Annotated in this window: 54 protein-coding genes (2 of these 54 running past the window's edge); 48 read left to right on the top strand and 6 right to left on the bottom strand. The window is 42.5% G+C overall.

Features of this window, described 5'->3' with window-relative positions; all coding sequences use genetic code 11:
• The 25 genes from CEY16_RS07180 to prmC all read left to right on the top strand — a co-directional run.
• Window positions 1-319, top strand: the 3' end of a protein-coding gene (locus tag CEY16_RS07180) for a heterodisulfide reductase-related iron-sulfur binding cluster (RefSeq protein ID WP_101331315.1). The gene continues 1,802 nt to the left of window position 1, outside the view; the window shows 319 of its 2,121 coding nt (coding positions 1,803-2,121); the start codon falls outside the window, past its left edge; its stop codon occupies window positions 317-319.
• 334 nt (window positions 320-653) lie between these two features.
• Window positions 654-1,676: an ABC transporter ATP-binding protein gene (locus tag CEY16_RS07185; RefSeq protein WP_101331316.1), complete on the top strand. Its 1,023-nt coding sequence runs from the start codon at window positions 654-656 to the stop codon at window positions 1,674-1,676.
• Window positions 1,657-2,583, top strand: a complete 927-nt coding sequence (locus CEY16_RS07190; RefSeq protein ID WP_101331317.1) for an ABC transporter ATP-binding protein — start codon at window positions 1,657-1,659, stop codon at window positions 2,581-2,583. Before CEY16_RS07185 ends, CEY16_RS07190 begins: the two co-directional genes overlap by 20 nt.
• Window positions 2,584-2,590: 7 nt before the next feature.
• A complete protein-coding gene (opp4B, locus tag CEY16_RS07195) occupies window positions 2,591-3,553 on the top strand; it encodes an oligopeptide ABC transporter permease (RefSeq protein ID WP_101331318.1) in 963 nt (320 codons plus the stop codon).
• Between the two features lie 27 nt (window positions 3,554-3,580).
• Entirely contained in the window at window positions 3,581-4,492 is a 912-nt protein-coding gene (locus tag CEY16_RS07200; protein ID WP_101331319.1) for an ABC transporter permease, read from the top strand.
• A 104-nt stretch (window positions 4,493-4,596) separates the two neighbouring features.
• Window positions 4,597-6,504: an oligopeptide ABC transporter substrate-binding protein gene (opp4A, locus tag CEY16_RS07205; protein WP_101331320.1), complete on the top strand. Its 1,908-nt coding sequence runs from the start codon at window positions 4,597-4,599 to the stop codon at window positions 6,502-6,504.
• A 401-nt stretch (window positions 6,505-6,905) separates the two neighbouring features.
• Complete coding sequence (locus CEY16_RS07210; protein ID WP_101331321.1) at window positions 6,906-8,093, top strand: acetyl-CoA C-acetyltransferase; 1,188 nt, start codon at window positions 6,906-6,908, stop codon at window positions 8,091-8,093.
• Window positions 8,094-8,391: 298 nt separating this feature from the next.
• Entirely contained in the window at window positions 8,392-9,243 is an 852-nt protein-coding gene (locus CEY16_RS07215) for a 3-hydroxybutyryl-CoA dehydrogenase (RefSeq protein WP_101331322.1), read from the top strand.
• A 12-nt stretch (window positions 9,244-9,255) separates the two neighbouring features.
• On the top strand, window positions 9,256-10,395 hold the full coding sequence (locus tag CEY16_RS07220) for an acyl-CoA dehydrogenase (RefSeq protein ID WP_101331323.1): 1,140 nt from the start codon (window positions 9,256-9,258) through the stop codon (window positions 10,393-10,395).
• A gap of 84 nt (window positions 10,396-10,479) precedes the next feature.
• Window positions 10,480-11,619 (top strand): acyl-CoA dehydrogenase, encoded by a 1,140-nt coding sequence (locus CEY16_RS07225; RefSeq protein ID WP_101331324.1) that lies wholly within the window; start codon window positions 10,480-10,482, stop codon window positions 11,617-11,619.
• Between the two features lie 33 nt (window positions 11,620-11,652).
• A complete protein-coding gene (meaB, locus tag CEY16_RS07230) occupies window positions 11,653-12,603 on the top strand; it encodes a methylmalonyl Co-A mutase-associated GTPase MeaB (RefSeq protein WP_101331325.1) in 951 nt (316 codons plus the stop codon).
• Window positions 12,596-13,252 (top strand): TetR/AcrR family transcriptional regulator, encoded by a 657-nt coding sequence (locus CEY16_RS07235; protein WP_101331326.1) that lies wholly within the window; start codon window positions 12,596-12,598, stop codon window positions 13,250-13,252. Before meaB ends, CEY16_RS07235 begins: the two co-directional genes overlap by 8 nt.
• On the top strand, window positions 13,230-16,460 hold the full coding sequence (icmF, locus tag CEY16_RS07240; protein WP_101331327.1) for a fused isobutyryl-CoA mutase/GTPase IcmF: 3,231 nt from the start codon (window positions 13,230-13,232) through the stop codon (window positions 16,458-16,460). The genes CEY16_RS07235 and icmF overlap by 23 nt, the downstream gene beginning before the upstream one ends.
• A gap of 499 nt (window positions 16,461-16,959) precedes the next feature.
• The gene (gene rpoE / locus CEY16_RS07245) at window positions 16,960-17,454 is read left to right on the top strand and encodes a DNA-directed RNA polymerase subunit delta (RefSeq protein ID WP_101331328.1); all 495 of its coding nucleotides are present in this window, start codon (window positions 16,960-16,962) and stop codon (window positions 17,452-17,454) included.
• A gap of 194 nt (window positions 17,455-17,648) precedes the next feature.
• Window positions 17,649-19,253 (top strand): CTP synthase, encoded by a 1,605-nt coding sequence (locus CEY16_RS07250; protein WP_101331329.1) that lies wholly within the window; start codon window positions 17,649-17,651, stop codon window positions 19,251-19,253.
• 105 nt (window positions 19,254-19,358) lie between these two features.
• Window positions 19,359-19,724: a response regulator gene (locus CEY16_RS07255; protein WP_101331330.1), complete on the top strand. Its 366-nt coding sequence runs from the start codon at window positions 19,359-19,361 to the stop codon at window positions 19,722-19,724.
• 104 nt (window positions 19,725-19,828) lie between these two features.
• On the top strand, window positions 19,829-20,692 hold the full coding sequence (gene fba, locus CEY16_RS07260; RefSeq protein ID WP_101331331.1) for a class II fructose-1,6-bisphosphate aldolase: 864 nt from the start codon (window positions 19,829-19,831) through the stop codon (window positions 20,690-20,692).
• 271 nt (window positions 20,693-20,963) lie between these two features.
• The gene (gene fsa / locus CEY16_RS07265) at window positions 20,964-21,611 is read left to right on the top strand and encodes a fructose-6-phosphate aldolase (protein WP_101331332.1); all 648 of its coding nucleotides are present in this window, start codon (window positions 20,964-20,966) and stop codon (window positions 21,609-21,611) included.
• Window positions 21,612-21,719: 108 nt separating this feature from the next.
• A complete protein-coding gene (locus CEY16_RS07270; protein WP_101331333.1) occupies window positions 21,720-23,006 on the top strand; it encodes a UDP-N-acetylglucosamine 1-carboxyvinyltransferase in 1,287 nt (428 codons plus the stop codon).
• 126 nt (window positions 23,007-23,132) lie between these two features.
• Entirely contained in the window at window positions 23,133-24,101 is a 969-nt protein-coding gene (gene glpX, locus CEY16_RS07275; protein ID WP_101331334.1) for a class II fructose-bisphosphatase, read from the top strand.
• A 518-nt stretch (window positions 24,102-24,619) separates the two neighbouring features.
• The gene (rho, locus tag CEY16_RS07280) at window positions 24,620-25,888 is read left to right on the top strand and encodes a transcription termination factor Rho (RefSeq protein WP_101331769.1); all 1,269 of its coding nucleotides are present in this window, start codon (window positions 24,620-24,622) and stop codon (window positions 25,886-25,888) included.
• A gap of 161 nt (window positions 25,889-26,049) precedes the next feature.
• Window positions 26,050-26,295, top strand: a complete 246-nt coding sequence (locus CEY16_RS07285; protein ID WP_101331335.1) for a type B 50S ribosomal protein L31 — start codon at window positions 26,050-26,052, stop codon at window positions 26,293-26,295.
• Between the two features lie 211 nt (window positions 26,296-26,506).
• Window positions 26,507-27,127 carry a thymidine kinase gene (locus CEY16_RS07290; RefSeq protein ID WP_101331770.1) on the top strand — a complete coding sequence of 207 codons (621 nt, stop codon included), beginning with the start codon at window positions 26,507-26,509 and terminating at the stop codon, window positions 27,125-27,127.
• Window positions 27,128-27,390: 263 nt separating this feature from the next.
• Window positions 27,391-28,461: a peptide chain release factor 1 gene (gene prfA / locus CEY16_RS07295; RefSeq protein ID WP_101331336.1), complete on the top strand. Its 1,071-nt coding sequence runs from the start codon at window positions 27,391-27,393 to the stop codon at window positions 28,459-28,461.
• Between the two features lie 16 nt (window positions 28,462-28,477).
• Window positions 28,478-29,317 carry a peptide chain release factor N(5)-glutamine methyltransferase gene (prmC, locus tag CEY16_RS07300; protein WP_238378793.1) on the top strand — a complete coding sequence of 280 codons (840 nt, stop codon included), beginning with the start codon at window positions 28,478-28,480 and terminating at the stop codon, window positions 29,315-29,317.
• Window positions 29,318-29,543: 226 nt separating this feature from the next.
• Here prmC and CEY16_RS07305 read toward each other — a convergent pair whose 3' ends face one another.
• Window positions 29,544-30,092 (bottom strand): GNAT family N-acetyltransferase, encoded by a 549-nt coding sequence (locus CEY16_RS07305; RefSeq protein WP_101331338.1) that lies wholly within the window; start codon window positions 30,090-30,092, stop codon window positions 29,544-29,546.
• A 113-nt stretch (window positions 30,093-30,205) separates the two neighbouring features.
• Here CEY16_RS07305 and spoIIR point away from each other — a divergent pair, with 113 nt between their 5' ends.
• The 3 genes from spoIIR to CEY16_RS07320 all read left to right on the top strand — a co-directional run bounded on the left by spoIIR (window position 30,206) and on the right by CEY16_RS07320 (window position 32,468).
• Window positions 30,206-30,784 (top strand): stage II sporulation protein R, encoded by a 579-nt coding sequence (gene spoIIR / locus CEY16_RS07310; RefSeq protein ID WP_101331339.1) that lies wholly within the window; start codon window positions 30,206-30,208, stop codon window positions 30,782-30,784.
• Between the two features lie 161 nt (window positions 30,785-30,945).
• Window positions 30,946-31,347, top strand: coding sequence for a GNAT family N-acetyltransferase (locus CEY16_RS07315; protein ID WP_101331340.1), 402 nt, complete (start codon window positions 30,946-30,948; stop codon window positions 31,345-31,347).
• Window positions 31,348-31,436: 89 nt separating this feature from the next.
• Window positions 31,437-32,468 carry an L-threonylcarbamoyladenylate synthase gene (locus tag CEY16_RS07320; RefSeq protein ID WP_101331341.1) on the top strand — a complete coding sequence of 344 codons (1,032 nt, stop codon included), beginning with the start codon at window positions 31,437-31,439 and terminating at the stop codon, window positions 32,466-32,468.
• 414 nt (window positions 32,469-32,882) lie between these two features.
• Here the strand turns inward: CEY16_RS07320 and CEY16_RS07330 are convergent, their stop codons facing one another.
• The 5 genes from CEY16_RS07330 to CEY16_RS07350 all read right to left on the bottom strand — a co-directional run bounded on the left by CEY16_RS07330 (window position 32,883) and on the right by CEY16_RS07350 (window position 40,181).
• On the bottom strand, window positions 32,883-33,428 hold the full coding sequence (locus CEY16_RS07330; RefSeq protein WP_101331343.1) for a manganese efflux pump MntP: 546 nt from the start codon (window positions 33,426-33,428) through the stop codon (window positions 32,883-32,885).
• A 195-nt stretch (window positions 33,429-33,623) separates the two neighbouring features.
• Window positions 33,624-36,095, bottom strand: coding sequence for a S8 family peptidase (locus tag CEY16_RS07335; RefSeq protein WP_101331344.1), 2,472 nt, complete (start codon window positions 36,093-36,095; stop codon window positions 33,624-33,626).
• Window positions 36,096-36,118: 23 nt separating this feature from the next.
• Complete coding sequence (locus tag CEY16_RS07340; RefSeq protein WP_101331345.1) at window positions 36,119-37,531, bottom strand: S8 family serine peptidase; 1,413 nt, start codon at window positions 37,529-37,531, stop codon at window positions 36,119-36,121.
• Between the two features lie 164 nt (window positions 37,532-37,695).
• Window positions 37,696-38,349, bottom strand: coding sequence for a response regulator (locus CEY16_RS07345; protein ID WP_101331346.1), 654 nt, complete (start codon window positions 38,347-38,349; stop codon window positions 37,696-37,698).
• The gene (locus tag CEY16_RS07350; protein WP_101331347.1) at window positions 38,346-40,181 is read right to left on the bottom strand and encodes a GAF domain-containing sensor histidine kinase; all 1,836 of its coding nucleotides are present in this window, start codon (window positions 40,179-40,181) and stop codon (window positions 38,346-38,348) included. The genes CEY16_RS07345 and CEY16_RS07350 overlap by 4 nt, the downstream gene beginning before the upstream one ends.
• 170 nt (window positions 40,182-40,351) lie before the next feature.
• Between CEY16_RS07350 and CEY16_RS07355 the strand changes: the two genes are divergently transcribed.
• From CEY16_RS07355 to murA, 20 genes are all read left to right on the top strand, one after another.
• Complete coding sequence (locus tag CEY16_RS07355) at window positions 40,352-40,792, top strand: low molecular weight protein arginine phosphatase (protein ID WP_101331348.1); 441 nt, start codon at window positions 40,352-40,354, stop codon at window positions 40,790-40,792.
• A gap of 44 nt (window positions 40,793-40,836) precedes the next feature.
• Entirely contained in the window at window positions 40,837-41,277 is a 441-nt protein-coding gene (rpiB, locus tag CEY16_RS07360; protein ID WP_101331349.1) for a ribose 5-phosphate isomerase B, read from the top strand.
• A gap of 78 nt (window positions 41,278-41,355) precedes the next feature.
• Entirely contained in the window at window positions 41,356-41,901 is a 546-nt protein-coding gene (locus CEY16_RS07365) for a TIGR01440 family protein (protein WP_202908615.1), read from the top strand.
• Between the two features lie 51 nt (window positions 41,902-41,952).
• Window positions 41,953-43,200, top strand: a complete 1,248-nt coding sequence (locus CEY16_RS07370) for a serine hydroxymethyltransferase (RefSeq protein ID WP_101331351.1) — start codon at window positions 41,953-41,955, stop codon at window positions 43,198-43,200.
• Window positions 43,201-43,361: 161 nt separating this feature from the next.
• Window positions 43,362-43,991 (top strand): uracil phosphoribosyltransferase, encoded by a 630-nt coding sequence (gene upp, locus CEY16_RS07375; protein WP_101331352.1) that lies wholly within the window; start codon window positions 43,362-43,364, stop codon window positions 43,989-43,991.
• Between the two features lie 19 nt (window positions 43,992-44,010).
• Window positions 44,011-45,150 (top strand): non-hydrolyzing UDP-N-acetylglucosamine 2-epimerase, encoded by a 1,140-nt coding sequence (gene wecB / locus CEY16_RS07380; RefSeq protein WP_101331353.1) that lies wholly within the window; start codon window positions 44,011-44,013, stop codon window positions 45,148-45,150.
• A 358-nt stretch (window positions 45,151-45,508) separates the two neighbouring features.
• The gene (locus CEY16_RS07385; protein ID WP_101331354.1) at window positions 45,509-47,617 is read left to right on the top strand and encodes a S8 family serine peptidase; all 2,109 of its coding nucleotides are present in this window, start codon (window positions 45,509-45,511) and stop codon (window positions 47,615-47,617) included.
• 269 nt (window positions 47,618-47,886) lie between these two features.
• Entirely contained in the window at window positions 47,887-48,126 is a 240-nt protein-coding gene (locus tag CEY16_RS07390; protein WP_101331355.1) for an AtpZ/AtpI family protein, read from the top strand.
• 13 nt (window positions 48,127-48,139) lie between these two features.
• On the top strand, window positions 48,140-48,532 hold the full coding sequence (locus CEY16_RS07395) for an ATP synthase subunit I (protein ID WP_101331356.1): 393 nt from the start codon (window positions 48,140-48,142) through the stop codon (window positions 48,530-48,532).
• A gap of 1 nt (window position 48,533) precedes the next feature.
• Complete coding sequence (gene atpB / locus CEY16_RS07400) at window positions 48,534-49,256, top strand: F0F1 ATP synthase subunit A (protein ID WP_101331357.1); 723 nt, start codon at window positions 48,534-48,536, stop codon at window positions 49,254-49,256.
• A gap of 81 nt (window positions 49,257-49,337) precedes the next feature.
• On the top strand, window positions 49,338-49,550 hold the full coding sequence (gene atpE / locus CEY16_RS07405; protein WP_101331358.1) for a F0F1 ATP synthase subunit C: 213 nt from the start codon (window positions 49,338-49,340) through the stop codon (window positions 49,548-49,550).
• 95 nt (window positions 49,551-49,645) lie between these two features.
• Window positions 49,646-50,164: a F0F1 ATP synthase subunit B gene (gene atpF / locus CEY16_RS07410; protein ID WP_238378794.1), complete on the top strand. Its 519-nt coding sequence runs from the start codon at window positions 49,646-49,648 to the stop codon at window positions 50,162-50,164.
• Window positions 50,161-50,706 carry a F0F1 ATP synthase subunit delta gene (locus CEY16_RS07415; RefSeq protein ID WP_101331359.1) on the top strand — a complete coding sequence of 182 codons (546 nt, stop codon included), beginning with the start codon at window positions 50,161-50,163 and terminating at the stop codon, window positions 50,704-50,706. Before atpF ends, CEY16_RS07415 begins: the two co-directional genes overlap by 4 nt.
• 17 nt (window positions 50,707-50,723) lie before the next feature.
• Window positions 50,724-52,232 (top strand): F0F1 ATP synthase subunit alpha, encoded by a 1,509-nt coding sequence (atpA, locus tag CEY16_RS07420; protein ID WP_101331360.1) that lies wholly within the window; start codon window positions 50,724-50,726, stop codon window positions 52,230-52,232.
• A 45-nt stretch (window positions 52,233-52,277) separates the two neighbouring features.
• Window positions 52,278-53,153 (top strand): F0F1 ATP synthase subunit gamma, encoded by an 876-nt coding sequence (locus CEY16_RS07425; RefSeq protein WP_101331361.1) that lies wholly within the window; start codon window positions 52,278-52,280, stop codon window positions 53,151-53,153.
• 78 nt (window positions 53,154-53,231) lie between these two features.
• Window positions 53,232-54,632 carry a F0F1 ATP synthase subunit beta gene (gene atpD, locus CEY16_RS07430; RefSeq protein ID WP_101331362.1) on the top strand — a complete coding sequence of 467 codons (1,401 nt, stop codon included), beginning with the start codon at window positions 53,232-53,234 and terminating at the stop codon, window positions 54,630-54,632.
• Window positions 54,633-54,688: 56 nt separating this feature from the next.
• Complete coding sequence (locus tag CEY16_RS07435; RefSeq protein ID WP_101331363.1) at window positions 54,689-55,090, top strand: F0F1 ATP synthase subunit epsilon; 402 nt, start codon at window positions 54,689-54,691, stop codon at window positions 55,088-55,090.
• A gap of 533 nt (window positions 55,091-55,623) precedes the next feature.
• On the top strand, window positions 55,624-55,857 hold the full coding sequence (locus CEY16_RS07440) for a DUF1146 family protein (RefSeq protein WP_101331364.1): 234 nt from the start codon (window positions 55,624-55,626) through the stop codon (window positions 55,855-55,857).
• Window positions 55,858-55,924: 67 nt separating this feature from the next.
• On the top strand, window positions 55,925-56,602 hold the full coding sequence (locus CEY16_RS07445) for a YwmB family TATA-box binding protein (RefSeq protein WP_101331365.1): 678 nt from the start codon (window positions 55,925-55,927) through the stop codon (window positions 56,600-56,602).
• 35 nt (window positions 56,603-56,637) lie between these two features.
• Window positions 56,638-57,671: the 5' portion of a UDP-N-acetylglucosamine 1-carboxyvinyltransferase gene (gene murA, locus CEY16_RS07450; protein WP_101331366.1), read on the top strand. Its footprint extends 286 nt past the window's final position; only the first 1,034 of its 1,320 coding nucleotides appear in the window; the start codon lies at window positions 56,638-56,640; the stop codon falls past the right edge of the window.

The raw sequence follows: 57,671 nt of genomic DNA on the forward strand, positions 1-57,671 counted from the left end.
TTATATTTTAGAAGCAATACCTGGCGTGGAAGTGGTTGAAATGAAACGCAGCAAAGAAAATGGAATGTGCTGTGGTGCTGGTGGCGGTATGATGTGGATGGAAGAAACCACAGGAAACCGCGTAAACGTGGCACGTACAGAACAAGCATTGGATGTGGAACCAGATACGATCTCTAGTGCATGTCCTTTCTGTCTGACGATGCTTTCAGATGGTACGAAGTCAAAAGAAGTGGATGAAGAAGTAACAACCCAAGACGTTGCAGAAGTATTAGAAAGATCTATTTTTGGGAAACCGACAAAAGTAGACCAACCTGCCTAAAAAACAACCTCCTAACTGCTGTGGAGTAGTTAGGAGCGTTTTTTGTCGAATAATCTGAATGTAAAGAAGTTGTAAAAAAATGAATAATTATTAGTAAAAACAATATTTTAAAAATTTTAAAAAATAGGTTGCTTTTTATTAGTGTCCCTTATAAAATTAAAGATGTTAATTTAAAACAGTTAGCCAGAAAAAGTAATTTAAGTCATTTCATACTTCAACACTACTAAAAATAGTTTTGGCATATATCATGTTTCGCGTAAATTTTCAGAAAAATTAAATGATTGAAAATCATTATAGTCAGACAGCGAGAAAATATTACATTAGGGTGATCATAATGAGTAAAAAGATTTTGGAGTTAAGAAATTTAAAAACCTCATTTCGAATTGGGGAAGAACATTATGCAGCAGTTGATGATGTTTCGTTAGATGTTCATCAAAACGAAGTGTTAGCGATTGTAGGGGAATCAGGATCTGGAAAGAGTGCTTTAGCATTCTCGGTCATGGGATTACATAATCGGGCAAAAATCGAAGGTGAAATCGACTTTAATGGACGTAACATAGCGAACCTGCCACCATCCAAAATTAATGCTCTAAGAGGAAAAGAAATTTCAATGATTTTCCAAGACCCTCTTACTGCATTGAATCCACTGATGGAGATTGGTAGACAAGTTGAAGAAGTCCTTCTACTACATAACAAGAAGATGTCGAAGTCAGTGCGTAAAAAATACGTAATAGAATTGTTGAATAGAGTAGAACTTCCTCGTGCTGAACACGTATATGGACAATTTCCACATGAACTATCAGGTGGGATGAGACAACGTGTCATCATTGCGATTGCGATTGCTAACCAACCGGAACTTCTGATTGCGGACGAGCCAACAACAGCATTAGATGCAACGATCCAGGCTCAAATTTTGGATTTAATCAATGAATTGAAAGATGATTTGGATTCTGGAATCATCCTCATCACTCACGATTTAAGTGTTGTGGCTGAAATGGCCGACAGAGTTGCAGTCATGTACGCTGGACAAATTGTAGAAATTGCTGATGTTTATACATTGTTCAAAGAACCTTTACATCCCTATACACGTTCATTGTTAAGTTCTGTGCCTATGAATGATGGGACTCAAGAAAAATTGCACGTAATTCAGGGGATTGTGCCATCTTTACAAAACCTGCCTCGTGAAGGATGCCGCTTTAAAGCTCGTATTCCTTGGATTGAGGACTCAGCCCATGAAGATCATCCAGAACTTCATGAAGTAAAACCAGGTCACTTTGTTCGTTGCACATGCTATAAACATTTCTACTTCCCAGAAGAGAGCAAGGAGGATCAGGAAGATGTCATTACTGAAGGTTGATGATTTAAAGATACACTTCCCTATCAAGGGTGGAATTTTAAATAGAACGATAGACCACATCAAAGCTGTGGATGGAGTTTCTTTTGAGATTGAACCAGGACAAACTTACGGTTTAGTAGGTGAGTCAGGATCTGGTAAAACTACAACTGGTAAAGCAGTGATGGGTCTGAACAACATTACTGAAGGGAACATTTACTTCGAAGGTGAAAACCTTAGTGACGGTAAAAAAGTAAATGTCCGTAAAGATATTCAGATGATTTTCCAGGATCCGTATTCTAGTTTAAATCCGAGAAAGCGCGTATTAGATATTATCGCTGAACCACTCAATAACTATGAAAATCTGACAAGAAATCAAACTAAAATCCGTGTGCAAGAATTGTTAGAGTTAGTAGGACTTAGTCCTGAAAGTATATTGAAGTATCCACATGAGTTCTCAGGTGGCCAAAGACAGCGTATCGGTGTTGCTCGTGCGATTGCTTTAAAGCCGAAATTGATTATTGCAGATGAGCCAGTTTCTGCCTTGGACGTATCTGTGCAAGCGCAGGTATTGAACTTCATGCAAGATATTCAAAAAGAGATGGATCTTACTTACTTATTTATCAGTCACGACTTAGGTGTTATACAACATATGTGTGATCACATCGGAATCATGTACAATGGTCGTTTTGTTGAGGAAGGTACAAAAGAAGAAATCTTCCATAAACCTCAGCACATTTATACAAAGCGACTTGTTGCCGCAATTCCTGATATCGATCCTTCAAAGAGAGAAGAGCACATGCGTAACCGTGCAAAAGTAAAAGAAGAATACCAGTCATCTTTCGACGAGTATTTTGATAATGAAGGTAAAGCTTACACTTTGAAACCTGTTACAGAGACACATCGCGTAGCGCTACCGGAGAGAGGTTGATTGTTTTATGTGGAAATTTATAGTTAGACGTTTAATCATAACATTACCGCAAGTTTTTGTATTAAGCATATTAGTATTCTGGCTTGCAAAATTGATGCCGGGTGATGCTTTGACAGGTATGATTGACCCGAACATTTCACAAGAACAAATTGAAAGAAGACGTGAACAATTAGGCTTGAATAATGAATGGTATATCCAGTACAGGGATTGGTTGCTAGGAGCATTACAGGGTGACTTCGGTCAATCATTCCGATACAAAATGGATGTTACGGATTTGATCGGTCAGCGTGTAGTCAACACATTCTGGTTATCACTTGTGTCACTGATTTTCATTTATTTGATTGGTATACCACTTGGTTTGATCAGTGGTCGTTATAACGACAAACTCATTGACCAATTCATCACTGGTTATACATATATAGGTTTCGCGACTCCTATCTTTATATTTGGACTTGTTTGCCTATGGGTGTTTGGGTTCATGTTAGGATGGTTCCCTACAGGTGGATCCGTTGCGCCTGGACTCGAACCAGGAACCTTTGAATATGTCTTAAGTAAAATACATCACTTGTTATTGCCAGGTCTAGCCATTGCACTGATAGGTGTAGTTGGTACCGTGCAGTATTTGCGAAGTGAGATTATTGATACGAAACAAAAAGATTTTATTATTACAGCTAGAGCGAAAGGTGCACCTGAGTCACGTGTTTATAACCGACACATTTTCAGAAATTCAATTTTGCCGATTGCAGCATTCTTTGGTTATGAAATTTTCTCATTAATCAGTGGAACGGTATTTATTGAAAGTATCTATAGTTATCCGGGCATGGGAAGACTATTTCTCGAATCGATCACCCAGAGAGACTCTTCAGTTGTAACAGCACTTGTCTTGATTTCAGGTCTAGCCGCTATCTTAGGTGCCTTGTTGTCAGACATCATTTTAAGTCTAGTCGATCCGCGTATTCGAATTAAATAGAAATCCCGAGCTTAGGAGGTAAAAACCGTGAATGAGGAAAAAACAGAGTTAGAAGTTCAACAAACAGTTGATTCCAATAAAAGTCCATCTAGTTGGTCGATCATTTGGAAAGAAATTTTGAAAGATAAAATAGCTTTAATCTCGTTAATATTTTTAGTGCTAGTAACAGGTCTCGTTTTCGCAGTAACGATCTTCCTGGATCAGGAACAGATCGTAACAGTAGATTTATTTGCGATTTACGAACCACCTTCTAGCGAATTTTGGTTAGGTACAGATTATGGTGGCCGAGATGTATTCGGTCAGTTGATTATAGGAACAAGAAACTCATTGGCTATCGGTATTTTAGTAACTTTGATGTCTGGATTTATCGGAATCGTATTCGGTGTCGTATCTGGATATTTCGGTGGTCAAATCGATAACGTTATGATGCGTATACTAGATTTCTTCATGGTATTACCTTTCCTAATGATTGTTATCGTATTCGTTACTATTGTTCCTAGATATAGTATATGGTCATTTTCGGTAATCATGACTGCTTTTCTATGGATGGGTATTGCAAGGTTGATCCGTTCCAAGGCGCTTCAAGAGAAAGAATTGGATTACGCCCAAGCTTCAAGGACATTAGGATCTTCACATACTAGTATTATATTCAAGCAAGTATTACCTAATATCACTTCTTTAATTGTAGTAACAATGACATTGAATTTGGCAGCGAATATAGGGATTGAATCCGGGCTATCATTTTTAGGGTTCGGCTTTCCAGAAAGCACACCAAGTTTAGGTACATTGTTGAGTTACGCTACAAACCCACAGACACTAGAGAATCGTTGGTGGATATGGGTGCCTGCAGCACTATTGATCTTACTATTAATGCTTGCAGTTCGTAACGTAGGTGAAGCTTTGAAACGTGCAGCAGATGCGCGACAAAGAAGAGCCTAATATTATTCTGATACGTACGCCACTCATAATGTTTGGCGTTCAGTATAAATTAATTTCAGTCAATTCATATGATGGCTGAACAAAAATTAGGGGGAGGTTTTTCAATGAGCAAGAATGCATTTGCAAAACTATTGTTTGCTTTATTTCTTGCTTCCTTGCTAGTAATCGCAGCATGTAATAGCGATTCTGGTGAAGAAGAAGGTGGCGATTCTGAAGATACTGATACAGAAGAAACCACTGATGATGAAGGATCCGAGGGCGAAGGATCCGAGGGTGAAGAAGGTTCAGAAGAGGAAGATGGTTCTGACGAAGAAGCTTCAAGTGAAGATGGGATCTATAGTATCGAAGACTTCGATACTGCTGTTTCTAACGACGGCGAACCTATCGATGGAGGAAGCATAACTTATGGTCTAGTTACTGACACTCCTTTTGAAGGTACTTTGAACTGGAACTTCTATGAAGGTACTTTCGATGCTGAAATCTTAACATGGTTTGATGAAAGTCTATTAACTTCAGACGAAAACTATAACTATACTCAAGATGGTGCAGCTACGTATGAAGTTGATGATGAAAATAACGTAATCACTTTTACTATCGGTGATGACGTTAACTGGCACGATGGAGAGCCTGTTACAGCTGAAGACTGGGCGTTCTCTTACGAAGTAATTGGTGACCCTAACTATCCTGGTGTGCGCGGTAGTACTCCTGGGTTCACATTAATTGAAGGTTACAATGAGTACAAAGAAGGATCTGCAGATTCAATCTCAGGTTTGAATGTTGTTGATGAAAAAACTCTTGAAATCACATATACTCGTTTATCACCATCTCTATTAACTGGTGGTATCTGGACTTACCCTATGGCTAAACATATCTTTGAAGGTATGGCTATAGAAGACATCCCTGGTTCTGCTGAAGTACGTGAAGAACCAATCGGTTTTGGTCCATTTAAAGTTGAAACGATCACTCCAGGTGAATCTCTAACTTTATCTGCTTACGAAGACTACTGGAGAGGCGAGCCTAACTTAGATGAAGTAACACTTAAAGTAGTTGACCCAGGTGTAATCGTAAACGCTCTTGAAACTGGAGATGTTGACATGGTTTCAAGTTTCCCTGTTGACCAATATCCAGCTAATGCGGATATGTCTAACGTTGAATTCTTAGGTGATGTAGACTTAGCTTATACGTATATCGGATTCAAATTAGGTCATTGGGATGAAGAAGCTGGAGAAGTTGTTTATACTCCAGAAGAAATGAAAATGGGTGACAAAGATTTACGTAAAGCTATGTGGCATGCCGTGAATAACGATGCTGTAGGTGAGCAGTTCTACAACGGACTTCGTTGGGCTGGTACTACACTAATTCCACCATCCCACCCGGATTATCATGATGATTCAATTGAAGCACCAGGATACGATGTGGAAGAAGCTAATCGTCTATTAGACGAAGCTGGCTACGAAGATGTTAATGGTGATGGATTCCGTGAAGACCCTGAAGGTGAAGAGTTAGTAATTAACTTCGCATCTATGTCAGGTGGAGACACTGCTGAACCATTAGCACAGTACTACATCCAATCATGGGGCGAGGTTGGACTTAACGTTCAACTTACTGACGGTCGTCTATTAGAGTTCAACTCTTTCTACGATCGTGTAGAAGCTGATGATGAAGCAATCGATATCTACCAAGGTGCATGGGGTGTAGGTTATGATGTTGACCCATCTGGTCTTTATGGCCGTACGGCATCATTCAACTTCCCACGTTACGCAAGTGAAGAAAACGATGAGCTATTAGAAGCTGGTGTATCTGACAAAGCGTTCGACGTTGAATATCGTCAAGATATTTACAGCCAGTGGCAAGAACTAATGGTTGAAGAGATTCCTGTATTCCCAACTCTTTACCGTTCTCTAGTTCTTCCAGTTAACAACCGTGTAGTTAACTACGACATGGGTGTTGGATCTGGAGTTTACCTAAGCGAATTAGGTGTAACTGCTGAAGAGTCAGAAACAGCTGAATAATTAATTCAATAAGATTGGCGTCTATGACATTGTCATAGGCGTCAATTTTTTTAGATTAATTGTAAGAGCGTTTTTCATGATAGCTCTAACCTATGTCAATGATACCTAAGTTGAATATAACTGAACCTATTAAGCAATAAACCGAACCTAATTTGAGTTTAACTGCACCTATTTAACAGTTAACTGAATCTAATTTGGAATAAACGTTACCTAATTAAGAATTAACTGAACCTACTCTAGCTACCTTCGATAAATTATTGATAAATATCTACATATTATTAACGCCTTTGCACTTATATCAACATTTTAGTTTTAAACAAATAAATTGAGCGAGCGTTCAATCGAAAATATGTTATAATAATTGATAGCGGTTTCAAACAGGAAATAAAGGAGGATTTACATTGAAAAGAACAGTAATAGTAGCAGGTGCAAGAACGCCTTTTGGTAAATTTGGAGGGGCTTTGGCTCCACTAACTGCAGCACAGTTAGGTGGCATAGCAATCAAAGAAGCGATGAAGCGTGCAAACATCGAACCTACAGAAGTGAACGAAGTAATCATGGGTTCTGTACTTCAAGGTGGGCAAGGACAATTACCTTCTAGACAAGCAATGAGAAACGCTGGAATTCCTTGGGAAACCAAAACAGAAACGGTTAACAAAGTGTGTGCTTCTGGTATGCGTAGTGCAACACTTGGAGATATGATGATCCGCCTTGGCGAAGAAGAAGTTGTAATTGCTGGTGGAATGGAAAGCATGTCGAACGCTCCATACTTCCTCCCTACAGCTCGTTGGGGAATGAGAATGGGCGATCAAAAAGCTGTCGATATGATGGTTCATGACGGTTTGACTTGTTCATTTGAAAATGTACACATGGGAACATACGGAAATCGTACAGCTAATAAATACGAATTGACACGCGAAGCTCAGGATGAGTGGGCAGTACGTAGTCATGAACGAGCAGGAAAAGCGATAGAGAACGGTATTTTTAAAGAAGAAATTGTACCAGTTGAAGTACCTCAGCGTAAAAAAGATCCTTTGCTTGTAGACACGGATGAAGCTCCACGCAAAGGGACGACTGTCGAATCATTAGCTAAATTGCGTCCAGCTTTCGATAAAGATGGAACAATTACAGCTGGGAATGCGCCTGGTATCAACGATGGTGCAGCTGCGATGGTACTGATGTCTGAGGAAAAAGCGAAGGCAACAGGTCAAACTCCACTTGCGACAATAATTGCACATGAAGAGGTTGCAGTTGAGGCTGACCGTTTCCCTGAAACGCCAGGAATCGTCATCAACAAACTATTAGAAAAAACGGACTATACAATAGATGATATCGATCTTTTCGAAGTGAACGAAGCATTCGCTGCAGTTTCACTTGCTAGTGGAAAAATTGCCGGCCTTGATCCGGAAAAGGTGAACGTCAACGGTGGTGCTGTAGCACTTGGACACCCAATCGGTGCAAGTGGAGCGCGCATTGTATTGACGCTTGCTTATGAATTAAAACGTCGCGGTGGTGGCGTAGGTATCGCTTCGATTTGTTCCGGCGGCGGACAAGGTGATGCAGTATTGATTGAAGTACCTAAAAGTTAAGATTAAACCATAGTTATGATTGATTAAACTCGAGTTTTGTTCTATTGAGCTCAAGTTATGGTGGGTTAAACGCGCTACGTGGCGGATTAACTTCGCGACGTGGCGGATTAACTCTGTGACGTGAAGGATTAACTTCGTGACGTGGAGGATTAAGCTCGTGACGTGGAGGGTTAACTCTGTGACGTGGAGGATTAAGCTCGCGACGTGGCGGATTAACTCTGCGATGTGAAGGATTAACCCCCACTTCCAACATCAAAAACCACATTTTGTATATAAATTTAATGCAGGAGGTCAAAATATGTCGATCAAAAAAGTAATGGTCATTGGCGCGGGGCAGATGGGCGCTGGTATTGCTCAAGTGTTCGCGCAATCAGAGTTTGAAGTGAAGCTAAATGACATATCAGAAGAGTCACTACAAAAAGGGCTTGCGACAATTGAAAAGTTCCTTTCAAAAAGTGTCGAAAAGGAACGTATGACGGAAGATGATAAGACGGCAACGCTCAACAGAATTGAAACGACAACTACCCTTCGTGATGCGCATGATTGTGATCTTGTCATTGAAGCGGTTGTTGAAAATATGGACGTAAAAACGAAGGTATTCCAACAACTAGACCAAATCACACCAAAACATGCGATTCTAGCGACGAACACTTCTTCTCTACCAATCACGGACATTGCGGCTGTGACTGACCGTCCAGATCAAGTAATCGGGATGCATTTCATGAATCCAGTACCAATTATGAAGCTGGTTGAAGTGATCCGTGCAATCCAAACATCTGATGAAACGTATCAAACGATTGAAGAAGCAGCGAAAGCTTTAAACAAATCACCAGTAGAAGTAAATGACTACCCAGGTTTCGTTTCTAACAGAGTGTTGATGCCGATGATCAACGAAGCGATCTACACGGTATTCGAAGGGGTTGCAGAACCCGACGCAATCGATGACGTAATGAAAATGGGTATGAATCATCCGATGGGGCCACTGCAACTAGCTGACTTTATCGGTTTAGATACGTGTTTATACATTATGGAAGTACTCCATGAAGGATTTGGCGACAGTAAATATCGTCCATGTCCGCTACTAAGAAAATATGTTAGCGCTGGCTGGTTAGGTAAGAAATCTGGCCGCGGCTTCTATGTGTACGAATAAGGAGGAGCATTAATGAATTTGAATTTCACCGAAGAGCAGGAAATGATGCGCAAAATGGTGCGTGATTTCGCACAAAAAGAAGTAGCTCCTGCAGTTGAACGAATGGAAGCGGAAGATCGTTTCCCTGAAGAAATCGTGAACAAGATGGGTGAGCTCGGGCTCATGGGCATTCCGATTCCAGAAGAAGCTGGTGGATCAGGAATGGACTATACATCTTACATCATCGCGATTCATGAGTTGTCGAAAGTGAGCGCGGCTGTAGGGGTAATCCTTTCAGTCCACACATCAGTAGGAACGTTCCCTATACTTTCGTTCGGAAATGACGAACAGAAATCCCACTATGTTCCCAAACTTGCTTCTGGAGAGTATCTAGGCGCATTTGCCCTTACAGAACCAGGTGCGGGTAGTGACGCTGGTAGCCTTAAGACACGAGCAGTAAAAGATGGCGACGATTATATTTTGAATGGTTCAAAGGTATTCATCACGAATGGTGAATACGCGGATGTCTATATCGTCTTTGCGAAAACTGATTCCGACGCTGATAGCAAAGGTATCTCAGCTTTCATCGTGGAAAAAGGTACACCAGGATTCGAAGTGAATAAGGCTGAGAAAAAGATGGGTCTTCACGGTTCAAGTACAGTTCCACTAACTTTCGATAACTGTCGTGTACCAGCGAAACAGCTTCTTGGAAAAGAAGGCGAAGGCTATAAAATCGCGCTTGCAAACTTGAATATCGGTCGTATCGGAATTGCTGCGCAAGCTTTAGGTATTGCTGAAGCGGCGCTTGATGCAGCGACGGATTACGCAAAAGAGCGTGAACAGTTTGGTAAGCCGATCGCCAAGCATCAGGGAGTATCTTTTAAATTAGCTGATATGGCAACTGCTGTAGAAGCTTCCAAGTTGATGATCTACAATGCTGCGTCTATGCACCAAGCAGGGATTAATTGTGCAAGAGAAGCATCAATGGCGAAGAAATTCGCATCGAAAACAGCAGTCGATACTTCGATTGAAGCTGTCCAAGTTTTCGGAGGATACGGCTATACAGAGGATTACCCAGTAGAACGTTATTTCCGTGATGCTAAAATCACTCAAATTTACGAAGGAACGACTGAGATCCAGAACCTAGTTATCAGTCGTCATTTACTAAAATAAACATCTTAGATCAAACGCTTGATTGAAACATCCATAAGTTGAGTTGAGCAACATATTTTAAAAAAGAAATCGGGGGATCATAGTATGAATTTTCAATTGACGGAAGAGCAGGAAATGCTTCGCAGAATGGTTCGTGACTTTGCGAAAAAAGATGTAGAACCGACAGCGGCAGAACGTGATGAAGAAGAGCGTTTCGACCGCGATATTTTTGATAAAATGGCGGGCTTAGGCCTGACAGGAATTCCTTGGCCTGAAGAGTACGGTGGGATCGGATCTGACTTCGTCAGCTATGCGATTGCAGTAGAAGAATTGTCGCGTGTGTGTGCATCAACGGGTGTAACGTTATCAGCACATATCTCGCTAGCGAGCTGGCCGATCTATACTTACGGAAACGAAGATCAGAAGAAAAACTTCTTACAGCGTTTAGCGACAGGTGAAGCTCTAGGTGCGTATGCATTGTCTGAACCAGGTGCAGGAAGTGACGTTTCTTCCATGAAGACTTCTGCGAAAAAAGATGGCGACGATTACATCTTAAACGGAAGCAAAGTATGGATTACGAACGGTGGCGTTGCTGACATTTATGTCGTTTTCGCTAAAACAGATGCGGATGCGAAACATAAAGGAATCTCTGCATTCATCGTTGAGAAAGGCACGGATGGTTTCTCATTCGGTAAGAAGGAAGAGAAGCTAGGAATCCGTTCGTCTCCAACTACGGAATTAATTTTTGAAAACTGCCGTCTGCCAAAAGAAAATCTTCTAGGTGAAGAAGGCGATGGATTCAAGATCGCAATGACGACACTTGACGGTGGACGTAACGGTATCGCTGCACAGGCAGTCGGTATTGCACAAGGAGCTTTAGATGCTGCGACAGATTACGCGAAAGAACGCGAACAGTTCGGTAAGCCTATTGCGCACAACCAGGGAATCAGCTTCAAACTTGCTGACATGGCGACAGAAGTGGAAGCTTCTCGTCTATTGACTTACCAAGCTGCTTACAATGAATCTGAAGGAATCCCTTATCAGAAAGAATCAGCAATGGCGAAACTATTTGCAGGGGACACAGCGATGAAAGTGACTGTTGAAGCTGTACAAGTCTTTGGTGGTTATGGTTATACGAAAGATTACCCTGTCGAGCGTTACATGCGCGATGCGAAAATTACACAGATCTATGAAGGAACTCAAGAGATCCAGCGCCTAGTAATAGGTCGTATGGTGACAAAATAAGTTATAGCAATTCTTCACGAAAGGACGATGCGGATGGAGCAACTGGCGAAGCGGGTGGCTGATCAGGACCAGCGTGCACTTGCGCGAGCGATCACGTATATCGAGAATGATCACCCAGACAAACTCGAGCTCATGCAACAATTGAATCAGCAAAAAAAGCAGTCTCAATATATCGGGATTACGGGTTCACCAGGAGCGGGCAAAAGTTCACTGGTCGACGCTTTGATCACGAAGCTTCGAGCTGACGATAAAACCGTTGCCATCATCGCCGTCGATCCGACGAGTCCTTTCAGTGGAGGGGCGCTTTTAGGTGACCGAGCCCGTATGCATAAGCATTTCTCGGATCCTGACGTGTTTATTCGGAGCATGGCGACCAGAGGCTCACTCGGAGGTCTAGCACGTGCGACGAAAGATGCAATTAGAGCTTGTAATGCCTATGGATTCGACTATATTTTCATCGAAACAGTCGGTGTCGGCCAGTCCGAACTCGATATCATGAAAGTCGCTGATACGACTGCGGTGGTGCTCACCCCGAACAGTGGGGACATCATCCAAGTATTCAAAGCAGGTATCATGGAAATCGCCGATCTTTTCGTATTAAATAAAGCAGATCTTCCAGGTGTTAATAAGCTTAAAAACCAGCTTGGCGATTTGATTCATATCGCCGGGCATCGTGGTTTCGAGCCACCGATCATCAAGACCAGTGTCACTGAAAATGAAGGCATCAACGACTTGCTAGATGCCTTCAACAGACATTGGACATACTTAGAAGAAACAGATGCAGGTCAGAAACAGCGCCAGCAACAACTAGAATATGAAGTCTATGAATTGATCCAAGACTCTTTATGGAAAGATGTCGAGCACTTCATTCAATCAGATGAGACTCGGCAAGAAGAGCTCCGATCGGCAACAGACCCTTATACACTAGCCAAAAGTTGGTTGGATGAGTGGCATAACCAGAGGAAGGGTGATTCAGATGGTTAAACGCATCGCTTCATCCATCAAAGATAAGAAATTGATAGAAAGAAGGCGGGCAGAACTCCACAAGGGAGCGGTCCAACTTTTTAAAGAAAAAGGGTTCCACCGGGCGACAACTCGTGAGATTGCGAAAGCTGCCGGGTTTAGTATCGGGACCTTATATGAGTACATTCGCACGAAAGAAGATGTCCTCTTCCTCGTGTGTGATGCGATTTACGATGAAGTGAAGGCACGAATGGAAAACGTAATCGATACGACAGCGACTTCAGAGGAAGCACTCTATCAAGCAGTGGAATCTTATTTTCAACTGATGGACGATATGCAAGATGAAGTGTTGATTCTGTATCAAGAAGTGAAGGCATTGCCAAAAGACGCTCAAGAATATGTGCTTGAGAAAGAGCGTGAGATGTTAGGGATGTTCGAAGAGGTGATCTCGAATGGATTTCCGAATCTTTTATCACCACAAGAGATCAATTTAGTCGCTAACAACCTATTAATTCAAGGGCAGATGTGGAGCTTCCGTCGTTGGGCGCTTCAGAAGGATTTTTCATTAGAAGAATATACGAATGTTCAGTTTCAGTTATTAAAAAGTCAGCTGGCTCATCAAGCTCAGCAAAAAGGAGGAACGAATGATGCAGCAGCAAGAAGTGTATAAAGTGAAGCATCCCGTTCGTTTTGTGACGGCATCCAGTCTTTTCGATGGTCATGATGCTTCGATCAATATCATGCGTCGTATTTTACAAGCAAGTGGTGCAGAGGTCATTCACTTAGGGCATAACCGTTCGGTTGAAGAAGTGGTTAATGCAGCAGTTCAAGAAGATGCTCAAGGGATTGCGATTTCATCCTACCAAGGTGGACACACTGAATATTTCAAGTACATGGTCGATCTATTGAATGAACGCGGTGCTGGTCATATCCGCGTATATGGCGGTGGCGGCGGTGTTATTTTACCGCGCGAAATCAAAGAATTGCACGAGTACGGTGTGGCACGAATCTTTTCTCCAGAAGATGGTCGTACGGTAGGACTGCAAGGAATGATCAATAATATGATTGAAGAGTGTGACCATCCGACGCCTCTTGATATCGAAAAAGATGTAGAAGCGGCTAAGGCTGGCGAATACCCAGCGATTGCTCGTTTGATTACTCATGTCGAAAACGATGATATCTCGAGTGAAGAGCTTGCTAACCAATTGAAGGTAGAAGGCGTTGATGTTCCTGTTCTTGGTATCACTGGTACAGGTGGTGCAGGTAAGAGTTCACTGACGGACGAATTGATCCGTCGCTTCGTCAACGAAGTTCCTGATAAAAAAATAGCAATCCTTTCTGTCGACCCGACGAAAAAGAAAACAGGTGGAGCGCTTTTAGGTGACCGTATCCGTATGAATGCGATCTTCAACCCACGCGTTTATATGAGATCTCTTGCGACTCGTGATTCAAAGTCTGAGCTTTCAAAAGCGATCCAAGATGCGATCGATGTAGTGAAAGCTGCTAACTTTGACTTTGTTATCGTTGAAACAAGTGGAATCGGTCAAGGGGATGCTGAAATCACTGAAATCACGGATCTATCGATGTACGTGATGACAGCTGAATTCGGTGCGCCATCCCAGCTAGAAAAAATCGATATGATCGATTTCGCAGACTTTATCGTTATCAACAAATTCGAACAAAAAGGTTCTGAGGATGCATTCCGACAAGTCCGTAAGCAGTTCGAGCGAAGTCATATGAGATTCCATGAAGATCACGATACATTCCCAGTTTTCGGTACGATTGCGAGTCAGTTTAACGATCCAGGAACGAACACATTGTTCGCTTCGTTAGTGGAGACGTTAAACGATCGTTTCGACTGGGGCGTTGACGTTCCTTTCGACACGAAAATTAAAATCGTCGAAAAGCAGAACTTGATTATCCCACCTGAACGCACGCAATATTTACGCGATATTGTACAGACAGTGGAAGGTTATAAAGAAGAAGCGAAGAAACAAAGTGAAGTCGCGACGAAACTTTATAAGTTGAAAGGTACGAAGGAAGAACTTGGTGAAGGTTCAGTCGAGCAGCTGGATCAACTCATCGAAGATTACGAGAAACAATTAGATGATGATAACCAGGAAAAAATCGATTCTTTCGATTCATTGAAAGAAACGTATCAGCAAGATGAACTATCCTATCAAGTTCGCGATAAGGAATTTAAAGTCGACCTAAATACGGAAAGTATTTCAGGTTTGAAAATACCGAAAGTTTCTCTGCCTAGCTATCAGGACTGGGGAGACCGTTTGTACTGGATGTTGACTGAAAACGTTCCAGGTTCATTCCCGTTCACAGCTGGGGTGTTTCCATTCAAACGTAAAGGTGAAGACCCGACACGTCAGTTCGCTGGTGAAGGAACACCTGAGCGTACGAACCGTCGTTTTCATTACCTTTCAAAAAATGAAGAAGCGAAGCGCTTAAGTACAGCGTTCGATTCTGTAACATTATACGGGGAAGACCCAGATGAGCGTCCTGATATTTACGGGAAAGTCGGTGAGTCAGGGGTAAGCATTTGTACGGTAGAAGATATGAAGAAACTGTACGATGGATTCGACCTTTGTCACCCGATGACGTCTGTTTCAATGACTATCAACGGACCGGCTCCGATTATCCTAGCGATGTTCTTGAATACTGCAATCGATCAGAAGCTTGGAGAGTTCAAAGAAGAAGAAGGTCGTGAACCGAATGCGGAAGAAACAGCACGCATTAAAATGGAAACGATCAATGTCGTCCGTGGAACCGTTCAAGCGGATATTCTAAAAGAAGACCAAGGTCAGAACACGTGTATCTTTTCAACGGAATTCGCCCTTCGTATGATGGGTGACATCCAGGAATACTTCATCGACAATGAAGTGCGAAACTACTATTCTGTTTCGATCTCTGGTTATCACATCGCTGAAGCGGGTGCGAACCCGATCAGTCAGTTGGCATTCACGCTCGCAAATGGTTTCACTTATGTCGAGTACTACTTGAGCCGTGGCATGGATATCAACAAGTTCGCGCCGAACCTATCGTTCTTCTTCTCGAATGGACTAGATCCGGAATACACGGTGATCGGTCGAGTAGCTCGTCGTATCTGGTCAATCGTTATGCGCGACAAATATGGTGCCAATGAGCGAAGCCAGAAGCTGAAGTATCATATCCAGACGTCTGGACGTTCCCTGCACGCACAAGAAATTGACTTCAACGACATTCGTACGACGCTTCAAGCGTTGATTGCGATTCAGGATAACTGTAACTCGCTTCACACGAATGCTTACGATGAAGCGATTACAACACCGACTGAAGAGTCCGTGCGCCGTGCAATGGCAATCCAAATGATCATCAATAAAGAGTTCGGCTTGACGAAAAATGAAAACTCTCTACAAGGTTCATTCATTTTAGAAGAATTGACCGACCTAGTAGAGCAAGCCGTTTTACAAGAGTTCGAACGTATCAACGACCGTGGTGGCGTATTAGGCGCAATGGAGCGTCAATACCAGCGTGGAAAGATCCAAGAGGAATCTCTATACTATGAAGGTAAGAAACATTCTGGTGAACTTCCGATCGTCGGGGTCAACACGTATGAGAACCCGAATCCTACTTCAGAAGATGAGATCAACTCAATGGAAATCGCTCGTGCTTCACAAGAGGAAAAGCAACAACAGATCAAGAACCTGCAAGACTTCCAGGAACGTAACAAAGAAGAAGCAGACGTTGCTCTTGACCGTTTGAAAGAAGTAGCAGCATCTAATGGAAACGTATTCGCTGAATTGATGGAGACAGTGAAAGTAGCAAGTCTCGGTCAAATCACCAATGCACTCTATGAAGTAGGCGGCCAGTATCGCCGTAATATGTAAGATTGATATAGAACTCCGTCCAGTTGTTGGGCGGAGTTTTTCATATGGACGCTTTAATTGCGCCACTTTTCTTCATATATTTGAGGAAATAGGGTTGAGTTGGTGCTTTTTTGGAAAAAACTAGGCTGAATTGCGTCGCTTTTCCCATTAGTTGCGTCACTATTTAAGACAGAACGAAGATTTAATGATCGAGCAAGTTTTATCCGTAATAAATAGCCGAATTAAGAAGGAAAAAGGCAGTTATTTTACTTAAAATGGAAAAATGAGTGTTTATCCGTATTTATGGTTGATACAATCACTCAAACTAGAAAACGGAACCTCCATGGGAAATCTGACATAAATGCCACGCCCAGTACAATTTTAAGATTAATGTGGTAAAATGATGAGATGTATATTAAAATGGTAATGCAATAGTAGAGGTATCGATTGAAGGACGTTCATATTTTCTGATAAAATGTGAATACGTTGATTCAGTCTGCTGAGAAAAGGAGTGCGTATCGTGAGCTTGGATAATTATACAAAAGAAGAACTAAAAGAAATTTCAATGGTAGAAATTGCACATGAGATATTACTTGAGGAAAAGCAAACATATAACTACAACGACCTATACAATATGATCGCTGAGGCTAAGGACTTTTCTAAGGCAGAAAAAGAACAGTTCATCACGCAACTTTATACAGACCTTAATATTGATGGGCGTTTCATTTCGATCGGCTCCAATATGTGGGGGCTGAAGCGTTGGTACCCTTACGATCAAACTGAGGAAGATATTGTTTCTTTCACAGATGAAGAAGAAAAGCCGAAGAAAAAGAAAGCTAAAAAGAAAACTAAGAAGAAAAAAGAAGCGCCAGCTGAGGATACACTCCTTGAAGACGAACTAGAACCAGATGCTGATCTGGCCTTGGATGACGATGATGATGAAGCAAAAGAGTTATTCGATGATATTGATCAAGACGATTTGGACGATGAAGACGATGATGAGGACGACAAATAAGTCGCCTAATTTTCTTCTTGACTATTCACATGGAACGAAGTAATATTCTATGTGGGCTCTCAAAATAAATATACGCTCCCGACACACTTAGATGTGTTCGGGAGCTTTTTGCGTTTATAAGGGGCCTGACATATATTTATGAATAATAATCAAAACATATATGAACCTAAAGGTATAGAAAGAGAGGAAAAGACATGACAAAGTATATTTTTGTGACAGGTGGGGTTGTCTCATCTTTAGGGAAAGGGATTACAGCTGCTTCTTTAGGAAGGCTATTAAAAAATCGAGGGCTGAAGGTGACGATTCAGAAATTCGACCCTTATTTGAACGTTGACCCTGGTACGATGAGTCCATATCAACATGGTGAGGTATTTGTAACTGAAGACGGGGCAGAAACAGACCTGGATTTAGGCCACTATGAAAGATTCATCGATATCAATCTGAATAAATATAGTAACGTAACTACAGGGAAGGTCTATTCTTCTGTCATCCGTAAAGAACGTCGCGGCGATTACTTAGGTGGTACTGTTCAGGTCATTCCGCACATCACCAACGAGATAAAAGACAAGGTTTTTCAAGCTGGTAATGAAACGAATGCGGATGTTGTCATCACTGAAATTGGTGGAACTGTCGGTGATATCGAAAGTCTTCCATTTTTAGAGGCCATTCGTCAGCTGAAGAGCGATTTAGGAAAAGACAATGTCATGTACATCCACTGTACGCTTGTTCCATATATTAAGGCCGCTGGTGAGATGAAAACTAAGCCGACCCAACACTCGGTAAAAGAACTGCGTTCACTCGGGATTCAGCCGGATGTTATCGTATTGAGAACGGACATGCAGATCAGCCAGGACATGAAAGAAAAGATCGCTCTATTTTGTGATATTAATGAAAAAGCAGTCATTGAAGCGATGGATTGTGATGTTCTTTATGAAGTTGCGCTGGAAATGCAGCGTCAAGGACTGGATCAACTCGCTTGTGACCACTTCAAATTACAGTGTCCTGAAGCGGATATGGAAGAATGGAACCAATTGATCGACAATGTTCGAAACTTGAAGAAGTGCGTGAAAATTGCTCTAGTCGGAAAATATGTAGCGCTACCGGATGCTTATATTTCAGTTGTAGAAGCATTAAAGCACGCAGGATATCCATTTGACGCTGATATTGATGTTCAGTGGATCAACTCTGCAGAAGTGACTGCCGATAATGTAAAAGAATTGCTTAGTGATGCTGATGGAATTCTTGTACCTGGAGGGTTCGGCGACCGTGCCATTGACGGTAAGATTGAAGCCATTCGCTATGCTAGAGAAAACAAGATCCCATTTTTGGGAATATGCCTAGGGATGCAGTTAGCAACGGTCGAATTTGCTCGTAATGTATTAGGACTGGATGGAGCTCATTCTGCAGAAATCGATCCAACGACACCTTATCCGATTATCGACCTACTTCCTGAGCAAAAGGATGTGGAAGACTTAGGTGGAACGTTAAGACTTGGAGTTTATGCTTGCCGTTTGGAAAAAGATACGAATGCACAAGCAGCGTATGCAGATGAAGTTGTTTATGAGCGTCACCGTCACCGTTATGAGTTCAATAACACATATCGTGACAGTATGGAACAAAACGGATTCGTATTTTCAGGAAAAAGTCCTGACGGTCGCTTGATCGAAATCATTGAACTGAAAGATCACCCTTGGTTTGTGGCTTCTCAATTCCACCCAGAATTCAAGTCACGTCCAACGAGACCACAGCCTTTATTCAAGAAGTTTGTCGAAACAAGTATCGATTTGTCGAATGCGTAAAAATATTTAATTTTAAAACATTTTTTTACAGGTCAAGCCTTGCCTATTTTACAATCTTTACCTATAATTTGAGGTGGTGGTTGTACTAGAAAAGGTGTTGTTAAAATGAGTAAATTAATTTATGTGCTCGACGACGATGCTGGAATTAGGTTGTTGTTGGAAGAGGTCATCAAGCGCGAGGGTTTTCGAGTAAAATCTTTCGAATATCCGGAAGAATTAAGGGAAGAAGTGCGTAAAAAAGCACCTGACATGATGTTTATCGATTACTTATTAAAAGGCAGTCGCGGTGATAAAATTGCGGCTGAGATCGAGCAATCCGGTTATTCGATTCCCACAATTCTCATCAGTGGATTTGCCAAAGATGACATTGAACGCGCTATAGAATCTGACACAATCGTCCAAATCCTTGAAAAACCTTTTCGAGTCGAATACGTATGCGACATTTTACACAATACGTCGAATGTTGTATAAAACGATCCATTTGGTTGTTGCGAAAGAGTGGCGCAGTTGGTATTCTATAGCTAATGATGATTTTTCATAAAACATTTTGCGTTTCCGATTAGGAGGAAGCAACTGTGCCACTAGTTTCAATGAAGGACATGCTTAATAAAGCAAAAGATGAAGGTTATGCAGTAGGCCAATTCAATTTAAATAATTTAGAATATGCTCAAGCTATTTTACAAGCAGCAGAAGAAGAAAAATCTCCAGTCATCATAGGGGTTTCTGAAGGTGCTGCTAAATATTGTGGTGGCTTTAACGTAGTTGTAGCTATGATCAAGTCATTAATGGAAGCTTATGGTACAACAGTTCCTGTAGCGATTCATTTAGACCACGGTTCAAGTTTCGCAAAATGTGCACAAGCAATCCATGCAGGATTCACCTCTGTCATGATCGACGCTTCCGCTGAACCACTCGATGATAACATCGCGTGGACGAAGAAAGTAGTCGAACTTGCTCACTTACATGGGGTTTCAGTCGAGGCTGAACTTGGAAGAGTAGGTGGTCAGGAAGATGGTATCATCGTAGAAGATGCTGAAGCTGCTTATGCTATTCCATCTGAGTGCGAACGCTTAGTTCGTGAAACAGGCGTTGATTGCTTTGCTCCGGCATTAGGTTCTGTACATGGTCCTTACAAAGGGGAGCCTAATCTTGGTTTCGATCGTATGGAAGAAGTGCAGAAATTGACAGGTGTTCCATTAGTATTACATGGTGGAACTGGAATACCAACGAAAGATATTCAGCGTGCAATCTCACTTGGTTCCGCGAAGATCAATGTCAACACAGAGAGCCAAATGGCACAGGTACAAACGGTACGTGAAGTACTTGCTGAGAACCCAGATTTATACGATCCAAGAAAATATTTAGGTCCGAGTCGCGACAAGATTAAAGAAACTGTAATCGGGAAAATGCGCGAGTTCGGTTCTTCCCAAAAAGCATAGATATATAAGAACGGCTGATCCACTGGAATTGGGTTAGCCTTTTCGTGTTTAGAAGCGAAGGGTAAGTGGGAAAGAGTTAGACAAAAATATAAATTCCTAATCGAAACTTATCCAAGAGGAAGCAGAACGAAAGTAAAGTTTTTAATACTTTAAGAATGTTTAACTTTGTTAAAGGTTTAAAGTATGTGAAAAACAAAGGCTTTTGCCATTAGGACTTGGCGATAAGCTAAGTTTTTCTCAATATAATTCTACAAGAGGGAGAGAAGAATTAATGAAATTTTTTATAGATACAGCGAATATAGACGAAATTAAAGAAGCGAATGCTTTAGGTATACTGGCAGGGGTGACGACTAACCCATCTCTAGTAGCAAAAGAAGGAGTCGATTTCCATGACCGCCTTCGTGAAATCACGCAAGAAGTAACCGAAGGATCTGTCAGTGCAGAAGTAGTATCTGATGATGCAGAAGGAATGCTTCGTGAAGCAGAAGAGTTAGTGAAAATTGCACCGAACATCACAATTAAATTGCCTATGACACTTGAAGGTTTGAAAGCTTGTAAAGCTTTAACTGATCAAGGGGTTAAAACGAATGTAACACTCGTATTTTCAGCGAACCAGGCGCTATTAGCTGCTCGTGCAGGTGCAACATATGTTTCACCTTTCTTAGGTCGCTTAGACGATATGGGTCAAAATGGTATGAACCTGATTGCTGAAATTGCGGAGATTTTCGATCGCCATGCGATTGAGTCACAAATCATCGCAGCAAGCGTTCGTCATCCGATGCACGTGACAGAAGCTGCACTTAACGGGGCGCATATTGCGACGATTCCATTGAAAGTGATTCAACAGCTTGTGAAGCACCCATTGACGGATGCTGGTATCGAGAAGTTCAAGAATGATTGGGAGCAGGCGAATAAATAAGTTGAATGAATAATAATGGAAAAAAAGTAGCATGAAGACGTACTTTTTTTCACATAATAAAGGTGCCACAATGGTATCTAACCAAAATTCCTTAAGGGGAGTATGACAATGGAAAAACTACTCATCGAAGGTGGCCATTCACTAAAAGGAACAGTTCGCGTGAGTGGTGCAAAGAACAGCGCTGTTGCACTACTTCCAGCAACGATTCTAGCCGAATCAGAAGTGACTTTAGAAGGCTTACCAGATATTTCAGATATTCAAACGTTAAAAGATTTACTAAGTGATATTGGCGGTACGGTTTCACAAGAAGGCGAAGATATAACGATCGATCCTTCACAAATGGTGTCGATGCCATTACCGAATGGACGCGTGAAAAAGTTACGTGCATCGTACTATTTCATGGGTGCAATGCTCGGTCGTTTCAAAAAAGCGGTCATCGGTATGCCAGGTGGTTGTAACCTAGGTCCTCGTCCGATCGATCAGCATATTAAGGGTTTCGAAGCGCTTGGTGCGGAAGTCACGAATGAACAAGGCGCAGTATATCTGCGAGCAGAAGAACTGACGGGAGCTAAAATCTATTTAGACGTCGTGAGCGTTGGTGCAACGATTAATATTATGCTAGCTGCTGTCCGTGCAAAAGGTAAAACGACGATTGAAAACGCAGCGAAAGAACCTGAAATCATTGATGTTGCAACACTATTAAACGCAATGGGCGCGAAAATTAAAGGTGCAGGTACTGATGTCATCCGTATTGAAGGTGTCGATGAGCTCAAAGGTTGCCGTCATACGATTATTCCTGACCGTATCGAAGCAGGAACTTATACGATTCTTGCTGCTTCAAAAGGTGAAGAAGTTGTGATCGACAATGTCATCCCGACTCACTTGGAGTCATTGACTGCAAAGCTTCGAGAAATGGGTGTGACGATCATTGAACAAGAAGATTCTCTGATTGTGCGTCGCAATGACAAGTTGAAAAGTGTGGATATCAAAACGCTGGTCTACCCAGGTTTTCCAACAGACTTGCAGCAGCCGTTCACATCATTGCTCACTCAAGCAAGTGGAACCAGCATCGTAACTGATACGATTTATCAAGCTCGATTCAAACACATTGACGAGCTACGTCGTATGAATGCAAGCATTAAAGTCGAAGGTAGCTCGGCAGTCATTTCAGGACCAGTGTTATTAGAAGGTGCTAAAGTGAAAGCGAGTGACTTACGCGCGGGTGCATCACTAGTAGTTGCTGGGTTGATGGCAGACGGCGTAACTGAAATCGTTGGTCTTGAGCATATTGATCGTGGTTATGACCACTTGACGAGAAAATTGGGTGAACTTGGCGCAGTTGTATGGCGCGAAGCGCTCACAGAAGAAGAACGCAAGCAGTTTCAAAATGCTTAGCTAGACAAACAGCTTCGGGAGTGTTTGGCATATTGCTAGGGGGCAAATGCTTCCACTATTATTGTGATAAATGTAGGAGAGCCAGTCCGTTTTAACAAATAAAAGGTTTGGAGAGGAAGAGGGAACATGGAGAGAAGTTTATCAATGGAGGTCGTACGCGTCACAGAAGCGGCGGCATTAGCATCAGCTCGTTGGATGGGCCGTGGGGAAAAAGAAGAGGCAGATAATGCAGCTACAGAAGCGATGCGTACAGTATTTGATACGATTCCGATGGATGGTCGGGTTGTTATCGGTGAAGGGGAGCGCGACGAAGCTCCGATGTTATACATAGGTGAGGAGCTTGGAATGCCTGGTGGCCCAAGCGTGGATATCGCAGTCGACCCTGTCGAAGGGACAAACATCGTTGCTAATGGTTCATGGAATGCATTCGCAGTTGTAGCGATTGCAGACCGTGGGAAGATGCTTCACGCACCGGATATGTACATGGACAAGATTGCTGTCGGTCCTCAAGCTGTAGGTAAGATCGACATCGATGCTTCGGTGACTGATAACCTAAAAGCCGTAGCGAAGGCGAAAGGTAAAGATGTAGAAGACTTAGTGGCGGTAGTATTGGATCGTCCGCGCCACAGTGATATCATTGCTGAAATCCGCCAAGCTGGGGCGCGCATTAAGTTGATTCCTGATGGTGACGTTGCAGCAGCAATCAACACTGCATTCGAAGATACTGGTGTCGACATTTACATCGGGCAAGGGGGAGCGCCTGAGGGTGTTCTTGCTGCAGTCGGATTAAAATGTTTAGGCGGAGAAATCCAAGGACGCCTAGCACCGAAAACCGATGAAGAAGTTGAACGCTGTCACAAAATGGGAATCCAAGACGTCAACAAAGTGTTGATGATGTCTGACCTAGTATCAGGTGACGATGCGATCTTCGCTGCAAGTGGAATCACTGACGGCGAATTGTTGAAAGGTGTCCAGTTCAAAGGAGCAAAAGCAACAACTCAAACGCTCGTCATGCGTGCGAAGTCTGGAACTGTCCGCTTCGTCAATGGCGAACACAGCCTGAAGAAAAAACCAAACCTTGTTATTGAAGATTAATAAATGTAATAGGTTCAAGCGTCTGACTCTTTGAGGGGTCAGGCGTTTTTATGTGGTGGGATAGGGTCCTGACTTATGGTGGGTTAAACTGGCGTTGTGGAGGATTGGAAGGCTGACGTGGAGGGTTTAAAACTCAACGTGGAGGATTCAGTGGCTAACGTGGCAGGTTCAACAGCCGACGTGGCGGATTAAAATGTGCACATGGAGGGTTCAAAAGCTGATGTGGAGGGTTGAAATGCCAAGGATTGGTGCGGTATATGGAATCGTTGGATAAATTGGTTTAGGTTCGGTTAAATCCGAGGTGCTTTCACTCAACCTCTGAAACTCCACCCGCTATACGATTCATCTTGCTTCTTTCTTTTAAAAGGTATAAAATAGATGTGTTATAGAAATAACTTACCTCAATCTACGATTTCTTTTCTCACTTCATGAGATCAATCCCTTTTGAATTCCAAAAATGAATTGAATAAAAAATAAATCAAATTAAATAAAAGAGTGGTGTTTTTGTGTCTAAATCAATGACGATTGCGGAGTTGGGAACAAAGACGCTGAAGGATTTATATGCTTTGGCGCGCGAATTAGGTGTTTCTTATTACGCAAAATTATCAAAAAAGGAATTAATATTTGCTATTTTAAAAGCGCAAGCTGAGAAAGACGGAAATCTTTTTGTGGATGGTGTGCTTGAGATCATCCAGTCTGAAGGGTTCGGTTTCTTACGTCCGATCAACTATGCGCCGAGTGCGGAGGATATTTATATTTCTGCGTCGCAGATCAGACGTTTCGATCTTCGTAACGGGGATCTTGTCTCTGGTAAAGCGCGACCGCCGAAAGAAAATGAGCGTTACTTCGGATTGCTTCACGTGGATGCGGTGAACGGTGACGATCCTGAGAGTGCGAAGGAGCGTATCCACTTTCCAGGTCTGACGGCTCTTTATCCTGATCGTAAGATGAATCTTGAAACTAAATCGAAAGTCCTTTCTACTAGAATTATGGACATGATGGCTCCGGTTGGTTTTGGACAACGTGGTCTGATCGTTGCTCCACCTAAAGCAGGTAAAACTATGATTTTAAAAGAAATCGCGAACAGCGTTTCTGAAAATCATCCACATGCAAAGCTAATCATCCTTCTGATCGACGAGCGTCCTGAGGAAGTGACGGACATCGAGCGTTCGGTCGCAGATGATGTGGATGTAGTCAGTTCGACTTTCGATGAAGTACCTGAAAACCACATCAAAGTGTCTGAGCTAGTTCTTGAGCGCGCGATGCGCCTAGTTGAACATAAGCAGGACGTCATTATTTTAATGGATAGTATTACGAGACTTGCTCGTGCATATAACTTGGTAATTCCACCGAGTGGTAGAACGTTATCTGGTGGTATCGATCCGGCATCTTTCCACCGTCCGAAGAGATTCTTTGGTGCTGCGCGTAATATCGAAGAAGGTGGTAGCATGACCATCCTTGCTACTGCACTTGTTGATACTGGCTCACGCATGGATGACGTCATCTATGAAGAGTTCAAAGGAACAGGTAACATGGAATTACACTTGGATCGTAAATTGGCTGATCGCCGTATTTTCCCAGCAATCGACATTTTACATTCTGGTACTCGAAAAGAAGAACTTCTCATGCCAAAAGAGCAGTTGGATAAAATGTGGGCGATCCGTAAAATGATGCAGGATCATCACGATTTCTCTGAGCGTTTCCGTCGTAGATTACGTGGATCGAAGAACAATGATGAGTTTTTCAAAATCATGGACGATGAGATGAAAGGGAAGAAAGAAAAATAATCGACATTGAGTCTATAGGAGTATTCAAAAACTCCTTGCAAAAGACAGACTCAGTTGGTATAATTCTTCTGTGTGAAAATAATAGACGACTTCCGTCATAAAAGACGGTGTTTATGAAAAAACTCTGTTTCCGAAGTGATTCAGGGCAAGGAGGGTAAAACATGAAGCAGGAAATTCATCCGGAATACCGTAAAGTTGTATTTTTAGATACAAGCTCTGATTTCAAATTCTTGAGTGGTTCTACTTTAGAATCAGAAGAAACAATCGAATGGGAAGACGGTAACACGTACCCATTGATTCGCGTTGAAATCAGCTCGGCTTCACACCCATTCTACACTGGTAAGCAAAAAGCTGACAAAGTCGGTGGCCGTGTAGATCGCTTCAAGAAGAAATATAACATGAACTAAGTGTGAGCTAGCTAACAAAGAAGCTGACCGATTATTCGGCTCTTCACCAAAAATAGATGATAATTTTTATTTTCTTACTTTTGGTGGATAGCAAGATCGGTCAGTTTTTTTTATACTTAAATGAGTGTTGAATAATGACGGTTATTGTAAAAAAAACACATTTATAAGCAATAAAGATTAATTAAACAATAAATGAGGTGCTCTATTCATGATGTATGTGATGAAGCAAAATGGATGGCTCGAGGTCATCTGCGGCAGTATGTTTTCAGGAAAATCCGAAGAGTTGATCCGACGTGTACGCCGTGCTACATATGGGAATCAAACGATTCGAGTATTCAAGCCTGCTATCGATGACAGGTACGACGGGGAGTCAGTTGTTTCGCATAATGGGAATTCAATTATTGCTAGACCGGTTGATTCTTCAGCGGATATTGAAGACTTTATTGATGAAACGGTAGACATAGTAGGGATCGATGAAGTCCAATTCTTCGATGAAGGTGTCGTTGAAGTGGCTCAAAACCTTGCTGACCGTGGCATCCGTGTAATTACTGCTGGGCTGGACCAAGACTTCCGCGGGGAGCCATTTGGTGTAATGCCAGCTTTGATGACTTTAAGTGAAAACGTGACAAAGTTGAATGCGATCTGCCCGATTTGCGGAGCACCTGCGAGCAGAACGCAGCGTCTGATTGACGGGAAACCTGCGAGTTATGATGATCCGGTTATTCTTGTAGGAGCGTCGGAATCTTATGAGCCGCGTTGCCGTCACCATCATGAGGTACCCAACCACCCGAGAACGTCCCAGAATAAAACGGCTGAGGGTTATTCAAAATAATTGCCCAAGATCCTAACCGGCGTGTCACCGCTCGGTTAGGTTTTTTATGCTCAATATTTTTATACTTTAAGATTAACTTTGTTAAAGGATTAAAGTATGTGAAAACAAAGGCTTTCGCCATTAGGACTTGGCGATAAGCCAAGTTTTTCTCATAAAAAAGAACTTGGGTTTTGGGCGGAAAATTACACTTTCTGGGTGTACTTTGACGGTAGCTCAAGGCTATAATATAATAGGAATGTTATGAAAGAAGAGGTGGACGTTACATGTTAGAAAAGTTGCAGGGGCTGGAGGATCGTTACAACAAGCTGACTGAGCTGTTGATGGATCCAGAGGTCATTGGTGATTCGAATAAATTGCGCGAGTACTCAAAGGAGCAGTCGGACTTACAGCCGATCGTGGAGAAGTACCGCGAGTATAAAGATGTTACGCAGCAAATTGAAGATGCGAAGACGATGTTGAATGAGGAATCTGACGACGACGTTAAAGAGATGGCTCAGGAGGAACTGAAGGAACTTGAACCACAAGTGGAACCGCTTGAGAAGGAGTTGAAGCTTCTTCTGATTCCGAAAGATCCTAACGATGATAAAAACGTCATCATGGAAATCCGTGGAGCTGCAGGTGGTGAAGAAGCTGCATTGTTCGCAGCGAATCTTTACCGTTTGTACAGCCGTTTCGCCGAGATGAAGGGCTGGAAGACGGAAGTAATCGAACTGCATGAAGCGGATATGGGCGGTTATAAGGAAATCATCTTCATGATCAACGGGAGAGGTGCATTCTCGAACCTGAAATATGAAAATGGTGCACACCGTGTACAACGTGTTCCTGAAACGGAATCTGGCGGGCGTATCCATACGTCGACAGCAACGGTTGCTGTACTTCCTGAAGCGGAAGAGGTCGAAGTCGATATCCATGAAAAAGATATCCGCGTCGATACATTCGCATCCAGTGGACCTGGGGGACAGAGTGTAAATACGACGATGTCTGCTGTCCGTTTGACGCACGAACCAACTGGCACAGTCGTCTCTTGTCAGGATGAGAAATCCCAGATCAAGAACAAAGAGAAAGCGATGAAAGTGTTGCGCGCACGTATTTATGAAAATGTCAGGCGGGAAGAGCAAGCGAAGTACGATGAAACTCGTAAGTCAGCTGTAGGTACGGGCGACCGTTCGGAACGTATCCGCACGTACAACTATCCGCAGAACCGTGTGACCGACCACCGCATCGGCCTTACAATCAACAAACTCGACCAGATCATGGAAGGGAAGCTCGAAGAATTCATCGATGCTCTTTTCCTTGAAGAACAAACGAAACGCTTAGAGGAAATCAGCGAATAAAATGATGAATGCACGAATGATAGATGTCCGAAAGTGGGCATCTTCTTTTTTAGAAAAAAATGGGCGCGAGAGCCGTGTGGCGGACTTGATGTTGATGCATCTGCTCCAGGTCGAGTGGAGTGAGTTCTTGATGATGCAGCAAGACGAACTTTCTGAGGATGTCTATCGGCAACTGCAGCTTTGGGTAGAGGAACACGCTGCGACTGGGAAGCCTTTGGAACACTTTACGAATGAAGCGGAATTTTACGGTCGGAAGTTTTATGTAGATAAACACGTGCTGATTCCGCGGCCAGAGACTGAAGAGTTAGTTGTGGAAGTGATAGAACAGCTTCGTGATCGTACGGATGATTTAGTGATTGCTGATTTAGGCACAGGTAGTGGTGTGATTGCATTGACGCTGAAGGCTGAACTGAGGGAGGCCGAAGTGTACGCGACGGACTTTTCCGAAAATGCTCTACGTGTCGCTCGGAAGAACGCGAACCTGTTAGGTGAGGACGTCCATTTTTATCAAGGTGATTTTTTACAACCGTTGATGATTAATGATGTGGCGCCTAATGTGGTAGTCTCGAACCCACCTTATATCCCTGAAAGTGAGCGCGTGCGTTTGTCAGAAACTGTGTTGCATGACCCAGGTGTAGCGCTGTTCGCAGATTCGGATGGTCTCGCTGCCTATGAGATGATCATCGGCCAGGTCATGCAGCTCGGTAAGCGACCTGAATTAGTTGTTTTTGAAATTGGACATGATCAAGGCGAAAGTGTGCCAGCTTTGATTCGCGCTATTGATCGTGAGGCAAACGTGCGCGTAGTTAAAGATATTAATGGGAAAGACCGGATTGTCGTCTGGCACGTCGGGTGAGTCAGGGTTTAACTGCCTGAGTCTGCGATTAATCTCTCCGAGTCTGCGAATAATCTCTCCGAGTCTGTGATTAGCTCTCATGAGTCTGCGATTATCCGGTGTGAGTCCGCAGTTAGCTGCGGTAAGTCCGCGATTATCCTCTGAGTGTTGGATAATCTCGCCTGAGTGTTAGATAACCCAATCTAACTGTTAGATTCGCACAAAACTAAAAGGGATGTGACCCAGATCACATCCCTTTTTTCCATTCTTCTGCAAGCATCCCATATACAATATGATCGACGTAATGGTCATACAACCTCTCTGCTGCCCGGATGCGTCCTTCCTTGACATAGCCGAGTCGCTCCGGCACAGCACGACTCTTCACATTTCCTTCAGCTGCACGGATCTCAACTTTATTCATTTTCAACTCATCTAACGCGTAATCAGTCAAAGCCCGCGCCACGCGAGTGATAATTCCTTGGCCCTGATATTTTTCACTCAACCAGTACCCCATCTTAGCAATCCGGTTCGTCCAATCTAAATCATTGAACCCACCGACGCCCACAATTTCTCCACGGAATAAAATGACGACATTCTTATTTTTACTGTCAGCGTAGCCCTTCTTACACGCATCGATAAAACGCTTCGTATCATCGACACTCTTCGTGATATCCACAAACCCGAGCCATTCCCGCAAATAATCACGCGCCCCGTCGATCAGTCGAAACACTTCTTCTTCATCCCCATACTCGATCAGACGCAAACTCAAATCCTCATCGATTTTATGCTCAAACACGGCGCAGCCCCCTACCTTAGAAAATTAAAAACTATCATATCACAAATCTATGTATAGAACATCCCCTCCCTGGCAATCATGTGATTACTAGATTACGAGAGGGAGCGAAGAACATGAAATATACAATTGCCATCATTTTATTATTAATCATTTTTCAAGTAGCTTACACCGAAACTGTCGCAGAACCCCAGGACGACTACCAAGTCATCCCTGATGAAGCGATCCGATTACGAATATTAGCCAATTCGAACAGTGACGAAGATCAAACGATCAAAAGGCAAGTTCGTGACGATGTGAATGAACAGATCACCGAATGGGTCGAAGAGCTGACATCGATTGAGGATGCTCGCTCAATAATTCAAACACGCCTAGGCGAGATAGAAGCGATCGCCCAAGCTACTGCAGGTCAACAAGCAGTCTCGGTTTCTTATGGCCCAGTCGAGTTTCCTTCAAAAGTGTATGATACTTTCGTTTATCCTGGTGGAACTTATGAGGCAGTCCTTATCGAAATTGGCGACGGTCTGGGCGACAACTGGTGGTGCGTATTGTTTCCTCCATTATGCTTCGTAGACTTCGCAGACGGAACGACGGTGCTCGACCATGACGAAGAGGAGCAAGATGAAGAACCCGAAGTTAAATTCTTTCTTTGGGAGTGGTTGAAGAAAATATTCGGTGCACTGAACGGAGACTGACCTAAGCACGAAAAGAGATGCGCAACATATTTTTAAAAAATAAAACTTACGAAGCGAAGCAGAAATTGAACGCCAAAGCATTCATATTTTCCTATCGAAATGATTCATATCTTTCTACTGAACTTCATAGGTTAATAGAAATAAGGTAGAGGTGAGAGAAAATGGTGAAAATTTCAAAGGCAAAAGAACAATCTGAAGCAGTGATTGAGGAGTTTTTCCAAACGCGAGTAGGGAAGCAGGAAACCTGGGAACATGAATATGGCTATTTTCTAGAACTCGAAGGAGAACGGATCGGATTTTTCGTGTTGTATCCACTTGAAGGTGGCGGTTGCTGGTTGCGTCGCCTGATGATGTGTCAGGGAATCAAGCCTGCGGCATATGTGATGGCATTTGATTGGGCCGCAGAGAAAGCTACAAGCTTAGGCTATGAAAGTATTTATGTTCATGCGCGAACCGAAGAGGCTGTACCTTTGCTGGAAATGAACCGTTTCAAACAAACGGAAAATCCAGGAGTCGACATGGAGGATGAAGTAGATTGGTATATGAGAAGATTGAACAGATAATTCGGTCGAGAATCGTCACACTATCGATTTCGTTGAAAGTTTCTGTTTTTTTAAGCATAATGAAAGAAAACGCTTAAAGGAGAAACATTATGAGTGAACCACGCGAAACGAAGGTGTGGCAAGTGAATCAGCACGAGCACCTGATGCATGACCCGAAAATAAAAGAAGCGGCGAACTGGTTGCGCAATGGGAAGTTGGTAGCTTTTCCAACCGAGACCGTTTACGGATTAGGTGCTGATGCTACCGATGAACGTGCTGTTGCACAGATCTTTGAAGCGAAGGGACGACCGGCGGATAACCCACTGATCGTTCATATCGGCCATCGTCAAACCATTGGTGATTATGTAAAAAAAGTCCCGGATCATGCGACAAAGTTGATGGATGAATTTTGGCCAGGACCACTGACAATTATCTTAGAAGCGGAAAAAGAATTTGCTGATAACGTGACAGCTGGGCTCGATACCGTGGGAATTCGTATGCCGAATAATTCCCACGCTTTAGCACTGTTGCAAGTAAGTCGTATTCCGGTCGCTGCCCCAAGCGCGAACCGTTCAGGGAAACCAAGCCCGACCACAGCTGATCATGTTTATGACGATTTGAACGGACGGATTGATGGAATCGTCGATGGTGGAAGAACCGGCGTCGGCTTGGAGTCGACCGTGATCGATTGTACTTCAGATGTCCCGGTGATCCTTAGGCCTGGCGGTGTGACTCGTGAAGATATCGAGTCTGTTTTAGGTGAAGTCGAGGTCGCTCACGAAGAAGATGAAAAGCCTAAATCACCCGGCATGAAATATAAACATTACGCCCCGGACAGTCCCGTTTGGCTGGTCGAAGGCGGTGTGGAGAAAATGCGAAAGACATATGAAGATTTGCGAGCGGAAGGCCAGACGGTTGGATTGATGATCAGCCAGGAGCTAGCAGATGAACTAGGGGTAGACTCTGAATTGATTCTAGGATCCCGTGAAAATGTGACCGATTTGACGGGTCACCTTTATGACACTCTTCGAAAAGTCGACACGATGGCTGTAGATGTCGTTCTTGCAGAATCGTTTTCTCGCGAGGGAATCGGAGAAGCCTTGATGAACCGATTAGAACGAGCAGCAACGAAAATTATATAAATCAGAAGTGGAAACTCCTGTCCGACGACAGGAGTTTTTGATTTAAGTAAGGCTTGGTGGGTAATTGTCTAGCTCGAGCACTGTTCTAAAGTCACGGGCATACGCCGAAACTCACGGGAGAGGGGCTCGTATCCACGGACAAATGCTGAAAGCCACGGGAAAGGAGCATGAATTCACGGGCAAGATGCCGAAAGTCACTGGAAAGGAGCATGAATTCACGGTTAAGATGCAGAAAGCCACGGGAAAGGAGCTCGAATCACGGGCAAATGCTGAAACTTACGGGAATGTAGGGATTCATCCTATAGTTATTTTTCATAAAATTAGTTGTAAAAGAGTTGGTTCAATTTCTATAGTAATCGCCAAACTAAGGCTCTGAAAACAAAAGGCGGTGACACCTCAGTTCACTGCACCTATCTAATAAATCATCTGTAGCCCCAACACTAATAACACAGCGCCGCCGAATGCTTCGGAGTATTTTCCGAACAGGAAGCGTCCTTTTTTTGCTAAATAAATTCCGGCACCAGCGAGGATCATACTGACGATTCCGAACATCATGATGATGGCGAATTGATTGACGCCGAACATGCCGATGCTGAGCCCAACTGAGAAACTATCCAGACTGACGGTGAATGCTATAAGGATCAGACCAGCTAATCTAACTTGGTCGAGCATATTTTTCTCTAAAACGGTTGCTACGATCATCTGCGCGCCGATGATGATTAACATCCATCCCCCAACGATTTGTGCGATGACTCCTAGTTTGTGAGACAACATATGGCCGATTGTCATTCCGAGGAAAGGCATGAGGACGTGGAAAGCCCCTACGAGTGCGATGAATAAAACGAGAGGACGCATATTTTTTTTCATAAAACCGATTGATAAACTGACGGAAAAGGCATCCATTCCGACCGCCAGAGCTAAAAGGATAAATGGTATAAAACTATCGTATTGAAATGACATGGGTGACCTCCTATTAGGGACATGCTATTTCAATTTATGCTCGCAATTGGAAAATTAGAAGAAATGATGGCTTTTCCAAGCATGCTTTTTTGAGGTTTGTACTAATTACTTAGTAAAGTGAATGGCCCAAAGGAAGGATAAACAAAGAAATCCCCCTTGATGGCTATCAAGGGGTTATAATAATGATTAAATATTTTATTGGTAGAAAGCTTCGTGGTGACGCGTTATACCAACTGCATAGTCCGCACGTGTCACTTCTTTTTCAGGTTCGAAGTGGGCCACTATTGTCGGCTCTAAGTCGTATTCACCTTGAGTCGATTCAAATTGCACATTGAGGATGTTTAAATCGATTGCTAGTTGAACATGACCCTTCAGAGCTTCAGGGATTTGATCCTGATCAAGGACTTCAACGCGTTCATCTTTATAATATGCGGTTACTTCTCCGGAGAATTCCTCGGCCTTGTCTTGTAGGCCAAGTGCTTGAACTAGAGAGTAAGCAAGTTCTGCACGTGTGACATGGTCACTCCCTTTGAACTCGCCATCTTTCAGTTTCATCACTCCGTCAAATTTCTGTGCTCTGTCTTTCAATGCTGCTCCTTTAGAAACTAATGCTGAAGCATATGGGGTAAGTTCTTTTGAAACATCTGAAACTTCATCTACAGAATTTAAGTTTTGTCTTATAGCAGCTCCCATTACAAGGTAGCGTGCTAGATCTTCGCGTTTTAATTTCTGGTTTGGTAGAAATCTTTTATCGTGAAAACCATCTACTAAACGATTAGATACGGCCATTTTGATCGCTTCTTCAGCTTCATTTCCTTCAATATCATCCAAGCCGGAATAACCTGTAACAGATTTGAAAGATAAAGTTCCTTCAACTTCTTCTGGCAAGCCTACTCCAATCGGATTGATTTCGTCCCCTTTTAAACCAACGACTTTCAATTCCCAAGTTCCAGGCATAGGATCTGAAATTTGTACAACCCGATCCGTATAAAGAGGGAATAAAAGAGAAACCCCTGAACTATGCTCTTCGCCATCTGGATCGACTAAAACCAGATTGACTGGATTTCCAGTCTCCTCTAAAATTCCTTTTCCATCAATTCTGGCAGTTAAGCTGCTGACTCCAGATTCCACATCAAAAGTATGGTTGTTATCTGAGGTAAATGTTAAAGGATTATAGTCAACAGTAAATTTATCTCTTGTATTTGTTGTATCAACTGAGCTGTTGAATTCTTGATTCATGTTTAATGTGCTACCGTATTCTTTACCAAATACTACAGAGTCTATAGCTGCATAGGCATTTACGTATCCTGCTCCAACTTCCCAGCTCTCATAACCCGGCATATTGGTAGCTGTTTCTTGTAGTATGGCTTTGATTTCATCAGGCGACAAACTAGGATCCGCCTCTAGTAATAATGCTGTAATTCCCGCTACATGTGGGGTGGCCATGGAAGTTCCGCTCATTGTGGTGTAATAAGGAAGATGGGCTGTGTCAATCATTTCAAGATCCTTTTCAGCACTCAAGGCGTTCAGTGGTGATTCCGTTTTAGTTGAAATGATATCGACTCCTGGCGCCACAACGGTAGGTTCATCTACCCAATTCCACGTTTCGCCATCAAGATCAAACTCTCCACCTACACCCTTTGTTCCACGAGAGGAAAAGTCGGCTAAAGTGCCATCCTTAGCTCCTGCACCCACACTGATGACCCACGGTGCTTTTGCGTATGGATTATGTGTATTCTCTCCTGGGCCTTCGTTACCTGCTGCGAACAGGACAGTTATGCCACGATCATAGGCTGCTTTACTCGCAATGTTTATTGGATGGTGAGGGTCGAAATCGCCGCTGGAGCCCCAAGAGTTCGTAATGACGCGTATGTCATATTGTGATTGATTGGCGATTGCATAATCAAAGCCACCAATTCCATCTAGGACAAAAAGTGCTGCTCCTGAGCCATATCCTATAAGGTCAGCTCCTGGTGCTACTCCTTCATATTTTCCACCTGACTGAGCTCCTGTACCACCGACAGTGCCCGCTACGTGTGTACCATGACCAGAGTTGGAGTCAGTATTCGCGACATCTTCAGTATATGTGACTGGAAGCAATTCAGGATCCAAAGCGTTCAAATTGGTTGATGCCATCACATTTTGGACGAGGTGGTCTGGATATTCGATATCTTTGTGCAAACCATCTACACCACTATCATTCACTACTACGCCAATTCCCTCACCTGTGAATGGGAACCCGCCATTTTCTTTTTGTAATTCAGAATCAGTCCTTAATTTTTCTACTCCCGTTATGTCGTTTGACTCTTCATTGAAATATTCAAGTTCTTCATTTAAATAGATAGAAAGTACATCATCTTGGTTACTAAGTTCATCGATTTGAGATTTTGTTGCTAAAACGCCTGCCATCGGAAGAGAATCCATAACCAATCCTGTTTCAATACCGATGCTATGCAATGCATCGACTTGTTGGTCAGATAAAGGATCGGTTTGGCGATAGGAAACGATCACTTCGTAAACATTCAAATCTTTCTCTAAAGCTTCTTCTAATTTCGGATCAATATGAACATTATTTCCAGCATTCACCCCATGATTACCACTTACGATAAACAGGGCGATAATCATAGATGCAATTAAAACCGTATAGGACAGAAAATGTTTTTTCATTCAATCATCCCTTTCTTATTTTCTTATTTATTTTCTAGAGCGAGTTTGACTGCTTGATAAGCATTCACATAGCCCGCCCCAACTTCCCAAGTTTCATAGCCTTCCATTTCGGTAGCTGTTTGAGATAGAATCTCTTTCACCTCTAAAGGAGATAGGGTTGGGTCCGCTTCAAATAATAATGCCGCGATACCTGCAACATGTGGTGCTGCCATGGATGTACCACTCATTGTTGTGTAATAGGGTAGATGAGCAGGTGAGATGAATTCAGCGTCGTCTGTCGCCGATAATGCAGAAAGCGTTCCGATTACACGTGTGGATATAATATTTTCGCCGGGAGCTGTCACTGTAGGTTGGTCGACCCATTCCCATGCTTCACCATCGACCATTTCAGTGCCTCCACCATCTTCCGCACCTCTTGAAGAGAAATCCGTGAGTTCACCATTTTTCTTTCCAGCAGCTACAGTTACGACCCATGGTGCTTTCTTGTAATTCCCTGAAATGCTATCCGCATCGGGCCCAGAGTTACCCGCAGAGAAGACAGTCAAAATTCCACGGTCATATAATTTTTTCGTTGCGATATTAACCGGGTCTTCCGGGTCAAACGGGTTTCCAGCATCGCCTGTATCTCCCCATGAATTCGTGATGACACGGATATTGTATTCTCTTTGGTGAGTTAAGGCATAATCGAAACCACCGAGTATATCGAGCATAGCAATTGCTGCCCCAGAGCCATATCCGACTAGATTCGCACCAGGTGCTACACCTTCATATTTACCACCTGACTTTGCACCAGTACCTCCGACCGTACCAGAAACATGTGTCCCATGACCGGAGCTGGAATCTGAATTTGGTACATCCTCCACGTAAGTAACTGGGAAAATCCCTACGGTTGAGTTAAGGTTAAGGGATCCCACGGCATTCTGTACTAAATTGCTCCCTAATTTATGATCCTCATGAGTCCCGTCAACTCCACTGTCATTAACCACTACACCTACATCTTTTCCGGTAATAGGTAAACCGTCATTACTCTTTTGAAATTCGCTATCCGTTCTGACTTCATTTACACCTGTCAAATCGGTCGAATCATCATTCTCGTACTCTAAAGACTTATTAAAATATACCGACCTTACAGAATCTAAATGGGAGAGTTCCTCTATATGTTGCTTTGTAACAAGGGCTCCCGCCATCGGCAATTCATTGAATACAACAGCTGTCTCAATTGAAAGGTTTTCAAGTAAGGACATCCGCTTTTCTTGCTCGGATTCATTGAAAGCGATGATTACCTCTACTGGACGATCTGTCTCATCGAGTATTCCAAGTAAGTTTTCATCAATCTTGCTTTCATTTAGATCCGTTGCCTGACTTTGAACGGTGAACTTCAAGCCTACTCCTAAAGTGATAAGAAGACTTAAAGTTAAAAACAAGAACTTTTTCATTTGTTTCTAACCTCCCTTTTGTGAATATTATATATATTCGGAAAACTTTAACCAATTATGCGTTGGTTTAATCTTTTTACTACAAAAGGTTATTTCGAATACTACTTTAGTATTAGTGGGTAAAAACATAAAAAAACCGCCTTATTTGGCGGTGGGGAAGATTATTATTCTATACTGGGAGGGAGTGAGACGAGCTTATGTTGTACGGCATAAATAATGACTTGAGACCTGCTTTTCACTTTCAGCTTTTTATAAATTTTACTCACATGAATCTTGACCGTTTTATCCGATATGAAAAGTTTATTGGCAATTTCCTTATTGGATAGGCCTTCTACGAGCAGCTGGAGGACTTCCTTTTCCCTTTCAGATAGTTCTTCCGATTTATTAGGTGATTTCTTCTTCTGTTGGTGCAGATCGATTAGTTTTTTTGTCATTATAGAGTGGATATACGATTCTCCACGGTTGATCACGAGAATTGCTTCAATGACTCTGGACGTTGGTGCGTCCTTTAATAAGTAGCCTTCTGCCCCCAGTTCAATTGCTTGATAGAAATAATCCTCCTGACTAAACATTGTCAGAATCATAACTTTAACAGATGGGAGGACTTCTTTTATTTCTTTAAGGACTTCGATTCCATTACGCTCAGGCATATTAATATCAAGAATCACTATGTCCGGTTTGGTTTCCTTAAGTCGGTCGATTAGGTTTTCTTCGGCAGAGGATTCACCTACAACTCGAATCGTCGCTTCTGCTTCCAATACATTTTTCAAACCATCCCTCAATACCGCATGGTCATCGACTAAATAAACATGGATCATTTAGAACCCTCCGTTTCTATTCGTGGCACAGATAAAATGATTTCAGTTCCCTTTCCTTCTTTACTATTGATTTGTAAGGATCCATTAATTTTTTCTGCACGTTCATTCAACTGCATAATCCCAAAATGACCCTCTCTCTCAGCTTTGATCATCGCGTGGAATAATGAGAATCCTCTGCCGTCATCTTTTACTTTAAGAAGGGTATGGTCATCTTTGTAATCCAACAACACATGGATATGATCAGCCCCACTGTGTTTTAAACTGTTCTGGACACTTTCTTGAAAGGTATCGAATATCACTCGTTCCAGCATAGTACTTAGCGCATATGGTTTGCCTTTAATACGGAAATTGATTGTATTGTTGTCTTGATTGGTGAATTCCTCAATACGTTTATGAATAGCAGGGATCAAGCCTGTTTGATGCTCGGTCGGCGGTCTTAAAGTGTAAATAGAGTTTCTAACCTCGAAGAGACTTTCTCTAAGGTTGGTTATACATTGGTTGATCAGCTGACGACTTGCTTTTTGGTTATCATGCTTCTTCAACGCTGTTTCAAGCTGAAGCACTGCTGCCGCTAAATTTTGTGCAATACCATCGTGAATATTTCGCGCAATTCTATTCCGTTCTTCTAACAAACTGTGCTCCTCTTTTTCTTGAATCAGCCTTCGAGTAATTAGTACAGCAGCTAGTTGATTGGATACTGTCGCTAGAATGTTCTGCTCGTTTTCTACGAAACTATTATTCCTCATCTTTGCAACCACAATTAACCCTAATAATTCATCTTCCATTTTGATTGGGTTATAAATGAATGTTTGCATCTCGTCAGAAAACAAATAGGATAGAGGACCACCATTCTGATCCTTCCGATTCTTATATATGAGTGGATCTAAGAATAATTCTGGATTTAGGGAGATGGATTTATTTGAGTTATTCGTGTGTGCTTCGTCGCGATGGACCATGATCCATTCGTCGTTCTCTTTCAAAATTAGAACCGCTTGATCATAAAACATGTATTGTTTGAACCTGATAATGAATTCCGAAAGCCCATCCTCTTTTAAAATATATGTATTCAAGTCCCGCGTTAGATGAAAAAGTCTCTTCAAGCGGTTGCGCTCTGCTTTTATTCGTACGAAACTTGAACCGATAAAGGACAAGGCGATAAGAGGTGCAAAGAAAAAGAAGTATGAAAACATATCGATTTGCCCTCTGTCTTCAGTGGAAATGACATATAAAAGCACTCCGTAAATGAAAGAAAATAATGCACTGTTTAATTCAGTCATAATTTTCTTCTTCCAAGTCTCTAAAGGATAAGGTTGAGGCCGAATGACAAGTACGATATCAACCAGAAGGTTATTGATAGAATAAAAGATGATTAAAAAACAGGTGTAAATTAATGACCCAATTACAATGGGGTGATCAGTCAATTGAATAGAAGGGAGTACTAGATGGGTAGTGACTAAATAGGCCAAATAAAAACTGATCACTAATTGAGCCGGATTGAAAAAAATGGATCTTATAGGTCGCCGTTGCAAGAAATATATAATGGGTACGATAAGTGCATAGATTGTGATTGCATAGTGAATGTCGTAAGCTAGATAGAGAACATAAACAATCGGAAAGTTAACCGTTGTGAACCCATTCCATACAGGTATGGGATAGTACTCAGTAATGCCTATAAATAATGCGAACAATAAAAGTATGTAAATCGATGCTTGTGGCTCATCTAAATTGAAAAGGTGAAAAACAAGAATGACCCACCCTGCAATCGTGATGAAAAGCATGTATTGTTTGGCGAGTTGCTCACGTTGCGTATTTGTTTTTAAAGACTTCTCCACATAAATCCCTCATTATTCTGAAAGTTCTTTTATTTTAACACAATTTACATTTTATCAGGGTAAAATACCCTTGAAAAAATGTGGAACTAGAGTGCTGAGAGGTTACCCTTTCCATTACTTTTCGAAGAACGTACATTATGGTATATTTCAATTGATAGGAGGAATCGCTTATGAAGCGTGTGCTATTCGTATGTACAGGTAATACGTGCCGTAGTCCGATGGCGGAGGCGGTAATGAAGCATAAACGGCCTGACCTTGAGGTTCAATCGGCTGGAATATTCGCCGGGCATGGTCAAGAAGCGAATCCTAAAGCGGTGGAAGCGCTCCAAGTGCAAGGGATCAGCTGCGATCACGCTTCACAACCGGTGACCGAAGAACTGATGGAGTGGGCGGATGTCGTCCTTACCATGACGGCCCATCACAAGCTGACACTGGAGATGGATTATGATTCGTTCAAAGAAAAAGTTTATACGTTAAAAGAATATGTGCGCGGGTCGTCCGAGGACTCTAGTCTTGATATCGATGATCCGATAGGTTTGACGAATGAGACTTACGTGAAAACATTAAATGACATCACTAAATGCGTCGATCGATTTCCGAAAGACAAATAATTGGAACGATTTCCGAAGAAAAAAATAATAGGAGGTTTTCAGTAATGAAAGTAATTTTAGCGTCCGACCACGGTGGCGTGAATATCCGAAAAGAAATTGCGTCGCTATTGGAAGAAATGAATATCGAATTTGAAGATATGGGATGTAACTGCGAAGGTTCAGTGGATTATCCGGACTACGCGATCCCAGCAGCTGAACGTGTTGCAAATGGAGAATTTGAACGAGGTATCGTCGTGTGTGGCACAGGAATCGGAATTTCGATTTCTGCGAATAAGGTCAAAGGCGTTCGTTGTGCCTTGGCGCATGATGTGTTCAGTGCGAAAATGTGCCGTCAGCATAACAATGCGAACATGTTAGCTTTAGGTGAACGCGTCATCGGTTCAGGACTAGCTCGTGAGCTAGCTAAGACATTCTTAGAATCAGAATTCGAAGGTGGACGTCACGAGAACCGTGTGAATAAGATTACAGCCTACGAAGATAAATAATCTCGGAACCTTAATCGTTCCGCTCCTATTTTTTTGTTACAATAAAGATGAACGATTCCTCAAAAAGGAGGGATTCACATGGACCTTGAACAATTGCGTCAAGACATGCAGAAAATTTTAGCTGAGTGGAAGAATCATTCTTCGATCCAAGCGGGAAATGTCTTTCTTATCGGGTGCTCCACAAGTGAAATTGCTGGGGAGCATATAGGATCGGCAGGAAGCGGCGAAATTGCCGAGATGCTGTTCGAAGAATTGAAAGCGTTTCAGCATGAGACCGGGGTGGTACTGGCATTCCAGTGCTGCGAGCACTTGAACCGATCGGTCGTTGTTGAGCGTTCCGTCGCCTTAGCGAGAGGATGGACAATTGTAAGCGCGATTCCTCACGCAAAAGCAGGTGGGTCAATGGCTGCTCATGCTTTTCGTTCGTTAGATCACGCAGTATTGGTTGAGTTCGTTGAAGCGGATTACGGAATGGATATCGGTGACACCCTCATCGGCATGCATCTGAAGCATGTAGCGGTGCCGTTGCGACTAGGGATCAAGTCACTCGGACAAGCTCACGTCACTTATGCGTATACTCGACCGAAATTGATTGGTGGCGAACGCGCATTGTATGAAAAATAAATACCCTCCCATTCCTGGGAGGTCTACATACCATAAAGGAGGCAACACTTCATGACTCATTTGAAAAACCAGCTCCACAAAATCGACCCAGAAATGCTAGAAGTGATCAATAAGGAAAAAAATCGCCAGAATGACAAAATCGAACTGATCGCATCCGAGAATTTTGTTTCAGAAGCGGTGATGGAAGCGGCAGGATCCGTATTAACGAATAAATACGCGGAAGGTTACCCTGGCCGTCGTTACTATGGTGGTTGCGAATACGTTGATATCGCAGAAAACCTAGCGCGAGACCGTGCGAAGAAATTATTTGGAGCAGAGCACGTGAACGTGCAGCCCCATTCAGGTGCGCAGGCGAACATGGCTGTTTATTTCGCGGCATTAAAGCCTGGCGACACGATTCTCGGTATGAACTTGAACCACGGTGGACACTTGACTCACGGTAGCCCTGTAAACTTCAGTGGTAAGCTTTATAACGTCGTAGATTACGGTGTAGACGAAAATACAGAACAAATCGATTATGAAGCGTTAGAAGCGAAGGCGAAAGAAGTTCAGCCGAAGCTGATCGTAGCGGGTGCTTCAGCGTATCCTCGTTCGATCGACTTCAAACGTTTCAGAGAAATCGCGGATATGGTAGATGCTTATCTTTTAGTGGATATGGCTCATATCGCTGGACTAGTAGCTACAGGTCACCACCCAAGCCCAGTGCCACATGCTCATTTTGTAACGACGACAACTCATAAAACGTTACGTGGGCCGCGTGGTGGAATGATCTTATGTAAAGAGGAATTCGCGAAGAAAATCAATTCGAATGTCTTCCCTGGTATGCAAGGTGGCCCGTTGATGCACGTGATCGCTGCAAAAGGCGTAGCTTTCCAAGAAGCGTTAGATCCATCTTTTAAAGATTATTCTCAAAAAATCATCGACAACGCTAAGCGCCTAGGTGAATCACTTGTAAAAGAAGGCGTTCGCCTAGTATCTGGTGGAACGGATAACCACCTATTGCTATTGGATTTACGTCCTTTAGAGCTTACAGGTAAAGTCGCTGAAAAAGCATTGGATGATATTGGTGTAACAACGAATAAAAACACGATTCCATTCGACCCTGAAAGCCCGTTCGTAACTAGTGGAATCCGTATCGGTACGGCCGCTGTGACGACTCGTGGATTCGGCGATAAAGAAATGGATGAAATTGCCTCTATCATTGCTTTCACGTTGAAAAATCATGAAGACGAAGCGAAGATGGAAGAAGCGAAAGCACGCGTTCAAACGTTGACTGACCGCTTTCCAATGTACGAATAATATGAATGAAGAAAAGTAGCAGGAGAGATCTTGCTGCTTTTTTATGCTCGAATTTAATCGAATCGCAATATATTTTCCATTGAAATAGCTGACAAGTTTCGCTACAATTCAAGAGATGTGAAAAAAGAGAACGTGAATATCGTTAAAAAGGAGAGATTTGCATGAGCAAAGTATACGTATTCGATCACCCGCTAATTCAACATAAACTGACATTCATCCGAGATAAAAACACTGGAACGAAAGCCTTCCGTGAACTTGTCGATGAAGTTTCCGCGTTAATGATGTTTGAAATCACTCGTGAGCTTCCACTTGAAGAAGTCGAAGTTGAAACACCAGTAGCAACGGCTAAATCTAATGTCCTTGCTGGTAAAAAATTAGGTATCATCCCTATTTTACGTGCAGGTCTAGGAATGGTAGACGGAATCGTTGACTTAGTGCCCGCTGCAAAAATCGGACACGTCGGACTTTACCGTGACCCAGAAACGCTGAAACCAGTGGAATACTACATCAAATTACCATCAGATATTAGTGAACGTGAACTGATCGTGACGGACCCGATGCTCGCGACTGGAGGATCAGCAATCGAAGCGATTAACTCCTTGAAAAAACGCGGCGCGAACCAAATCCGCCTTATGTGCCTTATTGCAGCTCCAGAAGGGGTCGAAGCTGTACAAGAAGCGCACCCTGATGTTGACATCTACGTCGCAGGATTGGACGAGAAGTTAAACGAAAAAGGCTACATCATCCCAGGTCTAGGCGATGCCGGCGACCGATTGTTTGGAACGAAATAAATAAAGAGGTGTTCTCTAAATGAGTAAATTAAAAGTAATGACGATCTTCGGGACGAGACCTGAAGCAATCAAGATGGCTCCACTCGTATTAGAGTTACAAAAACGTTCAGAGCAGTTTGAACCAATCGTTACTGTAACAGCCCAACACCGAGAAATGCTGGATCAAGTGCTTTCGATTTTTGATATCGAACCTGACTATGACTTGAACATTATGAAAAAGAAACAGTCACTCGCGCAAATCACAACTCGTGCTTTAGAAGGTCTGGATGAACTGATCAAAGAAGTCAAGCCTGATATGGTTCTAGTTCATGGTGATACAACGACGACATTTGCTGCTAGCTTGGCTGCATTCTATAACGAAATACCTGTTGGCCATGTCGAAGCTGGATTACGTACGTGGAATAAATATTCTCCGTTCCCTGAAGAAATCAATCGACAGGCAACCGGGATCATTGCAGACTTGCACTTTGCACCAACGAATCAAGCGCAACAAAATCTTTTAGATGAAAATAAATCAGAAGATACAATTTTTGTTACAGGTAATACAGCGATTGACGCCCTGAATACGACCGTTTCGGAAGACTATCAGAATGAAGTCTTGCGCAAAGCAGAAGGTAAACGCCTTGTGTTAATGACCGCACACCGCCGTGAAAACCTCGGTGAAAACATGGATCAGATGTTCCGCGCCATTCGCCGATTAGCTGAAAAACATGAAGACGTTGAAATTGTATATCCAGTTCACCTGAACCCTGTAGTGCAAGAGACCGCTCAGAAGTGGTTAGGCGATCATGATCGCATTCAATTAATCGATCCATTAGAAGTAATCGATTTCCACAATTTCGCGTCTAATGCACACTTGATTTTGACTGATTCAGGCGGGGTCCAGGAAGAAGCACCTTCTTTGGGCGTACCTGTCTTAGTGTTACGTGACACGACTGAACGTCCAGAAGGAATCGATGCAGGAACATTGAAATTAGCTGGAACTGATGAAGAAAATATTTTCGAAATGGCAGACTTACTATTATCAGATGATGCCGAGCACGCTAAGATGGCCCACGCATCCAACCCTTATGGAGACGGTCAAGCATCACGCCGCATCGCTGATACCATCCGCTATTTCTTCAAAGAAACCGATCAACGCCCAGATGAATTTAAATAAAAGATGTGAAAATCCGCTCTTGAGGCGGATTTTTTCGTACTTTAAGAATGTTTAACCGTTAAAGGATTAAAGTATGTGAAAAACAAAGGCTTTCGCCATTAGGACTGGCGATAAGCCAAGTTTTTCTCATTATTCGGTGTTTATAGAGGGATGTTTTTCCGACGTGGCGGATTAAAACCGTGACATGGAGGATTCAACGGGCGACGTGGCGGGTTTAACTCTCGACGTGGAGGATTCACCTCATGACGTGGCGGATTCGACCCGTGAAGTGGCGGGTTTAACTCCCGACGTGGTGGATTAAAATATAAATAATTTCTCATCACTTAACCCAAACTACCTTTAGAAGGAGTGGGTTTGAGTGAGAGTGGCTATTACAATTTTTCTACTAACGTTTTTCTTTCCTATAATGACATCGGCATCGGAAGAGACGTATATCATTGAAGTAAGTGAGGACCCGACAGAAGTGAAGCAGCAAATAGAAAAATATCATCCGTTACTCGAAGTGGAGTATGTCTATGACACAATCATGCAGGCGGTTGCGGTGTCCGGTGATGAGCGTCATATTGAGAAGTTGCATCAGGAGAGTTTCACACAGTCAATCCATCAGACACAAATATACTCAACCCCCGCACAGCAAAAAAATAATCAGCACGATCATGAGCTACCGATCTCGCATCGGCCACCAAACGTCGAAACGACAGGCGAGGGAGTGAAAATAGGCGTAATTGACACGGGCATCGACCACACGCATCCTGCCCTCAGCGACAATTATAAAGGTGGTTTCGATCTGGTCGATCATGATGATGATCCTATGGAGACGACTCCTGAACAGGGAGCGCCAACTATGCACGGGACGCACGTGGCAGGGATCATCGCTGCCAATGACGACGACATCCAAGGTGTTGCGCCTGGAGCGGAAATCTATGCCTATCGTGCACTTGGTCCAGGTGGTTCTGGGAGCTCTGCACAGGTCATGGCGGCAATCGAGCGCTCAGTCAAAGACGGGATGGACATCCTCAACCTCTCACTAGGAACGTCGATCAACAGTCCGGATGAACCAATGACCCTGGCAGTCAACAAGGCTGTCGAACTCGGGGTGACCGTCGTCGTTGCGAATGGAAATAGTGGGCCCGACTCGTGGACCGTCGGCTCGCCAGCCACAGCCGACCGTGCGATATCAGTCGGCGCTGCTCAATCAGAAGCTGAAATCCCGGTTCTACAAATAGAAGATAAAGAAATTCCAATACGTTCGCTTCCATTGACTAAACCTTGGACTTTATCGAAAAAATATCCAGTCACCACAGTTAGCGATCCCCGCAACCTTGGGCAAACGATCCAGGACCGTATCGTTCTCATTGAAAAAGATGAACGCCCTTACATCGAACTGGTCAGTCAAGCTATTTCAAAAGGTGCGACCGCCATTATTTTTACATCTAATGAAGGTGATGATCCTAATCAGTGGGAGTGGGTAGATGTATCTGTCCCGGTCGCTTATGTCACGAAAGAAGAAGCTGACCAAATCACCCAATCAGACGAATGGCTAGCGACAACTTATGAAACAATCAATGAACAAATGGCGCCGTTCAGTTCAAGAGGTCCAGTAGCATCGAACTGGGATATTAAGCCGGATATCATCGCACCTGGTGTCGACATCTTAAGCACTGTGCCAGGTGGTTATGCTTCCTTACAAGGGACAAGTATGGCCGCACCTTACATCACCGGTGTCGTTGCATTATTAAAAGAACAGTACCCAGACGAGAGTCCCGAACAATTGAAAAATCGTCTACAATCATCGAGTGACATGCTTCAAAAAATCAATCCTTCTGAACAGGGGAGTGGACACGTCGACGCGGAGTCTGCGCTCGAAGCCAAATATACGATTGAAGATTCTGTTATTCAATGGGACATCATCGAAGATTCGACCGAACATCAACACGAGATTACCATCAAAAACCATTCCGGTGAAACATTACCTATCAAATGGAACATTCCGAAAAGATTGAAAGGGCTCCAGTGGGACTTACCATTATCAACTCACATCCCACCCCAAACCGAAGAAACCTTTCCGCTGAAAATCAGAGCACACAGAACCATGCTCCCACCTGGTGTCCAAGAAGGTTTCATAACTTTAGAAATAGATCATGAAAAAAGGAATCTTCCATATCTGTTTGTCCATCAAACAGCCGACTATCCTAGAGTGACCGGATTAACTTTCGAAGAAAACCCCTTTCACCAGCAAAAAGAATTATCGATTTACCTAGCAGAAGCGGCGGATTCACTTGAGGTCACTCTTTTTTCCCAAGACTTAAGTGACCAAACGACAATCTTGCAAACAGAAGATCTTGAAGCAGGAGTGTTTAATAAAACATTCGAGTCGCAGGAACTTCCATCGGGAAAATTTCAGGTAATCGTCACCACAAGACAAGGGGAGGAAACGTTCACCGAAACTTTCGAAATTTACCTGTAAAAATTCATTCGAAAACGTTTACATTTTCCAAAAAAGTTCTTATCATAGAACATGGTGCATCATAAAAAATCTACAATTTTCAACATTGGAGTACTTTGTGACATTTGTCACAAAGTTGTTTCAAATTATACCTGAAATCAATTGACTTTGGGTATACCCTATTGTATGCTAATTTCGTGTGGGTTGGGCATATAAGCTAATTTTCCAACCGCATGTCAGTCCGCAAATGATGTCTATTCTCGCGATTTTCCAACAAGCGAGAATCTACAATGTCTGAATACTGGATTGGAGTGGTCCCACTGAATAATAATCCACTTCGAGGTATGGCAATTACAACGACAATCTTAAGCTATCTATCGGGGTCCGTAATCGTAGGGATTTTCCTCGGACGTTGGATAGATGATTTTCTTCAGACACCCCCACTATTCATGATTATTGGTTTACTACTTGGCTTGGCCGCTGGTGTGTATGGTACGATCCGTATCGTTCAAAAATATTTTGCCGATTAGAGGAAGTCACAAGATGCAGCAATATACATATATGGTCAATCGCCAAAGGAAATGGATGCTTTACATTCTCGCGATTTATGTCGTGGGATGGGGATTCACAGATTATCAGGTAGTGTTTGCTAGTTTGATACTAGGAGGCACGTTCAGTTTGTTCAGTCTGATCATTTTGCACCGCAAAGTTGATAGTATTGGACAAGTTGCTGCTAATCATGAAGAGAAGAAACAAACGCTTGGGATGGTTGTCAGACTTGCAAATGCCGCTCTAGCCACAGTGATTACACTGAGGTTCCCAGAGTATTTTGATATTATTGCGGTGGTAATTGGATTAATGACATCTTATGTTGTCATTATTATAGATTATATTTTTCACCAATTAGAATTCAACGCTAGGAAGAGAGGTGAATGAATTGGATCATGAAAGTCCAATGTGGTTGGATGCGTTCGGGATACCGGGGTTGGATTTCAACTTATCAACGGTATTAATGATGCTCGTCGCATCGACACTTGTGTTTATTATTGGCGTAGCAGCAAGTCGTCAATTACAACGTAAACCGACTGGATTCCAGAACTTCATGGAATGGATTATCGAATTTGTTCGAGGTATCATCGGTAGTACGATGGAGTATGAAAAAGGAAAACGCTTCATGTCACTTGGGTTGACGTTGTTTACTTACATTTTGGTTGCGAACATGCTCGGGGTTATGATGATGGTCGTTGTCGATCATGAATTATGGTGGAAATCACCGACCGCCGACGCAGGTGTTACATTGACATTAGCAACCATGGTAGTTATTTTGACACACTATTACGGTGTGAAAATGAAAGGTGCAAAGGAATATGGAAAAGACTTCTTCAAACCTTTGCCATTTTTATTCCCACTGAAGATTATCGAGGAATTTGCAAATACATTAACACTCGGTCTTCGTCTATTCGGGAACATTTATGCTGGTGAGATTTTACTTTCATTACTAGCAGGTTTAATCGCAGGAGGCGTGCTTGGAGCCTTAGGTGGTTTCATTCCGATGTTAGCTTGGCAAGGTTTCAGTATTTTCATCGGTGTCATTCAAGCATTCATCTTCACGATGCTGACAATGGTTTACATGTCACACAAAATCAGTGAAGATCATTAATCTCAGGAATTAGTACTTGGCAAATGTCAGGTGGTCTAATAATAAAAAAACAATTCAACATAATTCGAGGAGGAATTTTCAATGGGTCTTATAGCAGCTGCTATCGCAGTAGGATTAGGTGCACTAGGTGCAGGTATTGGTAACGGTTTGATCGTAAACGGAACAGTTCAAGGTATCGCTCGTCAGCCAGAGCTTCGCGGTACACTTCAAACAACAATGTTCATTGGTGTTGCCCTAGTTGAGGCACTTCCAATCATTGGTGTCGTTATTGCCTTTATCGTTATGGGTCAATAGTAAGGACGTATTACAACCAAACATGGCGGAGTCAAACTTCGCCATTCCTTTATGTATTAAAATGTTTGAGGATATAGCCGAAAGGAGTGAAGGCTGTGCTTGATTACACATCAGTAGTGATAAATGCAGCTGGTCTAGAATTAGGAACGATGTTAGCGCAATTGGTCATCTTCCTTATCTTGCTTGCTTTATTAGCTAAGTTCGCATGGGGACCGCTAATGAAAGTCATGAAAGAACGTGAAGACCACATTGCTAATGAAATAGATTCAGCAGAAAATAGCCGTCAAGAAGCTGAGAAAATGATGAACGAAGCGAAAGGCGAACTAAAAGATGCTCGTCAAAACGCTCAAAAAATCATTGAAGATTCAAAGCAAACGGCTAAAAGCCAGCAACAATCGATTCTGAACGAAGCACGCGAAGAAGCGACACGTATCAAAGAAAGCGCTCGTGAAGAAATCGTTCAAGAACGTGAAAGAGCTGTACAAGCATTACAAGAACAAGTGGCAACATTATCTGTACAAATTGCTAGCAAAGTGATTGAGAAAGAACTTTCTCAAGAAGACCAAGAACAATTGATTGATCAATACTTACGCGAAGTAGGCGAAAACAAATGAGCCAATCAATAGTAGCAAAACGTTATGCGGTCGCTTTGTTTGATCTTGGTACAGAAAAGTCAGCCTTAGCAGAAATCGATGCAGAATTGCGTGTGATCCAAGAAGTTTTTCAGGAAAATAAAGAAGTGAATGAATTCTTTAATAACCCACGTATTTCAATCGATCAAAAGAAACAATTCATTCGTGATACATTCAGTGAAGTATCAGCTGAAACGAGAAACTTACTTCTCTTATTAGCAGATAAACGTCGTATCAACGATTTCACAGACATCGTGGAAGAGTTCACGGCGATGAAGAACGAAGCAAGAGGCATTGCAGAAGCTGATGTCTACTCTGTTCGAGAATTGACTGAAGATGAGCGTAAGAACATCGAAGAAGTTTTCACTAGAAAGCTGAACAAAAACACCCTTCGTATCAATAACATCATAGACCCATCAATTATTGGTGGTTTGAAAATCCGTATAGGAAATCAAATCTATGATGGCACGATCGGCACACAGCTTTCTCGCTTAGAACAGAAGTTAGTTACTGCAAACAAGTAAAGATAGGGGTGAAATGGATGAGCATCAAAGCTGAAGAAATCAGTGCGCTGATTAAGCAGCAAATCGAAAACTATGATTCTGAAATAGAAGTAAATGATGTCGGTACAGTTATCGAGATCGGTGACGGTATCGCTCGTGCTCACGGACTTGACGGCGTTATGGCCGGAGAGCTTGTTGAGTTTTCAAACGGTGTCATGGGGATGGCTCAGAACCTTGAGGAAAATAACGTAGGTATCGTTATTCTTGGTCCTTTCACAGAAATTCGTGAAGGTGATGAGGTTCGCCGTACCGGACGCATCATGCAAGTTCCAGTAGGTGAAGAACTACTTGGACGTGTAGTAAACTCTTTAGGACAACCAGTTGACGGCCTAGGCCCAATCGAAACTGGAAAAACTCGTCCGATTGAATCACCAGCTCCTGGTGTTATGGATCGTAAATCAGTTGATGAACCACTTCAAACTGGTATCAAAGTTATCGACTCAATGGTACCAATCGGTCGTGGTCAGCGTGAGTTGATCATCGGTGACCGTCAAACTGGTAAGACATCAATTGCAATCGACACGATTTTGAACCAAAAAGAAGAAGATGTAATTTGTATTTACGTAGCAATTGGTCAAAAAGACTCTACTGTAAGTGGTGTTGTTGAAACTCTACGTCAGCACGGAGCTCTTGATTACTCAATCGTTGTAAACGCAGGTGCATCTGAACCAGCACCATTATTATACTTAGCGCCATATGCAGGTGTATCAATGGGTGAAGAGTTCATGTACAACGGCAAGCACGTACTAGTTGTTTATGATGACTTATCAAAACAAGCAGCTGCTTACCGTGAACTTTCCCTACTATTACGTCGCCCGCCAGGCCGTGAAGCATTCCCAGGGGATGTCTTCTTCCTACACTCTCGTCTACTCGAGCGTGCGGCTAAGTTAAGTGACGCAAAAGGTGGAGGTTCATTAACTGCACTTCCATTCGTTGAAACACAAGCAGGTGACATCAGTGCTTATATTCCAACAAACGTAATCTCGATTACGGACGGACAAATCTTCTTACAATCAGATCTATTCCACTCAGGGGTAAGACCAGCGATCAACGCCGGACTTTCTGTATCCCGTGTAGGTGGTTCAGCACAGATCAAAGCAATGAAGAAGGTTGCAGGTACGCTTCGTCTAGACTTAGCGTCATTCCGTGAATTGGAATCATTCGCACAGTTCGGTTCTGACTTGGATAAAGCGACTCAAGCTAAATTGAACCGCGGTCAACGTACAGTTGAAATGTTGAAGCAAGGACTTCACAAACCATTAGCTGTTCAGTACCAAGTTGCAATCATTTGGGCTTTAGTTCGTGGATTCTTAGATGATATCCCAGTTGAGGATGTTCAACGTTTCGAATCAGAACTATTTGTATACTTAGATCAGCATGGATCTGAGCATTTACAGCACATTCGTGAAACTGGAAAACTTCCAGAAGAAGAGCCTTTCAACAAGTTGATGACAGACTTCAAAAACTCTTTTGCAGTCAGTGAATAATAGATAAGGTTCAAATAGTCTCTAAGAAAAAGGTGGTGAGACGTTGTGGCATCTCTTCGTGATATAAAGAACAGAATCACTTCAACGAAGAAAACAAAACAGATTACTAAAGCGATGGAAATGGTATCAGCTTCTAAATTGAACAAAGCTGAGCAGAACGCCAAATCTTTCGTACCATATATGGAAAAGATTCAAGAAGTGGTATCAAGTATTGCTAGTGGAAATTCAACTGCGGATCATCCAATGTTGAATTCTCGCCCGGTCAACAAAGTCGGTTATATCGTAATCACTTCTGACCGTGGATTAGCTGGACCATACAACTCACACATTTTGCGTAAACTGTATCAGACGATTCAGGACCGCCATCAGTCTACTGATGAATATGTAGTAGTAGCAATCGGTAAAGTCGGACTTCAGTTCTGTAAAAAACGTGGACTACCAGTTGCGAAGGAAGTTACAGGACTACCTGACCAACCGGAATTCGCGGAGATCAAAGAAATTGCAAGTTACGCAGTCAATCTTTTCTCAGAAGAAGAAGTAGACGAACTATACTTGTATTACAGCCATTTTATCAGTGCCATTTCATCAGAAGTGAAGGATAAAAAGCTGTTGCCATTAACAGATATCGAGGAAAGCGATTCTGATGAGAAGAAGAGCTTGACTACGTATGAATATGAACCAGATGAAGATGAAATTCTTGCATCAATATTGCCACAATATGCTGAAAGCTTGATCTACGGAGCACTCCTTGACGGTAAAGCAAGTGAGCACGCAAACCGTATGTCTGCAATGCGCAGTGCGACAGATAATGCTGATGAACTGATCGGTGATTTGACATTATCATACAACCGTGCGCGCCAAGCAGCGATCACACAAGAGATTTCAGAAATTGTCGGTGGTGTAGCAGCACTCGAAAACTAAGCGTGATTTTTTAAAAAATGATCGCATGAGGAAAGATACGTATTTTCCTCAAGAAAGAGTTCGATAGGAGGGAAAAGGATGAGTAAAGGACGTATTACTCAGGTAATGGGACCAGTAGTAGACGTAAAGTTCGAAAGTGGCCAGCTACCTGAAATTTACAACGCCCTATTCGTTCGTGGCGATGAACATCGTAACGATTTGACGTTAGAAGTTGCCCTTCACCTAGGAGATGACTCAATCCGCGCGATTGCAATGTCATCAACAGATGGACTTGTTCGTGGAGAAGAAGTTGAGAACTTGAACTCTCCAATTACAGTACCAGTTGGTGAAGCGACACTAGGTCGTGTATTTAACATTTTAGGTGAAAAAATTGACTTGGATGAGCCGATTGCAGAAGACGTACCACGTAATGCAATCCACCGTCAAGCACCGAAATTCGAGAACTTAGCAACTGAAACTGAGATTCTTGAAACAGGAATCAAAGTAGTAGACCTTCTAGCTCCATATGTAAAAGGTGGTAAGATCGGTCTATTCGGTGGTGCGGGTGTAGGTAAAACCGTACTTATCCAGGAATTGATCAACAACATCGCGCAAGAACACGGTGGTATTTCCGTATTCGCAGGTGTTGGTGAACGTACGCGTGAAGGTAACGACTTGTACTATGAAATGACAGATTCAGGCGTTATCAAAAGAACAGCGATGGTATTCGGTCAGATGAACGAGCCACCTGGTGCACGTATGCGTATCGCACTTACAGGTCTAACTATGGCTGAACACTTCCGTGATGAGCAAGGACAAGACGTTCTATTGTTCATCGATAACATTTTCCGTTTCACGCAAGCTGGTCAAGAGGTATCTGCCCTATTAGGTCGTATGCCATCTGCCGTTGGTTACCAGCCGACACTAGCTACTGAAATGGGTCAACTTCAGGAACGTATCACTTCTACGGATAAAGGTTCAATCACTTCTATCCAGGCTGTATACGTACCTGCCGATGACTACACTGACCCTGCTCCGGCAACAACTTTCGCACACTTGGATGCAACAACGAACCTTGAGCGTAAGTTATCTGAGCAAGGTATTTACCCAGCGGTGGATCCACTATCGTCAACATCTCGTGCGTTGGATCCGAACATCGTTGGTGAAGAACATTACGAGGTTGCTCGTGAAGTTCAACGTACACTACAACGTTATAACGAATTACAAGATATCATTGCAATCCTAGGTATGGATGAATTGACTGATGAGGACAAGGTGACAGTAAACCGCGCTCGTCGTATTCAGTTCTTCCTATCTCAGAACTTCCACGTAGCTGAACAGTTCACTGGTCAAAAAGGTTCTTACGTTCCAGTGGAAGAGACAATCAAAGGATTCAAAGAGATTCTTTCAGGTCAATACGACAATCTTCCAGAAGATGCATTCCGTCTAGTCGGACGCATCGAAGAAGTAGTCGAAAAAGCAAACTCAATGGAACAATAATGGGACAGGGAGCGGCGGTTGTGCGTCGCTTCTAATGAGCCCGAGGAGGGGTAAGATTGAAAACACTAAACGTGAGTGTTGTCACTCCTGACGGCCCTGTACTTGAAGATGCCTATGAAATGGTTAGTTGTCGAGCAGAAAGTGGAGAGTTAGGTATCCTACCGAACCACATCCCATTAGTTGCTCCATTAACCATCAGTGCAGTTCGGTTGAAAAAAGAAGGTCACACAGACTTCATAGCTGTTAGTGGTGGATTTGTTGAAGTTCGCCCTGATCAAGTGACTATTCTTGCACAAGCCGCAGAACAATCCGAAGAAATCGATGTCGATCGTGCTAAGCAAGCTCAAGAGCGAGCGGAAGAACGTTTGAAAGTCGCTAAAGCAGAAGACTTAGACTTCAAGCGTGCACAAGTCGCATTAGAACGTGCAAGAAACCGAATTGAAGTATCAGGAAAATAATCATGGCGCCTGTCTGAAAAAATTCGGCAGGCCCATTTTTATGGAAAAGGCCGCTCAGAGAGCAATGGTCTTTTTTTCGTATGATTGAAGCCTTTATCACATAAGACATAATAAGGCGTATATTAAGATGGACTTCCCTGTGGACTGCCAATTGGGAAATAAGTACTGTTTTACGCATATTTTAGTGAAATAATTATACAGCTTGTCGATATATACAAGTAACTTATCTGATTACAAAGATATTACAGATATAAATCTAAATACCTATGTTAATAATTTGGTGAAATCAGGGCAAACTTACAATATCATCAAGAGCTTTATCTCAAACATCACGAAAACAAAGCAATATTTAATAACCAACAATTTTTCCGAATATTCCTAGATGAAACGAAATAAGAATGTCAATAACAATAACATTACATAATATAGTCAAAAAGAACCAAATTAAATAAACATGTTTCGAGTCGCTATTTCCCGGGAAATGCCGAAGTATAGGAAGATAACGACCGAGCAAGTGTATACGAGGTGTCAAGATGTTTGTAGATGTAGCAGTAGATGCAATGGTCAGTATTATTTCGCACTTGATATTCATTATCTTGGCGTGGAAGGGCCTAGAAGCATTGCACTTTGAAAAATTAATAGCAAAGAACAAGGTGGTTGAAAGCAGAATTTTATACATTATGCTATCGATCACTATAGGTACAACGGTCAGTAATTTTTTCTTAGACTTCATCAACTGGTCTAGACAATTGACCTATTTATTATAAACGTCGAAATTTGAACCGTTTATAATCAAGCGATTAGGATCATCCTTTTAAAAAAGGGGGATCCGTGATGCGCTTATTAATCATTGCAACAATATTAACACTTTTATCACCAACTGCAGGTGAAACATCGAATCTAGCAAACAATGAATCTGACATCCTATATCTGACCTCGTACTTCGAGGAGCAGGATTGGGGGATTGACACTTTCAGCATTACGTTTCGAGAAAAGATGACGCCTCAAGAATACGGTCAATTTGAAAAGTGGGAAGATAATCGAAAAAGTTTAAATACTTTTGAAGATAACCCCCACAAAAACGCCCATATAAACGAAACTTCTAAGAGTATCAATCTAAATGGGCACAAAGAACTCATTCAAGTCATTTATACGATCTCAGGCGATCAATGGGATGAAGAAACAAAGCAGAAAGTACTGAATATTACCCAAGAAACAGGGTTCAGTAGATTGTTTGAAAATAGTCCAGTATACACTTGTTTTGAAACAAAATTTAGTGGTAGTATAAGTAGTAATTTATTAAAAAAGAAGTTGATTAACGAGATTGATATAAATCAACAACATTTAATAGAAGAAAATCATTTTATTGTTATTGAGGGATGGACCGATCGAATTAAAAGTTCGGTTCAAAATAAACATTCGAATACAAATATTCAATTGGCATTGAGACAAGAGGGAGATCATTCAACGACATTGACAATCGGAACACCTATCCTCGTAATTGAATATTAATTACTATAAGGAATATCGACACGGAGGGAAAAACGTTGGAAAAAATCATCGTATCTGGAGGAAACCGACTGCAAGGGACTGTTCAAGTAGAGGGTGCTAAAAACTCTGTACTTCCAGTAATTGCAGCGAGCATCATGGCAAGTGAAGGAAAATCAACATTAACACAGGTACCAGAATTAGCAGATGTAGATACTATTAGCGAAGTTTTACGCTATATGAATATAAATGTTTTAAGAGACGAGACGAACTTATATATCGATGCTAGTAATGAACTTAAAACAGAAACTCCATTTGAATATGTAAGAAAAATGAGAGCTTCAGTTCTTGTACTAGGACCGCTAGTTGCAAGATATGGACACGCAAAAGTTGCTATGCCTGGTGGTTGTGCAATAGGCTCTCGCCCGATCGACCAACATTTAAAAGGTCTAGAGGCAATGGGAGCTGAGATTCATGTAGGTAATGGTTATGTAGAGGCATTCGCACCGGATTATCTGAAAGGTGCACGCATTTATATGGACTTCCCGAGCGTAGGTGCTACGGAAAACTTAATCATGGCTGCAGCACTTGCTGATGGCACGACAGTTATTGAAAACTGCGCGAGAGAACCAGAAATTGTTGATTTAGCTAACTATATCAATCAAATGGGTGGTAAAGTTGTCGGTGCTGGTACGGAAACAATCCGTATCGAAGGTGTAAAGAAATTACACGGTGTTGAACACGCAATTATTCCTGATAGAATCGAAGCAGGAACATTCATGGTTGCAGCAGCAATAACAGAAGGTGATGTAACGATTGAAGGAGCTATTCCAGATCACCTCCGATCATTGATTGCTAAAATGAAAGAAATGAACGTAGAAATCGAAGAAAATGATAATAATGTACGCGTTATTGGACCAAAAACTCTTAAACCAGTTGATGTTAAAACATTGCCGTACCCAGGATTCCCAACTGATTTACAAGCACAGTTGATGGCTCTTGCTATCAAAGCAAACGGCACAAGCGTTTTCACTGAAACAGTTTTCGAAAATCGCTTCATGCACCTAGAAGAATTCAAAAGAATGAACGCTAA

It is taken from the genome of Halalkalibacillus sediminis (assembly GCF_002844535.1).
GTDB lineage: Bacteria > Bacillota > Bacilli > Bacillales > Alkalibacillaceae > Halalkalibacillus_A > Halalkalibacillus_A sediminis.

What these genes read in the sequence shown, in the direction of transcription:
- atpE (WP_101331358.1), top strand. Translation starts at nt 49,338, where the DNA reads ATGGGTCTTATAGCAGCTGCTATCGCAGTAGGATTAGGTGCACTAGGT.
- CEY16_RS07390 (WP_101331355.1), top strand. Translation starts at nt 47,887, where the DNA reads ATGTCTGAATACTGGATTGGAGTGGTCCCACTGAATAATAATCCACTT.
- opp4A (WP_101331320.1), top strand. Translation starts at nt 4,597, where the DNA reads ATGAGCAAGAATGCATTTGCAAAACTATTGTTTGCTTTATTTCTTGCT.
- CEY16_RS07395 (WP_101331356.1), top strand. Translation starts at nt 48,140, where the DNA reads ATGCAGCAATATACATATATGGTCAATCGCCAAAGGAAATGGATGCTT.
- atpA (WP_101331360.1), top strand. Translation starts at nt 50,724, where the DNA reads ATGAGCATCAAAGCTGAAGAAATCAGTGCGCTGATTAAGCAGCAAATC.
- rho (WP_101331769.1), top strand. Translation starts at nt 24,620, where the DNA reads ATGACGATTGCGGAGTTGGGAACAAAGACGCTGAAGGATTTATATGCT.
- atpD (WP_101331362.1), top strand. Translation starts at nt 53,232, where the DNA reads ATGAGTAAAGGACGTATTACTCAGGTAATGGGACCAGTAGTAGACGTA.
- CEY16_RS07255 (WP_101331330.1), top strand. Translation starts at nt 19,359, where the DNA reads ATGAGTAAATTAATTTATGTGCTCGACGACGATGCTGGAATTAGGTTG.
- spoIIR (WP_101331339.1), top strand. Translation starts at nt 30,206, where the DNA reads ATGAAATATACAATTGCCATCATTTTATTATTAATCATTTTTCAAGTA.
- CEY16_RS07215 (WP_101331322.1), top strand. Translation starts at nt 8,392, where the DNA reads ATGTCGATCAAAAAAGTAATGGTCATTGGCGCGGGGCAGATGGGCGCT.
- wecB (WP_101331353.1), top strand. Translation starts at nt 44,011, where the DNA reads ATGAGTAAATTAAAAGTAATGACGATCTTCGGGACGAGACCTGAAGCA.
- CEY16_RS07290 (WP_101331770.1), top strand. Translation starts at nt 26,507, where the DNA reads ATGTATGTGATGAAGCAAAATGGATGGCTCGAGGTCATCTGCGGCAGT.
- CEY16_RS07440 (WP_101331364.1), top strand. Translation starts at nt 55,624, where the DNA reads ATGTTTGTAGATGTAGCAGTAGATGCAATGGTCAGTATTATTTCGCAC.
- CEY16_RS07220 (WP_101331323.1), top strand. Translation starts at nt 9,256, where the DNA reads ATGAATTTGAATTTCACCGAAGAGCAGGAAATGATGCGCAAAATGGTG.
- CEY16_RS07340 (WP_101331345.1), bottom strand. Translation starts at nt 37,531, where the DNA reads ATGAAAAAGTTCTTGTTTTTAACTTTAAGTCTTCTTATCACTTTAGGA.
- glpX (WP_101331334.1), top strand. Translation starts at nt 23,133, where the DNA reads ATGGAGAGAAGTTTATCAATGGAGGTCGTACGCGTCACAGAAGCGGCG.
- CEY16_RS07415 (WP_101331359.1), top strand. Translation starts at nt 50,161, where the DNA reads ATGAGCCAATCAATAGTAGCAAAACGTTATGCGGTCGCTTTGTTTGAT.
- CEY16_RS07235 (WP_101331326.1), top strand. Translation starts at nt 12,596, where the DNA reads ATGGTTAAACGCATCGCTTCATCCATCAAAGATAAGAAATTGATAGAA.
- upp (WP_101331352.1), top strand. Translation starts at nt 43,362, where the DNA reads ATGAGCAAAGTATACGTATTCGATCACCCGCTAATTCAACATAAACTG.
- fsa (WP_101331332.1), top strand. Translation starts at nt 20,964, where the DNA reads ATGAAATTTTTTATAGATACAGCGAATATAGACGAAATTAAAGAAGCG.
- CEY16_RS07320 (WP_101331341.1), top strand. Translation starts at nt 31,437, where the DNA reads ATGAGTGAACCACGCGAAACGAAGGTGTGGCAAGTGAATCAGCACGAG.
- CEY16_RS07225 (WP_101331324.1), top strand. Translation starts at nt 10,480, where the DNA reads ATGAATTTTCAATTGACGGAAGAGCAGGAAATGCTTCGCAGAATGGTT.
- rpiB (WP_101331349.1), top strand. Translation starts at nt 40,837, where the DNA reads ATGAAAGTAATTTTAGCGTCCGACCACGGTGGCGTGAATATCCGAAAA.
- icmF (WP_101331327.1), top strand. Translation starts at nt 13,230, where the DNA reads ATGCAGCAGCAAGAAGTGTATAAAGTGAAGCATCCCGTTCGTTTTGTG.
- CEY16_RS07330 (WP_101331343.1), bottom strand. Translation starts at nt 33,428, where the DNA reads ATGTCATTTCAATACGATAGTTTTATACCATTTATCCTTTTAGCTCTG.
- prmC (WP_238378793.1), top strand. Translation starts at nt 28,478, where the DNA reads ATGATAGATGTCCGAAAGTGGGCATCTTCTTTTTTAGAAAAAAATGGG.
- CEY16_RS07445 (WP_101331365.1), top strand. Translation starts at nt 55,925, where the DNA reads ATGCGCTTATTAATCATTGCAACAATATTAACACTTTTATCACCAACT.
- CEY16_RS07370 (WP_101331351.1), top strand. Translation starts at nt 41,953, where the DNA reads ATGACTCATTTGAAAAACCAGCTCCACAAAATCGACCCAGAAATGCTA.
- opp4B (WP_101331318.1), top strand. Translation starts at nt 2,591, where the DNA reads ATGTGGAAATTTATAGTTAGACGTTTAATCATAACATTACCGCAAGTT.
- CEY16_RS07315 (WP_101331340.1), top strand. Translation starts at nt 30,946, where the DNA reads ATGGTGAAAATTTCAAAGGCAAAAGAACAATCTGAAGCAGTGATTGAG.
- CEY16_RS07285 (WP_101331335.1), top strand. Translation starts at nt 26,050, where the DNA reads ATGAAGCAGGAAATTCATCCGGAATACCGTAAAGTTGTATTTTTAGAT.
- CEY16_RS07250 (WP_101331329.1), top strand. Translation starts at nt 17,649, where the DNA reads ATGACAAAGTATATTTTTGTGACAGGTGGGGTTGTCTCATCTTTAGGG.
- CEY16_RS07270 (WP_101331333.1), top strand. Translation starts at nt 21,720, where the DNA reads ATGGAAAAACTACTCATCGAAGGTGGCCATTCACTAAAAGGAACAGTT.
- CEY16_RS07365 (WP_202908615.1), top strand. Translation starts at nt 41,356, where the DNA reads ATGGACCTTGAACAATTGCGTCAAGACATGCAGAAAATTTTAGCTGAG.
- CEY16_RS07355 (WP_101331348.1), top strand. Translation starts at nt 40,352, where the DNA reads ATGAAGCGTGTGCTATTCGTATGTACAGGTAATACGTGCCGTAGTCCG.
- CEY16_RS07190 (WP_101331317.1), top strand. Translation starts at nt 1,657, where the DNA reads ATGTCATTACTGAAGGTTGATGATTTAAAGATACACTTCCCTATCAAG.
- CEY16_RS07335 (WP_101331344.1), bottom strand. Translation starts at nt 36,095, where the DNA reads ATGAAAAAACATTTTCTGTCCTATACGGTTTTAATTGCATCTATGATT.
- prfA (WP_101331336.1), top strand. Translation starts at nt 27,391, where the DNA reads ATGTTAGAAAAGTTGCAGGGGCTGGAGGATCGTTACAACAAGCTGACT.
- CEY16_RS07185 (WP_101331316.1), top strand. Translation starts at nt 654, where the DNA reads ATGAGTAAAAAGATTTTGGAGTTAAGAAATTTAAAAACCTCATTTCGA.
- CEY16_RS07345 (WP_101331346.1), bottom strand. Translation starts at nt 38,349, where the DNA reads ATGATCCATGTTTATTTAGTCGATGACCATGCGGTATTGAGGGATGGT.
- meaB (WP_101331325.1), top strand. Translation starts at nt 11,653, where the DNA reads ATGGAGCAACTGGCGAAGCGGGTGGCTGATCAGGACCAGCGTGCACTT.